This window comes from Micromonospora sp. NPDC050980, assembly GCF_040653835.1.
Classification (GTDB): domain Bacteria; phylum Actinomycetota; class Actinomycetes; order Mycobacteriales; family Micromonosporaceae; genus Micromonospora.
In genome coordinates, this window is sequence record NZ_JBFAGS010000005.1 from 1 (window position 1) to 55,811 (window position 55,811).

General features: G+C 72.5%; 55 protein-coding genes and 1 pseudogene (1 of these 56 running past the window's edge). 22 read left to right on the plus strand and 34 right to left on the minus strand.

What is annotated here, in order from left to right:
• Positions 1–322: 322 nt before the first annotated feature.
• Both AB0H28_RS10145 and AB0H28_RS10150 read right to left on the minus strand, forming a co-directional pair.
• The gene (locus AB0H28_RS10145) at positions 323–574 is read right to left on the minus strand and encodes a hypothetical protein (RefSeq protein WP_130325099.1); all 252 of its coding nucleotides are present in this window, start codon (positions 572–574) and stop codon (positions 323–325) included.
• The gene (locus AB0H28_RS10150; RefSeq protein ID WP_358036652.1) at positions 571–858 is read right to left on the minus strand and encodes a DivIVA domain-containing protein; all 288 of its coding nucleotides are present in this window, start codon (positions 856–858) and stop codon (positions 571–573) included. Before AB0H28_RS10150 ends, AB0H28_RS10145 begins: the two co-directional genes overlap by 4 nt.
• A gap of 481 nt (positions 859–1,339) precedes the next feature.
• Here AB0H28_RS10150 and AB0H28_RS10155 point away from each other — a divergent pair, with 481 nt between their 5' ends.
• Positions 1,340–2,221 carry a helix-turn-helix transcriptional regulator gene (locus tag AB0H28_RS10155; RefSeq protein ID WP_358036654.1) on the plus strand — a complete coding sequence of 294 codons (882 nt, stop codon included), beginning with the start codon at positions 1,340–1,342 and terminating at the stop codon, positions 2,219–2,221.
• Positions 2,214–2,408: a DUF397 domain-containing protein gene (locus AB0H28_RS10160; RefSeq protein WP_358036656.1), complete on the plus strand. Its 195-nt coding sequence runs from the start codon at positions 2,214–2,216 to the stop codon at positions 2,406–2,408. The genes AB0H28_RS10155 and AB0H28_RS10160 overlap by 8 nt, the downstream gene beginning before the upstream one ends.
• 58 nt (positions 2,409–2,466) lie before the next feature.
• On the opposite strand, the gene AB0H28_RS10165 is transcribed toward AB0H28_RS10160, so the two are convergent.
• The 5 genes from AB0H28_RS10165 to AB0H28_RS10185 form a co-directional block, all read right to left on the minus strand.
• Positions 2,467–2,910, minus strand: a complete 444-nt coding sequence (locus AB0H28_RS10165) for a hypothetical protein (RefSeq protein WP_358036658.1) — start codon at positions 2,908–2,910, stop codon at positions 2,467–2,469.
• Positions 2,911–2,939: 29 nt separating this feature from the next.
• Positions 2,940–7,856 (minus strand): class I SAM-dependent DNA methyltransferase, encoded by a 4,917-nt coding sequence (locus tag AB0H28_RS10170; protein WP_358036660.1) that lies wholly within the window; start codon positions 7,854–7,856, stop codon positions 2,940–2,942.
• On the minus strand, positions 7,853–10,654 hold the full coding sequence (locus AB0H28_RS10175) for a helicase-related protein (RefSeq protein ID WP_358036662.1): 2,802 nt from the start codon (positions 10,652–10,654) through the stop codon (positions 7,853–7,855). Before AB0H28_RS10175 ends, AB0H28_RS10170 begins: the two co-directional genes overlap by 4 nt.
• 13 nt (positions 10,655–10,667) lie before the next feature.
• On the minus strand, positions 10,668–11,732 hold the full coding sequence (locus AB0H28_RS10180) for a serine/threonine-protein kinase (RefSeq protein WP_358036664.1): 1,065 nt from the start codon (positions 11,730–11,732) through the stop codon (positions 10,668–10,670).
• Between the two features lie 98 nt (positions 11,733–11,830).
• Complete coding sequence (locus AB0H28_RS10185; RefSeq protein WP_358036666.1) at positions 11,831–13,747, minus strand: N-6 DNA methylase; 1,917 nt, start codon at positions 13,745–13,747, stop codon at positions 11,831–11,833.
• Positions 13,748–13,846: 99 nt separating this feature from the next.
• Between AB0H28_RS10185 and AB0H28_RS10190 the strand changes: the two genes are divergently transcribed.
• The 3 genes and pseudogenes from AB0H28_RS10190 to AB0H28_RS10200 all read left to right on the plus strand — a co-directional run bounded on the left by AB0H28_RS10190 (position 13,847) and on the right by AB0H28_RS10200 (position 16,636).
• A complete protein-coding gene (locus AB0H28_RS10190) occupies positions 13,847–14,278 on the plus strand; it encodes a DUF4352 domain-containing protein (protein WP_358036668.1) in 432 nt (143 codons plus the stop codon).
• A gap of 201 nt (positions 14,279–14,479) precedes the next feature.
• Positions 14,480–16,205 (plus strand): annotated as a pseudogene (locus AB0H28_RS10195) (DUF6119 family protein).
• A 56-nt stretch (positions 16,206–16,261) separates the two neighbouring features.
• On the plus strand, positions 16,262–16,636 hold the full coding sequence (locus AB0H28_RS10200; protein ID WP_358036670.1) for a hypothetical protein: 375 nt from the start codon (positions 16,262–16,264) through the stop codon (positions 16,634–16,636).
• Between the two features lie 5 nt (positions 16,637–16,641).
• Here AB0H28_RS10200 and AB0H28_RS10205 read toward each other — a convergent pair whose 3' ends face one another.
• Positions 16,642–17,175 (minus strand): DUF6817 domain-containing protein, encoded by a 534-nt coding sequence (locus tag AB0H28_RS10205; RefSeq protein WP_358036672.1) that lies wholly within the window; start codon positions 17,173–17,175, stop codon positions 16,642–16,644.
• Between the two features lie 93 nt (positions 17,176–17,268).
• Between AB0H28_RS10205 and AB0H28_RS10210 the strand changes: the two genes are divergently transcribed.
• Complete coding sequence (locus tag AB0H28_RS10210) at positions 17,269–18,000, plus strand: methyltransferase domain-containing protein (RefSeq protein WP_358036674.1); 732 nt, start codon at positions 17,269–17,271, stop codon at positions 17,998–18,000.
• A gap of 148 nt (positions 18,001–18,148) precedes the next feature.
• Positions 18,149–18,826, plus strand: a complete 678-nt coding sequence (locus tag AB0H28_RS10215) for an arginase family protein (RefSeq protein WP_358036676.1) — start codon at positions 18,149–18,151, stop codon at positions 18,824–18,826.
• Here AB0H28_RS10215 and AB0H28_RS10220 read toward each other — a convergent pair.
• On the minus strand, positions 18,757–19,233 hold the full coding sequence (locus AB0H28_RS10220; protein ID WP_358036678.1) for an NUDIX domain-containing protein: 477 nt from the start codon (positions 19,231–19,233) through the stop codon (positions 18,757–18,759). The genes AB0H28_RS10215 and AB0H28_RS10220 overlap by 70 nt on opposite strands.
• Positions 19,234–19,331: 98 nt before the next feature.
• Between AB0H28_RS10220 and AB0H28_RS10225 the strand changes: the two genes are divergently transcribed.
• A complete protein-coding gene (locus AB0H28_RS10225) occupies positions 19,332–19,952 on the plus strand; it encodes a class I SAM-dependent methyltransferase (protein WP_358036680.1) in 621 nt (206 codons plus the stop codon).
• 31 nt (positions 19,953–19,983) lie between these two features.
• On the opposite strand, the gene AB0H28_RS10230 is transcribed toward AB0H28_RS10225, so the two are convergent.
• Together AB0H28_RS10230 and AB0H28_RS10235 are read right to left on the minus strand one after the other, a co-directional pair.
• Positions 19,984–20,493, minus strand: coding sequence for a pyridoxamine 5'-phosphate oxidase family protein (locus AB0H28_RS10230; protein WP_358036682.1), 510 nt, complete (start codon positions 20,491–20,493; stop codon positions 19,984–19,986).
• A gap of 76 nt (positions 20,494–20,569) precedes the next feature.
• A complete protein-coding gene (locus tag AB0H28_RS10235; RefSeq protein WP_358036684.1) occupies positions 20,570–21,592 on the minus strand; it encodes a LacI family DNA-binding transcriptional regulator in 1,023 nt (340 codons plus the stop codon).
• Between the two features lie 101 nt (positions 21,593–21,693).
• Between AB0H28_RS10235 and AB0H28_RS10240 the strand changes: the two genes are divergently transcribed.
• The 4 genes from AB0H28_RS10240 to AB0H28_RS10255 all read left to right on the plus strand — a co-directional run bounded on the left by AB0H28_RS10240 (position 21,694) and on the right by AB0H28_RS10255 (position 26,156).
• Positions 21,694–22,845, plus strand: a complete 1,152-nt coding sequence (locus tag AB0H28_RS10240) for a Gfo/Idh/MocA family oxidoreductase (protein WP_358036686.1) — start codon at positions 21,694–21,696, stop codon at positions 22,843–22,845.
• Positions 22,842–24,005 (plus strand): dihydrodipicolinate synthase family protein, encoded by a 1,164-nt coding sequence (locus AB0H28_RS10245; protein ID WP_358036688.1) that lies wholly within the window; start codon positions 22,842–22,844, stop codon positions 24,003–24,005. The genes AB0H28_RS10240 and AB0H28_RS10245 overlap by 4 nt, the downstream gene beginning before the upstream one ends.
• Entirely contained in the window at positions 24,002–24,841 is an 840-nt protein-coding gene (locus tag AB0H28_RS10250) for a sugar phosphate isomerase/epimerase family protein (RefSeq protein ID WP_358036690.1), read from the plus strand. Before AB0H28_RS10245 ends, AB0H28_RS10250 begins: the two co-directional genes overlap by 4 nt.
• Before the next feature lie 148 nt (positions 24,842–24,989).
• A complete protein-coding gene (locus AB0H28_RS10255; RefSeq protein WP_358036692.1) occupies positions 24,990–26,156 on the plus strand; it encodes an SGNH/GDSL hydrolase family protein in 1,167 nt (388 codons plus the stop codon).
• A gap of 69 nt (positions 26,157–26,225) precedes the next feature.
• Here the strand turns inward: AB0H28_RS10255 and AB0H28_RS10260 are convergent, their stop codons facing one another.
• Positions 26,226–26,495: a GlsB/YeaQ/YmgE family stress response membrane protein gene (locus AB0H28_RS10260; RefSeq protein WP_358036694.1), complete on the minus strand. Its 270-nt coding sequence runs from the start codon at positions 26,493–26,495 to the stop codon at positions 26,226–26,228.
• 20 nt (positions 26,496–26,515) lie between these two features.
• Between AB0H28_RS10260 and AB0H28_RS10265 the strand changes: the two genes are divergently transcribed.
• A complete protein-coding gene (locus AB0H28_RS10265; RefSeq protein ID WP_358036696.1) occupies positions 26,516–27,022 on the plus strand; it encodes a hypothetical protein in 507 nt (168 codons plus the stop codon).
• A gap of 106 nt (positions 27,023–27,128) precedes the next feature.
• Here AB0H28_RS10265 and AB0H28_RS10270 read toward each other — a convergent pair whose 3' ends face one another.
• The 5 genes from AB0H28_RS10270 to AB0H28_RS10290 form a co-directional block, all read right to left on the minus strand.
• Complete coding sequence (locus tag AB0H28_RS10270) at positions 27,129–27,461, minus strand: YciI family protein (RefSeq protein ID WP_358036698.1); 333 nt, start codon at positions 27,459–27,461, stop codon at positions 27,129–27,131.
• Between the two features lie 92 nt (positions 27,462–27,553).
• Positions 27,554–29,506: a beta-propeller domain-containing protein gene (locus AB0H28_RS10275; protein WP_358036700.1), complete on the minus strand. Its 1,953-nt coding sequence runs from the start codon at positions 29,504–29,506 to the stop codon at positions 27,554–27,556.
• Positions 29,507–29,553: 47 nt separating this feature from the next.
• The gene (locus AB0H28_RS10280) at positions 29,554–29,850 is read right to left on the minus strand and encodes a MoaD/ThiS family protein (RefSeq protein WP_358036702.1); all 297 of its coding nucleotides are present in this window, start codon (positions 29,848–29,850) and stop codon (positions 29,554–29,556) included.
• Positions 29,847–30,962: a sialidase family protein gene (locus AB0H28_RS10285; RefSeq protein ID WP_358036704.1), complete on the minus strand. Its 1,116-nt coding sequence runs from the start codon at positions 30,960–30,962 to the stop codon at positions 29,847–29,849. Before AB0H28_RS10285 ends, AB0H28_RS10280 begins: the two co-directional genes overlap by 4 nt.
• 485 nt (positions 30,963–31,447) lie before the next feature.
• Complete coding sequence (locus AB0H28_RS10290; RefSeq protein ID WP_358036706.1) at positions 31,448–31,975, minus strand: GNAT family N-acetyltransferase; 528 nt, start codon at positions 31,973–31,975, stop codon at positions 31,448–31,450.
• Positions 31,976–32,080: 105 nt separating this feature from the next.
• On the opposite strand from AB0H28_RS10290, the gene AB0H28_RS10295 reads away from it, so the two are divergent.
• Positions 32,081–32,959 (plus strand): alpha/beta hydrolase, encoded by an 879-nt coding sequence (locus AB0H28_RS10295; protein ID WP_358036708.1) that lies wholly within the window; start codon positions 32,081–32,083, stop codon positions 32,957–32,959.
• A gap of 41 nt (positions 32,960–33,000) precedes the next feature.
• Entirely contained in the window at positions 33,001–33,420 is a 420-nt protein-coding gene (locus AB0H28_RS10300; protein ID WP_358036710.1) for an ASCH domain-containing protein, read from the plus strand.
• A gap of 31 nt (positions 33,421–33,451) precedes the next feature.
• On the opposite strand, the gene AB0H28_RS10305 is transcribed toward AB0H28_RS10300, so the two are convergent.
• The 5 genes from AB0H28_RS10305 to AB0H28_RS10325 form a co-directional block, all read right to left on the minus strand.
• Complete coding sequence (locus AB0H28_RS10305) at positions 33,452–33,763, minus strand: hypothetical protein (protein ID WP_358036712.1); 312 nt, start codon at positions 33,761–33,763, stop codon at positions 33,452–33,454.
• Positions 33,727–34,239 (minus strand): hypothetical protein, encoded by a 513-nt coding sequence (locus AB0H28_RS10310; protein WP_358036714.1) that lies wholly within the window; start codon positions 34,237–34,239, stop codon positions 33,727–33,729. The genes AB0H28_RS10305 and AB0H28_RS10310 overlap by 37 nt, the downstream gene beginning before the upstream one ends.
• A gap of 112 nt (positions 34,240–34,351) precedes the next feature.
• A complete protein-coding gene (locus tag AB0H28_RS10315) occupies positions 34,352–35,479 on the minus strand; it encodes a CoA transferase (protein WP_358036716.1) in 1,128 nt (375 codons plus the stop codon).
• 95 nt (positions 35,480–35,574) lie between these two features.
• The gene (locus tag AB0H28_RS10320) at positions 35,575–35,940 is read right to left on the minus strand and encodes a VOC family protein (RefSeq protein WP_358036718.1); all 366 of its coding nucleotides are present in this window, start codon (positions 35,938–35,940) and stop codon (positions 35,575–35,577) included.
• 18 nt (positions 35,941–35,958) lie between these two features.
• Positions 35,959–36,270: a DUF5988 family protein gene (locus tag AB0H28_RS10325; RefSeq protein ID WP_358036719.1), complete on the minus strand. Its 312-nt coding sequence runs from the start codon at positions 36,268–36,270 to the stop codon at positions 35,959–35,961.
• Positions 36,271–36,608: 338 nt separating this feature from the next.
• On the opposite strand from AB0H28_RS10325, the gene AB0H28_RS10330 reads away from it, so the two are divergent.
• Positions 36,609–38,006, plus strand: a complete 1,398-nt coding sequence (locus AB0H28_RS10330) for an acyl-CoA synthetase (RefSeq protein ID WP_358036721.1) — start codon at positions 36,609–36,611, stop codon at positions 38,004–38,006.
• A 4-nt stretch (positions 38,007–38,010) separates the two neighbouring features.
• Here the strand turns inward: AB0H28_RS10330 and AB0H28_RS10335 are convergent, their stop codons facing one another.
• Positions 38,011–38,520, minus strand: coding sequence for a dihydrofolate reductase family protein (locus tag AB0H28_RS10335; protein WP_358036723.1), 510 nt, complete (start codon positions 38,518–38,520; stop codon positions 38,011–38,013).
• 35 nt (positions 38,521–38,555) lie between these two features.
• Between AB0H28_RS10335 and AB0H28_RS10340 the strand changes: the two genes are divergently transcribed.
• Entirely contained in the window at positions 38,556–38,831 is a 276-nt protein-coding gene (locus tag AB0H28_RS10340) for a hypothetical protein (RefSeq protein WP_358036725.1), read from the plus strand.
• 134 nt (positions 38,832–38,965) lie between these two features.
• On the opposite strand, the gene AB0H28_RS10345 is transcribed toward AB0H28_RS10340, so the two are convergent.
• Together AB0H28_RS10345 and AB0H28_RS10350 are read right to left on the minus strand one after the other, a co-directional pair.
• A complete protein-coding gene (locus tag AB0H28_RS10345; protein WP_358036727.1) occupies positions 38,966–40,066 on the minus strand; it encodes an FUSC family protein in 1,101 nt (366 codons plus the stop codon).
• Positions 40,067–40,099: 33 nt separating this feature from the next.
• Complete coding sequence (locus AB0H28_RS10350; RefSeq protein ID WP_358036729.1) at positions 40,100–40,582, minus strand: sensory rhodopsin transducer; 483 nt, start codon at positions 40,580–40,582, stop codon at positions 40,100–40,102.
• A gap of 128 nt (positions 40,583–40,710) precedes the next feature.
• Here AB0H28_RS10350 and AB0H28_RS10355 point away from each other — a divergent pair, with 128 nt between their 5' ends.
• Positions 40,711–41,448, plus strand: a complete 738-nt coding sequence (locus AB0H28_RS10355; protein ID WP_358036731.1) for a zf-HC2 domain-containing protein — start codon at positions 40,711–40,713, stop codon at positions 41,446–41,448.
• 43 nt (positions 41,449–41,491) lie between these two features.
• Here the strand turns inward: AB0H28_RS10355 and AB0H28_RS10360 are convergent, their stop codons facing one another.
• Both AB0H28_RS10360 and AB0H28_RS10365 read right to left on the minus strand, forming a co-directional pair.
• A complete protein-coding gene (locus AB0H28_RS10360; protein ID WP_358036733.1) occupies positions 41,492–42,058 on the minus strand; it encodes a sigma-70 family RNA polymerase sigma factor in 567 nt (188 codons plus the stop codon).
• A gap of 160 nt (positions 42,059–42,218) precedes the next feature.
• Positions 42,219–42,692: a molybdenum cofactor biosysynthesis protein gene (locus AB0H28_RS10365; protein WP_358036734.1), complete on the minus strand. Its 474-nt coding sequence runs from the start codon at positions 42,690–42,692 to the stop codon at positions 42,219–42,221.
• Positions 42,693–42,785: 93 nt separating this feature from the next.
• Between AB0H28_RS10365 and AB0H28_RS10370 the strand changes: the two genes are divergently transcribed.
• Positions 42,786–44,009, plus strand: a complete 1,224-nt coding sequence (locus AB0H28_RS10370) for a hypothetical protein (RefSeq protein WP_358036736.1) — start codon at positions 42,786–42,788, stop codon at positions 44,007–44,009.
• 36 nt (positions 44,010–44,045) lie between these two features.
• Here the strand turns inward: AB0H28_RS10370 and AB0H28_RS10375 are convergent, their stop codons facing one another.
• From AB0H28_RS10375 to AB0H28_RS10395, 5 genes are all read right to left on the minus strand, one after another.
• Positions 44,046–45,128 (minus strand): PIN domain-containing protein, encoded by a 1,083-nt coding sequence (locus AB0H28_RS10375; protein ID WP_358036738.1) that lies wholly within the window; start codon positions 45,126–45,128, stop codon positions 44,046–44,048.
• Positions 45,129–45,164: 36 nt separating this feature from the next.
• Complete coding sequence (locus tag AB0H28_RS10380) at positions 45,165–45,392, minus strand: hypothetical protein (RefSeq protein ID WP_358036740.1); 228 nt, start codon at positions 45,390–45,392, stop codon at positions 45,165–45,167.
• 133 nt (positions 45,393–45,525) lie between these two features.
• Positions 45,526–47,115 (minus strand): DHA2 family efflux MFS transporter permease subunit, encoded by a 1,590-nt coding sequence (locus AB0H28_RS10385; protein ID WP_358036742.1) that lies wholly within the window; start codon positions 47,113–47,115, stop codon positions 45,526–45,528.
• A 429-nt stretch (positions 47,116–47,544) separates the two neighbouring features.
• A complete protein-coding gene (locus AB0H28_RS10390; RefSeq protein WP_358036744.1) occupies positions 47,545–48,150 on the minus strand; it encodes a DUF305 domain-containing protein in 606 nt (201 codons plus the stop codon).
• Between the two features lie 72 nt (positions 48,151–48,222).
• Positions 48,223–48,969, minus strand: a complete 747-nt coding sequence (locus AB0H28_RS10395; RefSeq protein ID WP_358036746.1) for a lytic polysaccharide monooxygenase — start codon at positions 48,967–48,969, stop codon at positions 48,223–48,225.
• Between the two features lie 223 nt (positions 48,970–49,192).
• Here AB0H28_RS10395 and AB0H28_RS10400 point away from each other — a divergent pair, with 223 nt between their 5' ends.
• Positions 49,193–51,271, plus strand: a complete 2,079-nt coding sequence (locus AB0H28_RS10400; RefSeq protein ID WP_358036748.1) for a cellulose binding domain-containing protein — start codon at positions 49,193–49,195, stop codon at positions 51,269–51,271.
• 8 nt (positions 51,272–51,279) lie between these two features.
• On the opposite strand, the gene AB0H28_RS10405 is transcribed toward AB0H28_RS10400, so the two are convergent.
• Both AB0H28_RS10405 and AB0H28_RS10410 read right to left on the minus strand, forming a co-directional pair.
• Entirely contained in the window at positions 51,280–52,131 is an 852-nt protein-coding gene (locus tag AB0H28_RS10405) for a phosphatase PAP2 family protein (protein ID WP_358036750.1), read from the minus strand.
• A 75-nt stretch (positions 52,132–52,206) separates the two neighbouring features.
• Positions 52,207–53,847 carry an MDR family MFS transporter gene (locus AB0H28_RS10410; protein ID WP_358036752.1) on the minus strand — a complete coding sequence of 547 codons (1,641 nt, stop codon included), beginning with the start codon at positions 53,845–53,847 and terminating at the stop codon, positions 52,207–52,209.
• Positions 53,848–53,968: 121 nt separating this feature from the next.
• Between AB0H28_RS10410 and AB0H28_RS10415 the strand changes: the two genes are divergently transcribed.
• Positions 53,969–54,562, plus strand: coding sequence for a TetR family transcriptional regulator (locus AB0H28_RS10415; RefSeq protein ID WP_358036754.1), 594 nt, complete (start codon positions 53,969–53,971; stop codon positions 54,560–54,562).
• An 88-nt stretch (positions 54,563–54,650) separates the two neighbouring features.
• On the plus strand, positions 54,651–55,811 hold the 5' portion of the coding sequence (locus AB0H28_RS10420) for a low temperature requirement protein A (protein ID WP_358036756.1). Its footprint extends 156 nt past the window's final position; the window shows 1,161 of its 1,317 coding nt (coding positions 1–1,161); its start codon is at positions 54,651–54,653; its stop codon lies off the right edge, out of view.

Genomic DNA, 55,811 nt, shown 5'->3' on the forward strand with positions numbered 1-55,811 from the left:
AGCATGGCGAGGCTCCCGGTCGGGGCTTCGAGTCTTGGTCGACAGCTGTCCTACCTGGAGCCTCGCATCCATCGATCACCGGGCCTGCCGCACCCGTCCTGAGCTGCAAGATCAGCTTGGAAAAGGCTCAATCATGTAGCGGCACCCTGCTCGTGGGCCACGTCCGCAGCGTCGGTGGCGCCGTCGCCGTCGATGAGCCAGGCGAGCATGCCGCGGTGGCCGACGCGGTCCTCGTTCGCCCGCTGGCCGCCGGAGTGGTGACGGCTTCTCGCACCTTCATGGCTGCTCACTTCTCACGCCACAGTCGCGTTACCTTCGCAGCTCAGCGGCGCAGGCGGCGGGAGCACTCGCCGTCGTGGCCGTCGCGGAGCACGCAGCGCCGCCCGCCCGGCATCCGCAGATCGCAGAAGACCCGGTGCCGCAGGAACTGCTTGTCCTCCTCGGAGACCGTCATCTCCCCCGGGTCCATCATCGGCAGCACGGTGATCCACCGGCCGACGACCCGGGCCAGGCGCTGCGCGGCCGGCAGGTCGGCGGCGACAACGGGCAGGTGGATCACGTACCGCCCGCTCACCGCCGACCACCCTCGGCCTGCTCGGACTGCCACCGACGCAGCGCGACCTCGATCCGCAGCGTCTCCCGCCGGCTCTGCGCCAGCGCGTCGTGGACGGCAGCCATGTCGACGGCGACCCGGTCGAGGAAGGCGTACACCTCATCGGGGTTGAGGCCGCGGTGCCCGAGCCGGGCGGGCGCGAAGCGGCGCTCACGCACCTGCCACGGCAGCAGACTGGGGTACGCGCGGGAGCGGTACGTCGTCCCGGCGACCTCGGGGAACGGCCTCTGCTTGCGGACGCTCATCAGTGCCTGCCTTCCTGGTCGTGGATGGGTGGGTCCACCCGCCCTCCCCGCACGGGCGGACCCACCCCGCCCGAACACCGCAGCTTCGCTCAGCGGTACGGCATCCGGGCTGGCCGGTGTTGGGTGGTCTGGGGAGCGCGGCGGCCGATTAGGGGGTACCTCGGCCACCGCACTGGCCATCCTGGGACAGTTCCCGGTGAATGAGCAACACTTGCGGCCACGATTTCCCCGGTCTGCGCCGATTTTCTTTTCCGCAGCCGCGAGACGTTCCACGGGAAGGCCCGGCAGCGTTGCGCAACGGAAGAGTCAGCCGCCCTTGGGAATTGCGCGGTGATGGCTGTTGTCGGGGGCGTCTTGTATGGTCAGACGCGTGAGTCGCTTCGTCAGCACGAAGCGCAAGACAAGCACTTCTCAGCTAACCGTTCCACGTTTCACCGATGGCGTCCGGATGTAACAAACGCAACACGGAGAGGGGTAGCCGATGGCCGACGACATGGGCTCGACAGTTCCCAGGCGACAGCTCGGGCGAGCGCTACGCGACCTGCGCACTGAAGCCCGCATGACCCTCGACGGCGCGGCCGAGGCCATGCAGTGCAGCCGGCAGAAGATGTGGCGCATCGAGACCGGCCTCGGCCCCACCCGCGCCGTCGACGTCAAGGCCATGTGCGAGCTGTACGCCGCCACCCCCGAGCTGACCAGCGTCCTCGTCGCCCTGGCCAACGAGACCAAAGCCAAGGGCTGGTGGCACTCCTACGGCGACGCCATCCCCGACTGGTTCGAGCTGTACATCGGCTTGGAATCCGCCGCAGCGTTCATTCGTCGCTTCGACGAAGCGCTGATCCCTGGAATTCTTCAGTCACGTGCCTACGCCTTGGCGGTCTATCAGCACAGGCACGAAGTGACGGAAGAGGAGCGGGAGCGCCTGGTGGAGGTACGGCTACAGCGGCAGGCTCTGCTTCACCGGAGGCTCCCCCTCGCGCCGAAGCTGGAAGTGATCCTGGCTGAGGCGGCGCTGCTCCGCACGGTCGCCAGCGCAGCGACCATGGCTGATCAACTTCGTCACCTGCTGGAGGTCGGGGAACTGCCCAACGTCTCCGTGCGGGTGCTTCCACTGACCGCCGGGATCCATCGAGGCGCAGAGGCAGGCACCTTCGTGATCCTCGACTTTCCACCCGGCAAGCGGACGACGCCCGAGCCATCGGTGGTCTACTGCGAGTCATGGACCGGAGCGCTCTACCTGGACCGACCGGAGGAATACGCAGCCTACGAGCAGGTGTGGGCGAGCCTCGATGATCTGACGCATGATGAGGCACAATCGAGGCAACTCATCAACAAGATCATCGCGGAGGTCCACCATGGCTGAGCTGACCGGCGCTCAGTGGCGCAAGAGCACCCGCAGCGGCAGCAACGGCGGCGACTGCGTGGAGGTGGCCGACAACCTGCCCGGTCTCGTCGCCGTACGCGACAGTAAGGACCCGGCCGGGCCAGCCTTGACCTTCCCCCCGACCGCCTGGGCCAGCTTCGTTCGGACCACCAAGGCCGAGCACTGAGCTTCGCCAAACGGGAGCGCAACAGGCTGAGCCGGGGGTGCGCCCGTCATGCTGCCGCTCAGGCGCCTGGGTCTCCGCCCGCTGGCTGCGACGCCTGGTCGAACAGTGACCACCGGTTCCGCCACGCCTCCACCTGCGATGGGTAGATCGCCGTGTGGCGACTGTCAGGGTTACGCGGGCGTACGCCACCGACTTTCGACATGAACTCCTGATGCCGCTCATCGATACCGCTGTGCAGGTCGCCTCCGGGCACGACGTAGAAGTTCCGCCGCCCATCGGTCACATCCACCAGCACGTAGAAGTCAATCGAGGCGGCCGTAGCCTTGTACACGTCTGCAATCATCCATGCGCCCTGAGCAGCAACCTGGACAGCCGCCCGCCTGCCGTTGATCTTCACAAACGTCTGTGGACCCTCAGGGCTGGCCGAATAGCCGTGCAACAGGGCTTCGGCCACGGCGAGGTGCCGCCCCGCCTGGTGCTTTTGATGGTTACTCGGAGCCATCTGTTCTCCTCAAGGGGTGAGAAGGCGGGCTACGACGGCCGCCAGCCCGCGTCGATCGCATCCTGAAGCCGATTGCTGAACACAGCATGCGCCTGCCGATACTCGTTCTCCCTATCCGCCTTATAGAACGGCGCCGTGTACCCCTCCGGTACCGGATTCCGGTCTGGCCCATCAAGGTACGCCATCAACTGCTCAAAGTTCTCTCTAGTTTGTCCAGCTCCATACGAGTACGAGTCCTCGGCAATCCTTCGACCCGCTGCATCGAACCACATTCTGTCTTCGCGATCCGTCAAAATCGGATATCTCGACCTTAGCAGTGCGATCAACTGCTCGACATCAATGCCTAGCCAAACTGCAACCAAAGCGTCGAGCTCAACAAGGAGCGCTCGGCGGGCGAACTCACTGCGCAGGGGCGTATGTTCGTCCCACGTCGAAGAGACCGCGCCGAGCAAACCGACGCCTGACCAATCACGCGCCCACGACTCACTAAGCCAGGATGGCTGAAAAATATCAGACCAAAGCCGCGTGTATGCAGCGGTAAGGCAACTAAGACGAAGGGTTCGGAGCAAGAGCCCGGACGCAAGCGGGTGGCCTGGGCGGGGAGCAGGCATTGAATGACAATCAGCTGGGGTTAGATCAGCACGGCCCGTTATTCGAAGATAATAGTCGAGCGGGAGAGATGCCCAGAAACCAGCAGTAAGCACTGTAAGCAGGTTGTCATCAAGAACCATCGACCGAATGGTGTTAACATGGGTCGGGCCGGGTGGCATTACTGCAGCGAAAAGTGATCGTTCAGTGTTGAAGGGAATCATCCTGCGCCACATCAGCCGGAAAAATTCGGTACTGCTCTGACCATCCCACTTATCTTGACCGGACCTAGTTCTCGCTTCATCACTCGATAGAACGTAATTAGTCTTCGGGATAAAGTCTTCAGGCAAGTTCGACAGGGGGATCGAATCCCAGTCACGGTTATTTCGGCAGGGAGTCTTCGGCTCTTTCGCCCAGGGCAACGCAATCCCGAAATGCGGCCCTTGTAACACCAACTGCTCGAGGGAGGTCGCTTTCCGCTGCTCCCATCGAATCAGCCCATCCCTTCGCGCATTCGACTCGTCGTATCCTCGACTAATTCGAGGAGAGTAGCCGCCAAGACGGCATTCGAATGTTGCAAGCGCAGAGATGGCATCGGCCTCATACACAGAAATTGGGAAGAGCATCTGCGCCTCGTCAACCCGCACGTCCGCGTCGCCCCTAAGACGCTGCCACTCCGACATTAGACCTAGGTCGACATTGATAACGCGTGCCAGATGTGGACGCGTATCCCATTTCCCTCTGCGCTTTAGGCCTGGCGGATCACCCTGACCATCATGCGAAAGGGATTCCGCAAGGGCATTCGCACTGTATAGACGGCTAAGGTGCTTAAACCGAGGAGTCTGCGGGCGTCCATAGATATGTACGCCGAATTCGAGGCTTCGTACCGCGTCCTCGAAGGCCCAATTAGCACCGTTCACCAAGCTACCATGTATTCGCATTCGCCGGTAAGCCGCCTTACGGAGACGTCCCTCCTTCACGCCGCCGAAATGTGTATCTGGATGGACCATGCCGGCGGTTCCCTGGGGCCGAGAATGGTCCCAGACGCGACACATCATGGCCCGATACAAATCTGGCTGGGTCCCAACGAGCAAGGGATAAGTAGTAATATCACCAAGAAATGCAACAATGCCGCTATTGCTTGCAGCTTCACTCAGAAAGCTGGAGCGAACAACCAACCCCTCAAGCACATCGTTCATTCGGTCCCGCCAAAGCTCAGCAGGCGCCCGCTCAACGAGCTTGAACCACGGCTCATGCTCGGCAAGCAATATGTCTGCTTGCCAACGAGGGCGTACCCAGGGCGGGTTGCCTACCTGGAGGTCGAAACCGCCGTTGGCGAACGCCTGGGCGAACGTCAACTCCCAGTGGAAGAAGCCCTGCTGTTCCGCAATGCGCTCGGCGGCGAGCAGCCAGGGGAACCGGTCGGCCAACAGCCACGGCGAGTCCACGCCGATCACGCCGTCGAGCTTCTGCTCAAAGTCGCTCATCTCGGCCAGGCTGTCGAGCTTGCGGCCGTAAAAGCGTTCGGTGTTCTCGTCCACGTCGCTGCGGCCGACCAGCGCCTCCGCGAACGTGAGCCAGTCGTCCAGGTTGGTCAGCGGCACCTGCTTGCGGAGCTGTTCGGCGACGGTCATCCGCCGGGTGCCGGTCGCCTTGGTCGGCAGGGTCATTTGCCGTGGCTCCACGTTGCCGAAGATGTCCGGCGTCTCGTAGACCACCTGCTCCTCGTACGCCGGAACGTCCTTGACGTGCGACACCTGGACGGGCGCGGCCGGGTACGCCGCCGGGTCCGAGCCGTCGAGCAGGCCGACCTTGTCCAGCGGCCAGAACCACAGCGCGCACCACACGTCCATCAGCGTCTTGAGCCGCCAGTACGGCGTGCCCGGCGCGGTCAGGTCGGCGAGGATCTTGTCCCGGGCCACCGCCCCGGTCACCGGTGGCAGGTCGTCGGCGCCCCAGACGGCGATGTCGCGGCGGATCTCCCGCTCCGAGATGGCGAGGCGCTGCTGCACCAGCCCCCACAGGAACTCGACCCGCCCGGCCAGCGCCTGCAAGCGCTTGACCTGCGAGTTCTTTCCCTTGGCGGACGGCACACGCTTCATCGCCGTACGCCAAGCCTTGAGCTTTGCGGTCTCGGCGGGCGCCAGCTCGCGGGCCTCCTTCTCCCCCGCGACCGCGCCCCACCCGTCGGCGGGGAGCAGGAAGTGGTGGATGGTGCCCTCGTCGATCGGCCCGTCCCGGAACGGTTTCTCCGCCGGGGCGGTGGTGAGCCAGGACTTGTCGGCGAGCTGTTTCGGCTCGTAGGTCTTGCGTCCGCAGCCGATGAGGGAGTTGCCGCGCTGGAGGTGCAGGCCGAACCACGGTGCTTGGAGGCCGGCGTGCATGACGTTGAGCCAGAGCGACACCTCGGCCAGCTCGACGGCGGTGCGGTTGAGGTCGACGCCATAGCAGTTGTGCAGCGCGATGTACGCCTTCACCCGCTGGAGTTCGACCTGGTACTGCTCCGGGTCCAGGTCGACCTTCAACTCTCGGGCGCGGCGGCGCAGGTATTCGGCGGCGACCTGGTTGATCGCCTCGTTGAGGAACGCGCCGGAGCCGAGCGCCGGTTCGCAGATCGTCCAGTCCAGCAGCTCCCGCGCGGGGGTGGTGGTGCCGTCCTGGTCGAGGCGGTACTTCAGGGCGAGCTGGACGGTGACCTCGGTCAGCGACTGCGGGGTGTAGTAGGAGGCGCTGGTCTGCCGGTCCCGGCCGGCGAGCCGGTAGACGAACGCACCGGGGGCGTAGCTGACCCGACTGCGCACCCCGGTGTACGGGTCCTCCTTGTAGACGAAGACGCTGTCCTCGTACTCGTCGGCCTTGGAGGCCGGAATCATCCACGAGCCGTCCTTCGGGTCGCCGTTCTTGGCCACCTCGTAGAGCTGCTCGGTGGCGACGAAACCGGTGTAGGACATCAGTCCCTCGTAGACCGCGCCGAGCTGGTTGATGCCGAGCTGGGCGTACGAGATGAAGCCGCCCCGGCGGCGCTTCCCGCCCTTGGTCAGCATGAGCCGGCGCAGCACCTGGTAGAGGACCTTGTTGCGCAGCCGGGTGTCGATGGTCGGCGCGTCCGCGTCGTCCTCGTCGTTGTCGTCCGGGGCGAAGACGCGGCCGATGAGCTTGGTCTTCTCCGGCAGGAACAGGTCCGACTTCATCGGCTCGAAGCGCAGCCCCTCCCCCTCGCTGGCCTTGTCGTCGACGTCCGCGCCGCCACGTGGGCGGTGGCCGTCGTTCACCATGCGGAACAGCAGGTCCAGCGACTGGTAGAGGTGGAAGCCGCCCTCGGCGGAGGGGGCGAGCCGGCGGGAGACGAGATCGCCGACGCGGGCGAGGCTGTAGCCCTCGACGTAGTCGCGGTCGTTGACCGGCAGGACGCCCAGCTCGGGGCGGGCCTCGGCATAGAGCAGGAACAGGATCCGGTAGAGGTAGCGCAGCGCCTCCCGGCCCAGCTCCTTGGCCAGCTCGTCCAGGACCATCACGTCCTGCGGCTGGTAGCCGGCCTGCCGGATGCGGTCGAGGACCTCGTTGGCGATGAGTTCGACGGAGACCTTCAGGCCCTCGCGCAGTTCGCTGGAGACGCCGACGGCGTGCTGCCGGGAGCCGGCGACCAGGTCGGCGAGGGGTTCGGTGCCGCCCTCGGCGGGTGGGCGCAGCGAGTCGGCGCCGAAGAGGGCGGCGACGACGTCGTACTCCCTGTCGTCGTTGCGGGCGAAGGCGGTGTCCAGGCTGACGGCCAGGTAGCGGCCCTCGCCCCAGGCGGTGCGGTCGGCGAGCGTGACGACGCCGCCGCTGAGGATGAGCACGTACCGGGGCTTGGGGTTGTCGGCGGCGAACAGCCAGGACGCGAGCTTCGCGCCGGTGTCGATGGCTTCCGTGCTGTTGAGCGTGATCGGGGTGAGCAGCCGGCCGGCGTCGTCCGGGTCCTGGGCGGCCTCGGCGTCGACGGCCCAACCGCAGTCGAGCGCGACGATGCCGTGCGCGGAGGTCTGCTCGGCGTGCGCGACGACGATCTGATGCTCCTGGCCGGCGCGCTCGACGGTGATGGTCTGCGGGCTCGGCTCGAAGCCGAGCGCCTTCAGCAGCTCCTGGTGCAGCTTGCGCAGCCGCTCCGGGTCGAAGAACTCGTCGTCGGCCAGCTCGGACTTGGCGTCGAAGTAGGGCCGGCGCAGGCTGCGCAGGCCGGTGCGCGGCGTCTGGTCGCCGGCCTTCTCCCGCTCGGCCCACTGCTTGAGCTGGCCACCCTTGAGTGTGGTAGGGAGGATCTCGGCCAGGTAGTGGGCGGAGAGGTATTCGCCGCGGTTGGTCAACGCTTCGAAGCTCATGCGGCACTCTCCGGGGACGGGACGAGGACGGCGAGGACCCGCAGCAGCGGGTCGCCGGCGGTCTCCAGGCGGTCGAGCAGGTCGTGCTGCTCGGCGACGGTGTGTCGGGCGCGCTCGCGGCGCTTGGCGCGATGCGCCGCGGGCAGTTTGTCGAAGAGGCTGGCCTGCTCGAACGTTCGCAGTTGCCGGCGGTACTGCTCCAGCGGCTCGGCGTTCGCGGCGGCCCACTCGTCGCGCTTGCTCTCCAGGTGGGCGCGGGCGACGCGGACGGCCTGCGGCAGGAGCTGGCGGAACGGCTCCAACGCGACGGCCTCCGCGCGGTTGACCATCGCCGGGCCGACGTTGGCTTCGCGCAGCACCTCGTCCATGGGCCGGATCTCCGGGGCGGTGGGCAGGCCGGAGACGGCCATCCACTGCACCACTGTCGGCTGGCCGAGGCGGTTGGCGTAGACGCCCTGGATCAGGTAGGTCGGCGCGGCCACGTCGGCGGTGAGCACCGGGGCCTGCTGGCGGCCGAGCCGGATGAGCACCTTGTCGACAAGCCAGTCGACCATCGGGTGCACGTCGCTGAGGAACGCGACCTCCGGCCACATCGGGGTTCTGCTCTGCCGGGCCTGGTCGAGCTTGCGCTGCGCGAGCGGATGGTCGAAGGTGACCTTGAGCCGCAGGTCCTCGCCCTCGCGGTGGGCGCGCAGGTAGGAGCGGGGCAGGTCGGTGAGCCGGTGCACCAGGTCGTCGGGGGCGAGGAAGGTCAGCAGCTCGTCTTCGCGGCGCAGGTCGATGTGGTCTTCGGGCCGGTCCTGGTAGATCTCCTGGAGCGCCGCGTCGACGAAGTCCTCGGTGGAGTCGAAGAGCTTCGGCACCCGGGCCACCGGGATGTCCGCCGCGACAGGTGCGGTGCCGACGTCGCCGAACAGGTCGGCCATCACGTCGATCTCAGCGTGCGCGGCCTCGTATGACTCGTCCACCGTCTTGCCATTGAGCAGGTCGCGGACCAGCCGGTCCTCCTCGGCCTTGGCGTCGTAGAGACCGGTGGCGGCCTCGACGCTGCCGAGGCTGCGGTGGGCGACCGCCTCCCGGTCGAGCAGCTTCTCCGAGACCGTACGGTCGTCCTTGGCGTCCTCGCGGTCGGAGGTGAGGATGAGCGCGCGGAACTGCGGCTGGTGTTTCTGCCCGTAGCGGTCGATGCGGCCGTTGCGCTGCTCGATCCGGATCAGGCTCCACGGGATGTCGTAGTGGATCAGGTGGTGGCACTGCTGGTGCAGGTTGACGCCCTCGGAGGCGACGTCGCCGGTGAACAGCAGCCGCACGTCGCTGCCGGCCAGCTCGAATTCCTGGAGGATCCGCTGTTCGTCCTGGTCGGCGACACCGCCGTGCAGCACCCGCACCGCGTTCGGCTTGAGCCCGAGCATGGCCGGGACGGTCTCGGCCAACCACTTGATGGTGGGGACCCGCTCGGAGAAGACCACCGCCCGGGTATCGCTGCCCTTGCCGACGCCGATCTTCTTCAGCTCGTCGACGAGCTTCCGTAGCTTGCTGGAGTCCTGGTCGGTCATCGCCGAGGTCAGCTCCGCGAGCCGGTCCAGCGCGACGCGTTCCGCACCGGTGGCCTTCCTACGCCGGTTGGTCACCGTCTCGTGCAGCGCGCGGTGCGAGGAGAGGAACGACTTCGTCAACGTGTACGGGAAGAGCCGGTGCTGCCCGGTGACCGCCTCGTCGCTCCACTTGCCGGCCAGCCACACGTCGGTCAGCTTGTCGAAGATCTGCTCCTCGATCGGGCCGGCCGTGCAGTGCACCGCCTGGGAGGGACCGCGGTCGGCCCAGCGGTCGCCGATCTGGTCGCGCACCTCCGGGCTGATCTTGGTGCGGCGCAGGTAGAGGTGGGCGATGTCCTTGGCCTCGTACCGCTTCTCGTCGGCGATGGCCGCCGGGTCGAGCAGCGAGATGAGCTGGGCGAACGACTCCTTGTCCCCGTTGTGCGGGGTAGCGCTGGCCAGCAGCAGCGCGTCGGTCTTTGCGGCCAGCCGGCGCGCCAGCTCGTTGCGCTGGGTGCCCTTGTTGATGAGGTTGTGCGACTCGTCGATGACCACGACGTCCCAGGTGGTGGCGTCGAGGTGGTGGCCGAACTGGCCGGCGTCCTTGAGGGTGTCGACGGAGATGATGGCGCGCTTGAAGTAGGTGAACGGGTTTCGCCCGGCGGGGATCTCCTGCTGGATGCGCTGGATTCCCGTCGAGTCGAGACGCACCAGGGGAATCGCGAAGCGGGTCCAGAGTTCGCGCTGGAACTGCTCCAGCACCTGCTGCGGGGACACCACCAGGATCCGGTCACCTCGGCCCCGGCGGATCAGCTCGGCAAGGATCAGCCCGATCTCCAGGGTCTTGCCGAGGCCGACCACGTCGGCGAGCAGGATGCGTGGTCGCAGGCCGGACAGCGCCAGTTCGACCGGGCGCTGCTGGTAGGTGAGCGGGTCGAGCAGGAACCGGTCGGCGAGGGCGAGGCCGCGTTCGGTGCGCGGCAGTGGCGTACGTCGCAGCACGGCCTCCAGGAACAGCCGGCTCTGCCGGAACCGCGACGAGGTGTCCACGACGAGTTCCGTCTGCTCGGGAACCAGCGGTGTGATGTCCTCGAGGCCGGTGAAGAATGTGGCCTCGACGTCCTGGACGAATTCCGACACCCCGACAGCCTTGATCATGGTGCCGTCGGCGGTGCCGGTCTTGACGCCTCGGACAAGCCACTCCTCGTCCCGGACGACGATGCGGGAGCCCGGGGCGAAGGTGGCGTCCTGGGAGGTGGTCATCGGTGGAGCCTTCCTACAGCGTCGAGCGTCGGGCGTACTGGCGGCGGATCCTGTCGACCAGCCAGGTCACGTCTGGGCCGCGGCCGGCGGTGCGCTCCGGATCGTGCAGGGTGGGGGCCGGATCGGGCACTTCGCGCGTGTCGTGCTGGTCGACCGCGGTGTCCTCCAGCTCCCGTCGCGGGTCCTGAAGATCCGGCGGGACGAGCAGCTCGGTGTCGCCGTCGTAGGTGGCCCCGGCGACCTCCTGCCGGAGGCTCGGCACGCTCTTGCCACTGCTCGTCGCGGCGACGGTCAGCAGCCGGGCCCCGACGTCGTCGAGACCGGGCCGGGCGCCGGGATCGTGGGCGAGCATCGCGCCGAGCAGCGGCGCCAGCTCGGTCGGCACGCCCGACAGGTCGGGGAGGTCGCTCGGCTCGGTGATGCGCAGCAGCAGGTTCCATGAGTTGGTCGGCGGATAGAGGCCGTGGCCGGTCAGAGCGAAGACAAGCGTCGCGGCCAGCCCGTAGACGTCCACCGCGGCGGTCAGTTCCCGCTCCCCCCGCACCTGCTCCGGCGACATGTAGGCGGGCGTCCCGACCAGGGCTCCCGGCTCGGTCAGGAAGTCGCTGCGGTCGATCAGGATCGCCAGGCCGAAGTCGATGAGCTTCGGACCGTCCGGTCCGAGGATGATGTTCTGCGGCTTGAGGTCACGGTGCAGCAGACCGGCCTGGTGCACCCTGCCCAGGCCGTCGGCGAGCATCGCGCCGACCATGGCGGCCAGCGGCAACGGCAGTGGGCCGCGGGCGTCGACGTGCTGCCGCAACGTCGCGCCGGGCACGTACTCCACGGCCAGCCAGGCCGGGTCACCGTAGGGGTCGGCGTCCTCCAGTCGGGCGATCCGCGAGCCGAACACCACCTTGAGGCTGTCGACCTCGGCGGCGAACCGGTCCCGGACCGTCGGCTCCTCGATCAGGTGTTTCCGGATCACCTTGAGCGCGACGCGGTCGGCGGTCGGCGACACGGCGAAGAACACCTCACCCATCCCGCCCGACCCCAACGGCTTGACCAACTCGAAGCCGCCGATGCTGCCCAGCGTCATCCCGCCCCCTCACGATGACACCCACCGGCCTGCCGATCCGAACCGTCGGCGCCACACCCGGCGGACGCACGACCGTACATCGTTGAACGATCAAGGAGCTACTGGCCCTTCGGCGGTTTGCGCTGGTCCGGACGTCGGGCCGTCGGCGCCAGAGCCCCTCGGGCCAGTCCGTCCGCGGTCAACTGCGCCAGTTCCGTGCCCAGTGAGACGGCCTGTCGGATTGCTGACTCGAATGCGTCCAGCCGCCGGAACGCCTCCCCGTACGCCCCCTGCTCCTCCCGCGACACCCGCCGCACCTGCGCCCGCCGCACGTCGAACCGCAGCGCCCCGGAAAGGCTCGACGCCTGCCGCTCATTCGTCGACGTCCGCAGTTGCCCCGCCAAGAACCACGGGTCCAGCGCAGCAGGATCAGGCCGCAGCAGATAGAGATTCCGCCCCAGCAGCACCCCGTCGACAGTCACCACCCGCGCGGTGAGCTGCCGCGCGATCATCGGCACCACCACGTCCCCGACGGCCAGCGGAATCTCCTGCCCGAGCCGCCCGTCGTCCCGCCCGGTCGGCGCCACGCCACCGAGCACGTCCGGCACGGTGAGCACCGGCCGCCCGTCACCGTCGGAACCGTCGTCGCCGGTGCCACGAATCGGCCCGAGAAGCTGCAACGCCCCGGCCCGCACCAGCTCCCCCACGGTGAGGAACTCCCCGTCGACCCCGTCGGGCGCGGGCGTGACCTGCGGCATCAGCGCCGGCAGGTCCGCCACGACGGCGGCGAGACGTTCGCGCGTGCGTACCAACTGTTCTCCGCTCGCCTCGCTCACGACGGCGGGTTGGCGGCGGGCGGGGGTGAGGTCGACCTCCTCGTCGAGCAGCTCGATGACCGGCACGGCGCGGGCGTAGCCGGGCTCGTCGACGTCGGCGTCCGCGACGAACGCCCGCCAGGTGTCCAGCACGCGCGCGAGGTCGGCCGCGTCGACGAGCAGCGTCCGCGCCGGTGGCGGCGCGTCGGCCGGCGGGCGGCGCAGCACCCACAGGTGCAGGGGCACGCCGTGCGGCGCCGCTGCCCCCGGTGGGAGCGCGACGACGGCGCGCAGCGCGCCGCGGCGGAGCAACTCGGCGCGGATCCGCCGGCCGGCGCGGCGGCCGGCGACGGTGGGCGGCATCAGCAGTACGGCGTGGCCGCCGGGGCGCAGATGCGCCAGGGCGTGTTGGACCCAGGCCAGCTCCGGTTCGGTACGCGGAGTGGTGCCGACGATCCAGCGCGGGTCGTGGCCGAGTTCGTCGTCGCCCCAGTTGCTGGCGCCGAACGGCGGGTGGCAGACGACGGCGTCGAACGTGCGGCCGGGGTGGGCGTCGGCGCGCAGCGAGTCGCCGGTGCTCACCTCTCCCGGCACGTCGCGCAGGGCCAGCCAGAGTCCGGCGAGCCGGGCGAGGCCGGGATCGAGTTCCTGCCCGTACGCGGAGGTGCAGCCGGCGCGGACAGCGGCGCGGAGTGTGGCGCCGGAGCCGGCGGCGGGGTCGAAAACGGCGCCGCCGCCGACGCCGGCCAGGCCGGCCATCAGGTCGGCGAGGTCGTCGGGGGTGGCGAAGGGTCGGCCGGGTCCGGGCGCGGAGAAGCGTTGCCACAGCGCGTCGAACGCGCCCTGCGGGCCGAGTTCGTCGGCGAGCGCGTCGACGTCGGGCAACAGCGGCTTGAGCTGCGGGTCGGTGGAGCGGGTAGGGCGTTGGCCGCGTTGCCGGGCGAGCAGCCGGGCGCCGACGGCGGCGAGGCCGGCGGCCGGGGAGGCGCTGATGGCGGCAAGGTGCCGCCAGAGCCGGTCGGCGGTGGCGAGGTCGGGAAGCTTGCCCTGGGCGTGCAGCCATCGCTCGACCTGGCCGAGGTCGAACTCGGGGCTGGTGGCGCTGCCGCCGACCGGGTCGGGGAAGTCGTCGTGGCGTTTGCGCCAGTTGCTGACGGCGGCCCGACCGACACCGGCGAGCCGGGCGATCTCCGCTGCGGTGATGGTCGGCGTCTCTTGCACATTCGGAGTGTGTCACACCTGTCAAGCAAAGTGTCTGTTGACAGCGTTTACGGATAATGCTCTCATTGACCCCGCCACCTTGACAGCAGGAGGAAAACGATGCGCAAGACCACCACGCTCGCCCTGATCGCCGGCGCTCTCGTCGCGCTGGGCTGCGGCGCTGGCAGCACCGACGACGCCACCGGCGGCAAGGCGGAGACCGGCGCCGGAGGCGGACAGGGCGGGGACACGCCGAAGACCGCGAAGATCGGCCAGCCGGCCCGCGACGGCAAGTTCGAGTTCACGGTCAAGTCCGCCACGTGCGGCGTCACCAGGGTCGGGTCGTCGGCGCTGGGCGCCAAGGCGCAGGGCCAGTTCTGCCTGGTGACCATCACCGTCAAGAACATCGGCAAGAAGGCTCAGTTGCTCGACGGCAGCAGCCAGACCGCCTACGCGGCCAACGGCACCGAATACTCCACCGACACCGAGGCCGGCATCTACGCGAACCAGGAGCAGAGCACGTTCTTCGAGGAGATCAACCCCGGCAACTAGGTGACCGGCGTGTTCGTCTTCGACATCCCCAAGACCGTCAAGCTCACCCGGCTCGAACTGCACGACTCCGCGTTCTCCGGTGGCGTCACCGTCGCCCTGGGCTGACCTCCGCACCGGTCGGGGGCGGGTCCCGCGAAGCCCGTCCCCGGCGTGACTCCCTCCGCACCACCGCCGTCCCCATCTCTACGCGAGGAGATCGACATGCGCAGTGCGAACGACCCGGACGACGGCGCCGACCGCCGTCCCCCCGAGCAGCTTCCGCTCTTCGACCCCACGCTCCCGCCGGCTCCGGTGGGCACCTACCCGACCACCGTCTACCGGCTCACCGTGCCCTCCACCGCCGACGGCCTCGCCTCCGCGCTGAACACCGACTACCTGCGGCGGCACGGCTTCGAGCCGGCGCCGCACCGGGTCGCCGACGCACCGGCGCTGCTGGTGCTCGGCAGCGCGCCGCGCGCCCGAGCCGAGTGGCGCGACATCCTGTCCGGGCTCGTCGGCGTGGACGTGGCCCTCGGTTACCGCAGCGGCGGCGGCGCGCTGCTGCTGGCGGTCGACGACCGGGCGTACGCCCTGACCTTCGGCACGCTGGGCCGGTTCATGGTCGAGCAGGAGAAGGTGGATCCCACGTTCGGCGTCTGCTTCGCCGTCAGGGCGCTCCTACCCGGCGACATCCGTCAGGTCCGCCGGCGGATGCTCGGCGCCAGCGGCCGGGTCGACCGCAGCCTCGTGCCGGGCGGGCAGCCCATCTGGCGGTACGGCATCGACAAGTGGGGCGAGATCGTCGGCCAGGTGTGCGGCCGCACCGACAACCCGGAACTGACCGCATGCCGGGACTCCAGCGGTGCGGTGAGGGTCGAGGGCGGTGAGGCGCTGCGTATCCCGCTGGGCGTCACCCCGGAACGACTCCTGGCCGACCTGCGGGAGATCGACCGGGTGTGCCGGCAGGAGTCGCCCCGGCGGATCTGGAGTTCATCGAGCAGATCCGACCGCTGCGCTCCACCGACCCGCGTCAGGCGGCGCTGGCCGACGAGCTGGACCGGCGGCTGGCGCTGGCCGACCCGCCGGATCTCGGCGTCGCCGTTCCGGGCGGCCTCGTGGCCGACGTCGAACACGTCCGGTCGTACCGGATCCGGGTGCCCCGCACCGGGCGGCGCCCGACCCTGACCACGGAGCTGGACCTGGACGGCATCCTCGCGCACACCGCCCGGGCGCTCGACGGCGACCGGTGGAACGGGCTGCGGAACGGGCGGCTGACGCTCTACGCCGACACCGCCGGCACCGAGGAGATGACGTCGACGCCGGTGTCCCGCTGGCTCACCGCGGAGGTGGCGGTCCACGCGAGCCACCTGCTGCTGCACGAGGGCCGGTGGTACAAGATCGGCGACCGGCACCGGGAGTTCCTACGCGAGGAGATCAGCCGCATCCTGGACCGTCCATCGAGCATCACGCTGCCGCCCTGGACCGCACACCTGCCGAACGAGGACGCCTACAACAAGGAGGCCGCGAAGGGGGACCCCGGGTTGGTGCTGCTGGACAAGAAGCTCGTCCGGACCCGCCAGCACCGCGCGGCATCGAGGCGTGCGACCTGCTCGGCCCGGACGGCGAGCTGATCCACGTGAAGCGGGCATCGGGCAGTTCCCCGCTCAGCCACCTCTTCGCGCAGGGCGTCACCTCATCCGACGCGCTGCGCTACGACGCCCAGGCGCGCACCCGGTTCCGCGACCTCGTCCGCGCCCAGCCCGGCGGGCCCGACCTGCCCGAGGACTTCCGCCCGCGCACGGTCGTCTACGCCATCGCGCTGAGCACCGGCCGCGCGCTCACCGTGGACTCGCTCCTCACCTTCGCGCAGGTCGCGCTCTACCAGGCGGTGAAGACGCTGCGCGCCGAAGGCGTCGACGTCGAGGTCGTCGCCATCCCGCCCGCCTGACGTGTACCGCTCCCGAACCGGCCGCTCCTGTTCGCAGAAATCCTGAGGAGGCACCCGTGCGACCCGACGAGTTCCGCCAGGCCCTGGACCTGTTCCCCGCTACCCTGCACGCCCGCGTCCTCCCGCTGCGTCGCCACGTCTTCCGCACCGGCTGCGCCCGGTGCCGGAGCATCGGCGACACCGTCACCCTCGCGCTCACCGCGGCCCACTACGACCAGCTCACCTCGGCCGGCCAACTTCTCGACAACGCCATCCGGCTGGCCGCCGACCACGGCGCCGCCTGCCGGCCCCGACCCGACCAGGAACGGGGACGCGGCGAGATCGGGCCGGGAACCAGCGCCGACCCACCGGTCGTCGCGGGCTGGAAAGGCCGCGCCGGGCACCCGGGCGGCGCGTCCCGGCGCGACGGACACGTCAGCCTCACCGGCTGATTCGGCTACCCGCCGAGCACCCGCGCCACCTCGCCGCGCACGGCCGCCGACGCCGCCGGCGACCACGCGGCGAACAACTCCCGCAGGTACGCCACGTGCGCGTCGGACACCGACGCCAGGTGCTCGACCACGTCCAATTCGTTGGCGATGCTCAGGTCGACGAGCGGGGTCAACCGGTCGGCGCGGACACTCACCGCCCGTCCGGTGAAGCGGTCGTGCACCGTGCCGGTGGCGGCGAGCTGCGGCCAGGAACGCTTCCGGTCGCACGCGCCGTAGAGGTGAACGAGGTCCTCGGCGTCGACCCCGATCAGGTCGCGCAGCGGGCCCCGGTCGGTGTGGTCGAGCAGCGCGACGTCGAAGCCGTCGGTGCCGTAGGCCGCGTGCGCCAGCGCGGCCATCTGTACGTCCGGGCTCTGGCCCAGCTCGGCGAGGCGTTGCCGCACCCGGCACAGGTGGGCGTAGAGGGTCCCGCCGGGGTGAGGGATCGCCTCGGCTCCCCAGTGCCGGAGCCACGTGCACACGTCGATCTCGGTGCTCATGGTCCCGTCCCTAGGCGCGGAGCGGCCCACGGTACGTGCGCGGTTCGTCACATTCCTTGCCCACACCCCCGGCCGGGGAGTTGGCTCGACGGCATGGCTCGCATCGCGTACGACGACACCGACGCGGAGGCCTTCGCGGCAACGCGTCACCCGACCGACGACGGATTCGCCGCCTGGCGCGACGCCGTCGCGCGACACCTCGCCCCGGAACCGGGCATGCGCCTGCTCGACCTGGGCGCCGGCACCGGAAGCTGGGCCCAGGCGTTCACCGTCTGGTTTCCGGGCCTCGGGGTCGTCGCGGTGGAGCCGTCGGCGGCCATGCGCGCCCGCTGCCGGTTCCGGCCCGTCCTCGCCGGTGACGCCGCGCGCGTCCCGCTCGACAATGCCAGTGTGGACGGCGCGTGGCTCTCCACCGTCATCCATCACGTGCCCGACCTGGCCACCGCGGCGCGGGAGCTGCGCCGGGTCGTGCGGCCGGGCGCACCAGTGCTGATCCGGTCGGCCTTCGCCGGCCGGCACGAGGCGATCACGCTGTTCCGTTACTTCCCGGAGGCGACCCGGGTCCTCGACTCCTATCCCTCGATCGCCGACGTCGAGTCGGCGTTCGCCGACGCCGGTTTCGCCACCGTCGCGGTCGAGCCGGTCCCGCAGGTCACCGCAGCGTCACTGCGGGCGGCGGCGGCCAGCCTGCGACGGGAGGCCCATACGCCGCTTCAGCTGATCACCGATGAGGAGTACGCGGCGGGCGTTGCGCGCCTCCGCGAGGCCGCGCGGGTGGACACCGGTCCGGTGGTCGACGCGCTGGACCTGCTCGTCCTGCGCTGATCGACCGCGTGACAGCATTCACCTCGCCGACCGACCAGGGCGGCTGAGTCGTTGCTGACATCAGCTCGAAAGGCGACGCGAAACCATGCGGCCCGAACCCGGCCGGCGCGCGATCGCGGGCCCGCCATCGAGCCGGTTAGGGTGAGCGATGAACGCTCGCATGTGGACCGTGATCGGCGCGCCGTCGAGCGCCGGCGCCCACACCCCCGGTGTCGAGCGCGCCCCGGCCGCCCTGCGCGCTGCCGGCCTGCTCGACCTGCTCGGGCGGCACGCACCTGTCGAGGACTCCGGTGACACCAGGGAGTTCCGGTGGCGGCCGGATCCAGCGTACCCCCGCGGTCAGCACGCGGGCGCGGTGGCCGCGGTGGCGTCGGAGGTGGCCGCGCTCGTCGCGACGGCGGTGGCCGGCGGGCCTACACCGCTGGTGCTCGGCGGCGACTGCACCGTCACGAGCGGTCTGGTCGCCGGCCAGGCACGGGCCGGGCGGTCCCCCGCGTTGGTATACGTGGACGGTGGTCCGGATCTCTACACACCGCTGACCCGGCCGCACGGCAACCTGGACGCCACCGGCTTGGCGCACCTGCTCGGGCTGCCCGGGACGCTTCCGGAGGTGGCGGGCGTCGGACCGACCGCGCCGCTGCTGACGCCGGATCGGGTGGTGGTGTACGGCGATTCGCTGCCTCGGGGCGACCACGAGCGGGAGCTGGTGGCGAGCCCGCGGTTCGCCGGGCTGTCGGTCACCGAGATCAACCCGGATCATCTGCCGGACGGCGAGGTGCTGCCGGCATTCGTGCGGTCGCTGGCCGGGGCGTTGGCGGCGGGCTGAGGCCCGGCCAGGTGCAGCGGCAGCACCTTGGCGGTGCTGATCGCCAGTTCCCGGTTCAGCACCTCGGCGCGGGGCACGAAGACCATGGCCTGCCCCTCGCCGAGCACCACGTCCTCCTGCCGGGCGTCGGTGTCGCCACGGAAGACGTGCACGGTCACGGTGTGCGGGAAGCCTTCCTCGTGGGGGCGCGGCCCGCTCCACAGCAGACGCAGCTCGCCGGCGGTGAGGCCGGTCTCTTCCCGCAGTTCCCGACGGGCGGCCTGTTCGGGCGTCTCACCGGGCTCGACGCTGCCGCCGGGCAGGCTCCACTGGTGCGGTGAGACCGAGGTGTTCCCGTCGCGGTGCTGCATGAGGATCGCGCCGGTCCGGTCCACCAGCAGGACGAGGGCGACGTCGTAGAAGGCCACGCCCCGAGCATGCCACACCAGCCCGTCGCCTCCCGGTGACCGGCCGTCGAACGTGGCAGGCTCGGAGTCTGGTCACCCACCGACCGAGGGGGCACACGATGACCGACGAGCCGGACGTCGTCCACTACGACCGCCTCTACCGCGACACCAGCGACACCGGGCGACCGCCGTGGGAGATCGACGCCCCGCAGCCGGCGCTCGCCGCGGTGCTCGACACCGGGGTACGCGGCCCGCGCGTGCTCGACGTCGGCTGCGGCACCGGCGAGCTGGCCCTGGCGCTGGCCCGCCACGGTCACGACGTGACCGGTGTCGACCTGTCGCCGGTGGCGATCGCGCTGGCCCGGGCCAAGGCCGCCGCGGCGGGCCTGCCGGTGCGCTTCGAGGTGCACGACGCCACCCGCCTGCCGGTGCCGGACACGCCGTACGACTCGGTGTTCGACTCCGGTCTGCTGCACTCGCTGGACCGGCGCGGGGCTGCGGTCGGCGACTATCTGGCGTTGCTGCCGCGACTGACCGCGCCGGGTAGCACCGTGGTCGTGCTGGCCGTGTCGCCGGAGGCGGGCGGGGGCTGGGGCCTGGACGCCGGCGCGCTGCGCTCGTCGTTCCCGGAGCCGACCTGGACGCACACCACGGTCGAGCCGATCACCGTGCTGGCCCGGGTCGACGCCGAGCACCTTCACCTGCCCGGCCATCTCCTGCGTACCACCCGCCGACGCTGACCGTCCAGGTCGCGGGTCGTGCCGTGGCGGGTCAGCGGTGCCAGTGCTGGCGTGGGGCGAAGCCCTCGCGACGCAGCCAATGTTCGGTGTAGACGATGCGGTCCGCCTCGACCGCCACGAGCGTGTCGGCGGGAGGCTCGGACAGCGGCCGTCCGCGCTCGGCGTGCTCGTTCTGCCAGCGGAACGCCGACCAGTGGTGGGCGTGGTCCGGGTGGTCCGGGGCAAGCACCCGGGCGGTGCCGAACACCTGGGCGCCGCGACTGCTGGCCAGCCCGACCAGCGGCGCGAACACTCCGACGGACACCCGCGGGTCGGCGGCGATGTTGCGCATCTTCGGCGAGCGTGGCGCGGCGGTGAACATCAGCGTGAAGCCGAGCGGGTAGTAGCGCACCGGCGTGGCCAGCGGCCCGTCCGGACCGGCAGTCGCGAGGACGCACATGTTCTGCGACGACAGCAGGTTGAGGATGCGTTCCTCAAGACGTTCCCGGTCGAGTTTCCGCGTCGGGGTGGGCCCGGCCAGCCACGGATTCGTCAACGGCACGCGGCGTCCTCGATCATGACGGCACCCTACCGGCCGAGCAGGTCGTGCAGCACGATGCCGACGTCGGCCGGCGTGCTCACCCGTTCACCTTGGCGGTGCTGGCGCGCACCACGACCTCGCCGTTCATCCGGAGGATCCGCCGCCGGCGGCCGGCGTTCTCGGTGAGCGCCAGCTCCATCACCTTCTCGCCGAGTTCCCGCAGCGGCAGCGCCACGGTGGTCAGCGGTGGGGCGAGGTCGCGGACGATCGGGATGTCGTCGAACCCGGCGACGGAGACGTCGTCGGGCACGCGGAGCCGGCGGTCGCGCAGCGCCGCGTACGCGCCGACGGCCATCACGTCGGTCAGCGCGAACACGCAGGTGGCGTCGAGGCCGCGGTCGAGCAGTTCGGTCATCGCCTGGTAGCCGCCGTCGCGGGTGAACGGCCCCTCGACGACGTCAGCCGGGTCGAGCGGGACCCCGGCGGCGACGAGTTCGTCCCGGAAGCCGCCGAGCCGGTCGGCGACGGTGGTGAGCGCGCGGGGGCCGGAGAGCACCGCGAAGCGGCGGTGGCCGAGCTCCAGCAGGGCACGGGCCATGGCGGCGGCGCCGGCCCGGTTCTCCGGCAGCACGCTGTCGACCTTGAGGCTGCGGTGCCGGCTGACCACGGCGACCCGGCCGCCGCCGTCGAGGTAGGGCTTCAACTCGGCCTCCATGGCCCGCTCCCAGCGGGCGTCCTCGAAGCCGGAGCCGATGAGCAGGATGGCGGGGGCGCGTTCGGCGCGCAGCATCGACACGTACGCGATCTCGCGTTCCGGGTCGCGGAACGTGCTGGCGAGCATGACCAGCAGGTCGTTGTCGCCGGCGACGCGCATGACGCCGCCGGCGATGGCGGCGAAGTAGGGGTCGGTGACATCGTGGCAGATGACGCCGACGGTGCGGTGGGAGGCGCCGGCAAGCGCGCGGGCGTGCGCGTTCGGGGTGTAGGCGAGTTGGGCGGCGGCGGCGAGGACGCGGTCGCGCAGGTGCGGGGTGACGCGCATGCCGTTGAGCGCGCGGGACGCCGTGGCCAGTGAGACACCGGCGGCTCTGGCCACGTCTTCCAGCGTCACGTGCGGCATCGATGAGGCTCCCTGCGAAACGTCTTGACCCGGTGTTCGGGCCTGGCTACCGTAGCATCCTGAAAGCGCTTACTGAAAGCGCATTCAGGCTGGGAGGCACAGTGGAGCGCACGTCCATCGGGATCATCCTCAACGGCGTGACCGGGCGGATGGGCTACCGGCAGCATCTCGTCCGGTCCCTGCTCGCGATCCGCGAACAGGGCGGACTGCCCGCCCGCGACGGCCGCCGCATCTGGCCGGAGCTGACCCTGGTGGGCCGCGACGAGGCCCGGCTCGCCGAGATCGCCACCCGGCACGGGCTGACCTCCTACACCACCGACCTCGCCGCGGCGCTCGCCGACGGCACCCACCAGATCTACTTCGACGCGCAGGTGACCGCCCAGCGGGAGAAGGCGATCCGGGCGGCGATCGAGGCCGGCAGGCACGTCTACACCGAGAAGCCGCTCGCCGAAGGGCTGGCCGGGTCGCGGGAGCTGGCCCGGCTGGCCACCGCCCGAGGCGTGAAGAACGGCGTGGTGCAGGACAAGCTGTTCCTGCCCGGCCTGCGCAAGCTCAGGCGGCTGGTCGACGGCGGCTTCTTCGGCCGGATCCTGTCCGTGCGCGGCGAGTTCGGCTACTGGGTGTTCGAGGGCGACTGGCAGGACGCGCAACGGCCGAGCTGGAACTACCGGGCCGAGGACGGCGGCGGCATCACCGTCGACATGTTCCCGCACTGGCACTACGTGCTGGAGCAGATCTTCGGCGAGGTCACCGCCGTCACCGCGGTCACCGCCACGCACATCCCCGAGCGGGTCGACGAGAAGGGCGTGACCTACCCGGCCACCGCCGACGACGCGGCCTACGGCATCTTCGAGCTGGCCGGCGGCGTCATCGCGCAGATCAACTCCTCCTGGGCGGTCCGGGTGTACCGCGACGAGCTGGTCCAGTTCCAGGTCGACGGCACCCACGGCAGCGCGGTGGCCGGGTTGCGCGACTGCCGCATCCAGCACCGCGGCGCCACCCCGATGCCGGTGTGGAACCCGGATCTGCCGGTCACCGAGCCGTTTCGTGCGCAGTGGCAGACCGTGCCGGACAACGCCGACTACGACAACGGGTTCAAGGTGCAGTGGGAGGCGTTCCTGCGGCACGTCGTCGACGACGAGCCGTTCCCGTGGGACTTCCGGGCCGGCGTGCGCGGCGTGCAGCTCGCCGAGGCCGGCCTGCGCTCCGCCCGTGAGGGCCGGCGGATCGAGATCGGGGAGATCGACGGGTGACCGCGCGGATCGCCCTGCCCACGCCGGGCGGCGGCACCGAGACGCTGACCCTGTCCGAGCCGGCCGGCTGGCAGCGACCGGCCGCGCCGGCGACCAGCCGGATCGCGTACGCGGCGGCGCACGTCGTCGCCGACCCGTACGCCGACAACGCCCCGGACGCCCCCGCCCGGCTGGACTGGGACGCCACCCTCGCGGTGCGGCGTGACCTGTGGTCGTGGGGACTCGGCGTGGCCGAGGCGATGGACACCGCGCAGCGCGGCATGGGGCTGGACTGGGCAGCCACCCGCGAGCTGATCCGGCGCAGCGCCGCCGAGGCCGCCTCCTGCGGCGGGCGCATCGTCGCCGGGGCGGCCACCGACCAGCTCACCGGCGTGCCCGACACGCTCGACGACGTCGCCACCGCGTACGCCGAGCAGGTCGCGTTCGTGCAGGAGTGCGGCGCCGTCGCGGTGGTGATGGCCAGCCGGCACCTGGCCGCGCTCGCCACCGGGCCCGACGACTACCTGCGCGTCTACCGGCGGGTGCTGGACGCCAGCGACGCGCCGGTGGTGCTGCACTGGCTCGGTGACATGTTCGACCCGGCGCTGGCCGGTTACTGGGGTTCGACCGACCTGGACGACGCCACCAGGACGTTCGTCGCGCTGGTGCACGCGCACGCCGACGTGATCGACGGGGTGAAGGTGTCACTGCTGGACGCGGTCCGGGAGGTGCGGCTGCGGGAGCTGCTGCCGCCGACGGTGCGGGTCTACACCGGCGACGACTACCACTACCCGGAGCTGATCGCCGGCGACGGCGTCCGGTCCAGCGACGCCCTGCTCGGCGCGTTCGCGGCCGTCGCTCCGGCCGCGTCGGCCGCGCTGCAACGGCTCGACGCGGGCGACCCGGCCGGCTTCCGGGCCGTCCTCGACCCGACCGTGCCGCTGTCGCGACACGTGTTCGCTCCGCCCACCCGCTACTACAAGACCGGCATCGCGTTCCTGTCCTGGCTGAACGGCCGGCAACCCGGCTTCACCATGGTCGGTGGCCTGCACGGCGGGCGCGGCGTCCCGCACCTGGTCGAGACGTTCCGGTTGGCCGACGCCGCCGGGCTGCTGCTCGACCCGGAGCTGGCCGCCGAACGGATGCGCGGGTACCTGGCCGTGGCGGGGGTGACCCGATGAGTCCCGATCCGCGGCTGGCGAAGCTGTCGCTCAACCAGCGCACCACGCCACGCTGGTCGGTCCGGGAGGCGGTCGAGGGCTGCGTGCGCGGCGGGATCCCGGCCATCGGGTTGTGGCGCGAACCGGTCGCCGAGATCGGCGTACCCGCCGCCGCGTCGCTCGTCGCCGAGGCCGGGCTGCGGGTGTCGTCGCTGTGCCGGGGCGGGTTCCTCACCGCCGAGGGCGAGCGCGCGCGGGTCGAGGCGCTGGCCGACAACCGGCGCGCGATCGACGAGGCCGCCGGGCTCGGCGCCGACTGCCTGGTGCTGGTCGTCGGCGGTCTGCCGCCCGGCTCCCGCGACCTGCCCGGCGCGCGGCGCCGGGTCGCGGACGCGCTCGCCGAGCTGGCCCCGTACGCGGGCGAGCGCGGCGTGCGCCTCGCGCTGGAGCCGCTGCACCCGATGTACTGCGCCGACCGGGCGGTGCTGTCCACGCTCGGGCAGGCGCTCGACCTGGCCGAGGCGTTCCCGGCCGAGCAGGTCGGCGTCGTGGTGGACACGTTCCACGTCTGGTGGGATCCGGACGTGTGGCGGCAGATCGCCCGCGCCGGGGCGCGGATCGCCAGCTTCCAGGTCTGCGACTTCCTCACCCCGCTCCCGGCCGACGTGCTGCTCGGGCGCGGCATGATGGGCGACGGGCACATCGACTTCCCGCCGCTGCGCCGCGCCGTGGCGGCGGCCGGCTACACCGGGGACACCGAGGTGGAGATCTTCAACGCCGAGGTGTGGGCGACCGACCCGGACCGGGTCCTCGCCACCATGGCCGAGCGCTACGTCGAGCTGGTGCTGGCCGACTGAAGCGGGTCGTCGCCGCGCCGGACTCGTTCAAGGGCTCGCTGACCGCCGCCGAGGTGGCCCGCGCCGACGCGGTGCGGCTCGCCGCACGGGTCCGGCCTGTCGGACGAAACACGTGGCCGTCGACACCGCCGGCGGGCAGGATCGGATCATGACCTCAGCACCCCCCTCGATCACCACGCCGATCACCGCCGACCTGCTGCGCGGCGCGCTCGACCTGGAACGCACCGCCCAGGGAATGCTGCCGCACCGGCTGCCCGCCGGGGCCCGGGCGCGCAACACCGACCCGCAGGTGGCGATGGCGGAGGCGATGCCCTCGGGCGTGCGGCTGGTGTTCCGCACCCGCGCCACAGTCATCGAGCTGGACGTGCTCGCCACCAAGATGGTCTACCAGGGCGCGCCGCCGCGCCCGGACGGCCGCTACGACCTGCTGGTCGACGGGCGGCTCGCCGGGCAGGCGACGGCCGGCGGCGGAAAGGTGCTCGCCATCGACCTGACCACCGGCACCACCACCGTCGAACCGGGCCCGGTCGCCGCGGTCCGCTTCGCCGACCTGCCCGCCGCCGACAAGGAGGTGGAGATCTGGCTGCCGCAGCGGGAGATCACCGAGCTGGTGGCGCTGCGCACCGACGCGCCGGTGGAGACCGTCGGTGACCGCGGGCGGCGGGTGTGGTTGCACCACGGCAGCTCGATCAGCCACGGCTCCGACGCGGAGAGCCCGACCGGCACCTGGCCGGCCGTCGCCGCCGGGCTCGCCGGCGTGGAGCTAATCAACCTCGGGTTCAGCGGCAGCGCGCTGCTCGACCCGTTCACCGCACGGGCGATGCGGGACACCCCGGCCGACCTGATCAGCGTGAAGATCGGCATCAACCTGGTGAACAGCGACGCGATGCGGCTGCGCGCGTTCACCCCGGCGGTGCACGGCTTCCTCGACACGGTGCGCGACGGGCACCCGGACACCCCGCTGCTGGTCGTGTCGTCGATCCTGTGCCCGATCCAGGAGGACACCCCCGGGCCGGGCGCGGCCGACTTCAGCACCGGCACGCTCCAGTTCATCGCCACCGGCGACCCGGCCGAGCAGGCCGCCGGCAAGCTCACCCTGCGGGTCATCCGTGCCGAGCTGGCCCGGATCGTGGCCGCCCGGTCCGCCGAAGACCCGAACCTGCACTACCTGGACGGGCTGCAACTCTACGGCGAGGCAGACTTCGCCGAGCTGCCGTTGCCCGACCAGTTGCACCCCGATCCGGTCGCGGACCGCCGGATCGGCGAGCGGTTCGCCGCGCTGGCGTTCGGCCCGGACGGACCGTTCGCCGCCTGATCCCGGCGCGGGGCAGCGGGTGGGGCGCCGCCGGACCCGCGAGGCGCGGGTCCGGCGGGGTGCTCGGGGTCAGATCCGTCGGCGGCCGTAGGCGCCGGCGGTGATCGCCACGCCGACGGCGGCGAAGACGACCTGGATCAGCAGCTCGATCCAGTCGATGCCGTCGGTGTCGGCCACGTCCAGCGCGCCGGCCACCGCCGTGCCCAGCAGAGCCGCGACCACGCCGATGACCAGGGTGAGCCAGATCGGGATGTTCTGCTTGCCCGGTACGACCAGGCGACCCAGGGCGCCGATGATCAGACCGATGATGATGCCGGAGATGATGCCGCCGACGTGCATGATGGTCGCCCTTCCGCTGGGTGGTTGTCGTCGCCCAGCTGATTGCCCGAGGCAACGAAGAACGAAACCGGGTCGGCCGGACGGTCGCCGGCGGCGCGTGCCGCATCGTCCGCCAGGGCGCCGAGGACGCGCTGCCGCAGAAGCTCGTACTGCCGCCGGCACCGCCGGGGAGCGTCCGGGGGACGTCGCTGCACCTCGGCGCCGACGACAACCTCCCCCCGGTGGAACTGGTCCGCGGTGAGGTCGACCTCGTCGCCGCCGGGCAGCCGGTTCCAGTAGTGCCAACCGACCTTGGCGTCTCCGACGAACACCTCGCCGAGCACCAGTTCACCGCCGAGGAGGTCCTGGACGACGAGCGCGGTGACACCGCACTGGCCACGGGCCGGGTTGCCGGGGTGCCAGGCCGGCAGGTCGTGCGGGTCACAGGTGTCCGCTCCCCAACTCGCCCGCACCATCGGCCGCAGCCGCGCCAGTCCGATCATCGGACGATCTTCTCGGATGCCACTCTCGCCGGACGTCATCCGTGAAGGGTGAGCCCTGCACCGGGTCGAGGGTCAAGGCGACGGCACCGCTCACCGTGATCGGTGACGACACCCGGGACCGGATACGCCCCGGACGGGTCGACGAGCCGACTCAGGGCGCCTCTCGCAACGGCCACACCTCGACCACGCCGTGCGCGACCGCGCACGGCGTGGCCGCCACCAGGGCGATCGCCTCCTCCAGCGACGCGGCCTCGATGACGGCGAACCCGCCAATCGGAAGCGCCGAGGTCAGGAACGCCCCCTCGCGCACCTCGGGGCCCGCGCCGTCGGGGTTGCGCACCTGCGCCGGCGGGCCGGCCACGCCCATCCGCACGCCGGCCGCCCGCAGGCGTTCGTCGTGCGCGTGGGCCGCGTCGCGCACCGCGGGGTCGGTGCGGTCGTAGCCCTCCTGGTCGCCGTACCCGATGGTGATGAACGTCGGCATGGGTCGGTCCTCTCGTCGCGTGCCCGGTCGTCACCTGCCTAGCACGCGCTCGGTCGGCGCGCCGGGCGGGGCGGAGCGGTGGGCCGGGCGGGTCAGGGCGTCGGCACCCAGGCCACCGTGGTCAGGCCGGTCAGGGTGGTGGCCTTCAGACCGGCGTCGGAGACCGTCCACAGCACACCGTCGACCACCAGGGACCGGCGGATCCGCTTGCTCCACTCCGACCCGTCGGTCAGCGACGGCGGATGCGCGATCGTGCCGGCCACGGTGAACCCGTCGGCACCCAACCGCAACGCCAGCACCTCGGCGCCCGGTGCGCCCCGGTCGCCCTCGCCGCCGACGCCGCCGGTGACCACCCCCGGTCGCATCACCGGAAGCACCACCAGCCGCTGCGGCGCCCACCACAGGAACGCGTGCGGGTCGAACTCCGCGTCGGACCAGCCCTGCGCGACGTGGTGCCGGGCGATCCGGGTCGGCCGGGCCGGGTCGGCCACGTCGAACAACGACACCTGCAGGCCCTGGACCCGCCCCTGGTCGGTGGCCTCCTGCCCGACCCCGAGCAGCCGCCCGTCGCCGGCCGGGTGCAGGAACGACGAATAACCGTTGACCTTCAACTCGCCGGTCACCCGGGGCGTGGCCGGATCCCGCAGGTCCACCACGTACAGCGGGTCGGTCTGCCGGAAGGTCACCACGTATCCGGTGGGGCCGAGAAACCGCACCGCGTAGATCCGCTCACCCTTGCCCAGGCCGGTGACCCGGCCGACCTCGGTGAGCGTCGTCCCCTCGGTCCGCAGCACGTGGACGCCGGAGGCGGAGTCGCCGCCGCGACCCCACCGGTCACCCCCCGTGGTGGTGGCCACCCGCAGGTGACCGTCCCACTCGGACAGCGCGTACTGGTTGATCAGCCGGCCCGGCACGGTGCCGGCGGCGACGTAGCGCGGGGTGCCCGCGCCCAGGTCGAACTGGTAGATCTCGGTGGAGTCGTCCGGTCGGCTCGACGGCCGCACGGGCAACCGCCAGCGCTGGTCGTTGGTGAGATAGAGCCGGGAACCGTTGCTGTAGACGGTGTCCCCGTCGGCGGCCACGGTGACCGGGTCGCCCGTGCCGAGGGCGGTCGCGCCGAGGTCGAAGCTGAGCACGGTGACCATCGACGCGCCGGAGAACCCGGCCGGCCGGCTGAGCCGGTCGCAGTCGACCCGCCCGCTGACGGTGCGGCCGTCCTCGCGGACCTCGTAGTGGGGCAACCAGTCGTCGAGCGTGGCCTTGTCGACGACGGCGCGGTTGGCGGCGATGCGCTGCGCGTCCGTGCCCTTCGCCGGTTGCGGGAACGCCATCCGGGGCGCGGACCGGATCACCACCCGGGCGCTCGCGCCGACCTGCCGGGCGTCGACGAGGCGACCGTCGATGCGGTAGTCGCCGATGATCCGGGGCGCCCCGGCCAGGTCGACCAGGACCAGCCGGGCCTGCGCGGCACCCGGCACCGGCCGCTGCTTCGCGTCGGCGGGCCCGGTGCGCGACCGGTCGGGGAGCAGCACCAGCGCCCGGTCGCCGTGCAGCAGCAGGTTTGCCTCATTCCCGTCGTACCACAGCTGTCCGCCCGGCGGGTCGAGCGCCAGCCGGCCGGTCAGCCGGCGGCTCGCCGGGTCCACCACGGACAGCGTGCCCCGGGAGACCGTGACGATCCGCCGGCCGTCGGTCTTCACCAGGTCCGGTTCGTCCACCCCGGCCTCGTGGACCGTGGTGCCGGAGAAGCCGCCAGCGGGCACGCCCGCCGCGTCCTTCACCGCCCCACCGACCGCGCCGGCCCGCTCGGCCGCCGCGTACGGCACGGGCTCGCCGAGGCCCCACGGGCCCACCGCCGCCTTCGCGGCGGCCCTGAGCTGCCGCAGCGCCTCGTCGCACGAGTCGAACGCGACCAGGCGCAACCCGCCGGACGGCGGGTTCCCGCCCCGCTGCGGCGGCGGGGCGGGCGGATGCGCGGTGCAGCCGGCCAGGGTCAACGCGGCGACCGTCGCCCATCCGACGGTCCGGAGTCTGCCACCAGTCATGGCCGGTCAGACGCGGCGGCGCCGGGCGCGGTTCCCCCGCCCGGCGCTCAGCCGCCGGCCATCGCGCCGAGCACGATCAGCGGCTCCTTGCCGGCGACCACCTCGGCGGGCAGCGGCGCGTCCGGAGACTCGTTGGACAGGTCCGTCTCGCAGGCGTAGAAGCGGACGAACGGGCGGCGCTCGCCGCTGCGCCGGTCGCGGATCGTGCCCAGCAGCATCGGGTACGCGGTCTCCAGCGCGTCGAGCACCTCACGCTGGGTGGGTGGCCCGGCCACCTCGACGCGCACCTCGCCGGTGACGTGCGCCAGGTTCTTCAGGTGGGCGGGCAGCACGACCCGGATCACGGCAGCACCTGGACCTCGACGGAGAGCACCGCGGGCAGGTCGCGCACGATCGGCGCCCAGCTGTCGCCACCGTCGGCCGAGTGGTAGACCTGCCCGCCGGTGGTGCCGAAGTAGACCCCGCACTCCTCGTGCGTGTCGACCGCCATCGCGTCGCGCAGCACGTTGACGTAGCAGTGCGACTGCGGCAGCCCGTTGGTCAGCGGCTCCCAGCGCTCGCCGCCGGTGCGGCTGCGGTAGACGCGCAGCTTGCCCTCCGGCGGGTAGTGCAGCGAGTCGCTGGTGATCGGCACCACGTAGATCGTCTCCGGTTCGTGCGCGTGCACCGCGATCGGGAAACCGAAGTCGGTCGGGAGGTCACCGCTGACTTCCCGCCAGTTGGCGCCGGCGTCGTCGGTGCGCATCACGTCCCAGTGCTTCTGCATGAACAGCGTGTCCGGCCGGGAGGGGTGCTGGGCCAAGCGGTGCACGCAGTGGCCGACCTCGGAATCCTGGTCGGGGATCTCCCCCGAGCGCAGGCCCTTGTTGATCGGCAGCCAGCTCGCGCCGCCGTCGTCGCTGCGGAACGCCCCGGCCGCCGAGATCGCCACGTAGATCCGGTCGCGGTGCGCCGGATCGAGGATGATCGTGTGCAGGCACATCCCGCCGGCGCCAGGCTGCCAGCTCGGGCCGGTCGGGTGCTGGCGCAGCGCGGTCAATTCCGACCACTTCTCGCCGCCGTCGGTGGAGCGGTAGAGAGCGGCGTCCTCCCCGCCGGCGTAGACCGTGTCGGGGTCGTGCCGGGACGGCTCGAGGTGCCAGATCCGCTTGAACTCCCACGGCCGGGGCGTGCCGTCGTACCAGAGGTGCTGCCCGACCTCGCCGGTGTAGGCGAAGTCGTTGCCCACCGTCGTCCAGTTCCGGCCGCCGTCGTCGGAGCGCTGGATGAGCTGCCCGAACCAGCCGCCGGACTGGGAGGCGTAGAGCCGGTCCGGCTCGACCGGGGAACCGGTCAGGTGGTAGACCTCCCAGCCGCCGAAGTGCGGCCCGTCGACCGTCCAGTCGGCGCGCCGGGCGTCCGACGTCAGGATGAACGCGCCCTTGCGCGTGCCGACAAGTACTCGTGTTGATGTCACGTCTCATTCTCCGTTCGATCGTTCACCAGGTCCGACCGTGCGCCGCGCGGAAACTCACCGCTGTCGTACTCCCCCGGTACGACAATCGGCGCGCGCGCCGCCGTCGGCAAGGTCGCCGCGCCGGGGAGTCCGGGTTGTCGGTGGGGGCGGTTGGCCTGGGTCGGCGTGCGCTGGCGGATCCGCAAGCGCACGTTCGCGCACGTGTGCACCGTCGACCCCGACCACCAGGCGGCCTATGCGCGGGCCGCGCGGACCGACGAGCCGATCTGCGTGCTGACGTTCCGCTCCCCCGGCGACGAGATCGCCGGCCTGGTCGCCCGCCGGCCCGCCGTTCTCTACGCCGGACTGGGGCGCCGACGTGGTCGGCCTGGCGCTCGACGACGCGACGGACTGGGCCGAGGTCGCCGAGCTGCTGACCGAGAGCTACTGCGTGCTCGCGCCGAAGAAGCTGGCCGCCCGCGTCGACCGGCCGGGGTGAGCCGGGGTCAGCCGAGCTTCTTGCGCAGCGTCTCGAACGCCAGGTCGGGGCGACGGGGCAGGCCGAAACGCTCGTCGCCGTAGGGGAACGGGCTGCGCTTCCCGGTGCGGGCGTAACCGCGCCGCTCGTACCAGGCGATCAGGTCCGCGCGCTGGACGATCACGGTCATCCGCAGCTCGCCGGCGTGCCAGCTCTCCCGGGCGTACCGCTCGGCCTCGGCCAGCAGTTCCCGGCCCAGCCCGCCACCCTGACGCTCCGGGTCGACCGCGAACATGCCGAAGTAGGCGTGGTCGTCGCGGCGCTCCAGTTGGCAGCAGGCGACCAGCCGGCCGTCGCGCTCGGCCACCAGCACCACGCCGGCCGGTCCGGTCACCGCGTCGGCCACCATCTGCGGGTCGGTGCGCTGCCCGTCGAGCAGGTCCGCCTCGTGCGTCCAACCGGCCCGCGCGCGGTCCCCCCGGTAGGCCGACTCGATCAGGTCGACCAGGGCGGGCACGTCGGCGGGTCGGGCGGTACGGAAGGCGGGGCTGGTCATGGTGCGCTCCACGGTCGAGGCGGCATACCGGGCCAGCGTACGCAGGCCGGTCGCGCCGCCGGCACGGGGCGGCCGGGCGTGGCGGGGCGTGGTTGACTGCCCGGCATGGAGGCGACCGTCGGAACGCTCGACCTACCGGCCACGCTCGACCTGCCGGCCGGAGCGGTGCGGGGCGGTCTGGTGGTGCTGCACGGCTCGCACGCCGACCAGCGGTCCTACTTCCTCTACGCACACCTGGCCCGGCTGCTGACCCCGGCCGGCGTCGCGGTGCTGCGCTACGACCGCCGCCCGCGCGTCGACGGTCACGACGTGCCGCTGGCCGATCAGGCGCGCGACGCCGCCGCCGCGGTGACCGAGCTGCGCCGGCACGTCGGCGCGGTACCGGTCGGGCTGTGGGGCTTCAGTCAGGGCGCGTGGGCGGCGGCGGTCACCGCAGCCCGGCACCCGGTCGACTTCCTGATCCTTGTCGGGTGCAGCGGCGTCAGCCCGGCGGCCCAGATGCGCTACGGCACGGCCGAGCAGTTGCGCCGGCACGGCTACGGCCCGGCCGACGTGGCCGCGCTGGCCCGGCTGCGCGAGGTCGCCGAGGGCTTCCTGCGCGGCGACGTGCCCCGCCCGGTCGCGCAGGCGGAGTTGGAGGCCGCGAAGCGGCAGCCGTGGTTCCCGCTGGCGTTCCTGCCCGACGAGTTGCCCGCGGCACCGGGCACCTGGGCGGACATGGACTTCGACCCGGCGCCGATGTTCGCCCGGCTGACCGGCCCGGTGCTGCTCTGCTACGGCGAGACCGACGGGTGGATCCCGATCGAGGAGAGCCTGGCGGTGTGGCGGCGCGCGGCCCGCGACGCCGAGCTGACCGTGAACCGGCTGGCCGGCTGCGACCACGCGCCCACGCTCGACGGACGCGAGGACCTCACCGGCGTCAGCCCGCAGTACGACGCGGTCCTGCTCGACTGGCTCGACCGGCGGCTGCCGCCCGGCCGGTAAACGCGTCGCCGGCGGCCGACCCCGCCGATACGCTGCCGGCCATGACCGCCGCCGAGCTGCCGACCTTCGAGTTCGCCTTTCCCGGGCCGCTGCGCGACCAACTGGTCGCCGCCGTGCTCGACGGGACGAAGACCAGCACCACCGGCCTGCTGCAGGACTACGAGATCGACGGCGAGCCGCTGCCGGAGGTCGGCGCCCGCTTCGCGGTGATCGACTCCGCCGGCCGGCCGGTGGCCGTGATCGAGGTGGTCGAGGTCCGCGTCGCCCGGATCGGTGACGTGGACCTCGACCACGCCCGCGACGAGGGCGAGGGCTACGAGTCGGTCGCCGACTGGCGCGCCGGCCACGAGAACTACTGGCACGGCACTGACTACCGCGGCTGGCTCGGCGACCCGGCGTTCACCATCGACGACGACACGCCGGCCGTGCTGGAGCGGTTCCGGCTCGTCGAGACGCTCTGACCGGCACCGTCAGGAGGCGTCCCGCCGGCGCTCAGACCGCCGTGCCCGGAGGGGACTTCAGCAGCGACGTCGCCTCCGGGAGGTGCCCACCGCGTCCCGCGCGCAGGGCCGCCGCAGCCATTCGGACGAGGTCGATGTTCACCCCGGCCGCGCCGCTCGGGTCGTGCACCGTCAACCGCAGGTCCAGGCTGACCGCCGTCCCGCTCCAGCCCTGTGCCTCGATGTTGACGTGGGCGACCTTCTGCGAGCCCAGGTGCGGCAGATAACCCAGCGGCGCCACCTGCACCTTGTCGGATCCCAGCGCGTTCAGCTTGGACCGGTGCTTCGTGTTCGGCTGCTCCACCAGGTTGCGGAAGTCCTCCGTGCCGGGTCCCGGGCGATCGGGTCGGACGTGGTGTTGACGAAGCCCACCCCGGCCAGGAGCGCCGCCTCGGCGTAGGCGCGTGCGGTGGCCGGCCGGCCGCTCGGCGCGGAGAAGAGCAGGACCTCGGCGCCCGCCAGCGCGTCGGCCACCCGTTGGACCTCCGCCGAGTCGACGAGGCCGCGCTGGACGAGCACACCGGACGGCGCCAGGTCCGCGCCCAGGCGGGGAAAGTTGTTGGGCGGCAGGAAGATCGCCTCGTGCAGATCCCTGCCCACGCGCACCGGCGAGGTCGCGAACGCCGCGACGACCTCGACGTCACCCACGCCCAGCCCCGCGACCTCGGGATGCCGGACCCCGATCAAGCTCCCCGTCCGCCGGTGGAGGTCGATGCCCTGCACCAGCGCCGAGGTGTTGTTCCCGACGCCCACCACACCGACCTTCACACTCCCGATCACGCCCGGAAGGCTACCCGCAGCCCTCCCTCGCCCGCTGTTTCACGGAAAGTGTGGCCATTCCGCGTTCCATGGCCCCTCTTTCCGTGAAACTGTCGAGCTGGCCGTGCGCGGTTCATTCCCCGGCGAGCCAGGCGCGCAGGTCCGTGCCGTGCTCGTCGAGTGCCGGCGGGGGCAGGTCGTAGCGGGGTGGGCTGGCCGACAGGCCGATCGGGTGTCGGACGCCCGGCACCCCGCCGACCGTCACCACCGGGTCGAGCCCGAGCCGCTGCGCCAGCGCCACCCCCTCGGCGACCGAGTTGATCGGGCTGCACGGCACGCCCGCCGCGCGCAGCTCGCGGAACCACTCCGCGCTGCCGCGCCGGGCCAGCGCCGCGACCAGCAGCGGCCGCAGGGCGTCGCGGTGCGCGGTGCGGTCGGCGTTGCCGCGGAACCGGGCGTCGTCCGCCAGCTCCGGGGTCCCGAGGACCTTGCAGAGGGTACGGAACTGGGCGTCGTTGCCGGCGATCACCACGAGTTCCCCGTCGGCGGTGGGCAGCGGCTCGTACGGCACGACGCTCGGGTGGGCGTTGCCCGTACGGTGCGGCGCCACTCCGCCGGCGACGTAGGCGGTGGCGTGGTTGACCAGCCCGGACAGGGCCGAGGAGAGCAGGTCGACGGTGACGTGCTGGCCCCGGCCGGTCCGCCCCCGGTCGTGCAGCGCGGCCAGGATCCCGACCGCCGCGTGCAGCCCGGCGATGACGTCGAAGACGGCCACGCCGGCCTTGTAGGGCGGACCGTCGGCGTCCCCGGTGAGGCTCATCAGCCCGGCGGCGGCCTGCACCATGAGGTCGTAGCCGGGCAGGTCCGCGCCGGCGGCGGCGCCGAAGCCGCTGATCGACGCGTACACCAGGGCCGGGTTGCGGGCGGTGACCGTGTCGTGGTCGAGCGCGAAGCGGCGCAGCGTGCCGGGGCGGAAGTTCTGGATCAGCACGTCGGCCCGGTCGGCCAGCCGGTGGGCCAGGACCAGGTCGTCGGCGTCGGCGAGGTCGAGGACCACCGACCACTTGTTGCGGTTGACCGCGAGATAGTACGTGGAGACGCCGTCGCGCGTCGGCGGTCGCCAGTCGCGGGTGTCGTCGCCGCCCGGCGCCTCCACCTTGACCACGTCCGCGCCGAGGTCGGCCAGGAGCATTGTCGCGTACGGCCCGGCGAGGATCCGGGAGAAGTCGGCGATGAGCATCCCGCGCAACGGTCCCGACATGTTCTCTTGTTCCTTCCGCCGGTTGCGGCGCCCGCACCGGCCGTGACGGCCCCGCCGCCGTCACGGCCGGTGCGGTGTTCGTCGGTGTCGGCGGACTAGGTCGTGTTCGCCCCGGGCACGGCCCAGCGCAGGCCGGCCGGGTCGCGCAGCACCACGCCGCGCGGTGGGCCGCCGGGTTCCAGCGTCGCGCCGGCGGCCAACGCCCGCTGCACGAGCAGCTGCGGATCGGGCGGCGTGAGCGACATCGGGGCGTCGCCGCCCTCCCCGGCCGGGCGGTCGGACCACTCGCTCACCGTCAGCCGGTGGTCGCCGACCACCAGCTCGGCGTGCACGACCCGCCCGTCCAGCAGACATTCCCGCTGCACCGGCACGGCCTCGAAGACCTCCGCGTAGAACGCGGTCACCGTGGCCACGTCGGTCACCGCCAGGTGCGCGTCGTTGCGCAGTTCACCGACGCCCATCGCGTTACCGCCTCTCCCTCACTCCGCGATCCGGGTGCGGCCGGTCCAGCGGAACACCGCGGGCACGCCGTCGAGGACGACCGCGGGATCCCGCTCGAAGTGCTCGTAACCGCCGTAGTACCGCACCTTGATCTTCGACTCCACCATGGACACCCGCTGGTGGCGCAGCTCGGCCGGCAGCATCGCCGGCCCGCCCTCCAGCACCGCCTCGACGACGCCGGCGGCGTCGGCGCTCACCGGGGCCGACGCGGGCCATCCGGTCCGGTCGTCGCCGTTGACGAAGGCATCCGCCGTCCGGACGGCCGGGGCGGGATTGATAGAAGCTGTCATGACACGACCTCCGTCGCTCGTCGTTCAGCCTCGCCATGCGCACGCGACTGCCACACGCATTTGTCGAGCGATCGCCCTCGCATTCCGCGAGGCGGAAGAAATCGCCCTGCACCGGTGGCCGGGGGCGATCTCCTGTGCCATTCGAACGTAATCGGGGTCACAATTGCGAAAAACCCTTAGGCACCCCCTAACGCGAACTGTTCGCCGAGGCCGGGCCGGGCGCGCGACGCTCGGGCGGCAAGGGGCGGGACACGCCGTAGGGGTGGCCGCCCGCGCGACGCCGCCGTTACGGTCTGGTCGCGCGGGGTCGGCGCCGGCCCGACCCGAGAGGGGAAGCCGTGCCGCTGCTGACCTGGCTCGCCGAGTCCACCGACGAGCGTCCGGGCGCGATCCGCGTCGACGACCGGGCACTGTCCTGGACGGAACTGCGCGCGGCGGCCACCGCGGTCGCCGACGACCTGCGGGGCGTACGCCGGGTGGCGGTGTCCGCCACGGCGAGCCTGGAGACCGTCGTCGGTGTGGTCGGCGGGCTGCTCGCCGGGGCGGCGGTGGTGCCGGTGCCGCCGGATGCCGGGCCGGTGGAACGCGACCACATCCTGCGCGACTCCGGCGCCGAGGTGCTGCTCGGCCCGCACGACCCCGACAGCGCCGCCACCCCACCCGCGGTGCCTGTCGACCTGGCCCGGCGTTCGGACACCCGCCACCGGGAGCCGGACCCGGCGACCCCGGCGCTGATCCTCTACACCAGTGGCACCACGGGCGCGCCGAAGGGCGCGGTGCTGTCCCGCCGCGCGGTCGCCGCCTGCCTGGACGGGCTCGCCGACGCCTGGGCCTGGACCCCGGACGACCTGCTGGCGCACGGGCTGCCGCTGTTCCACGTGCACGGGCTCGTGCTCGGTGTGCTCGGCCCGTTGCGCCTCGGCAGCCGGCTGCACCACGTCGGGCGTCCCCGCCCGGAGCGGTACGCGGCGGCGGGCGGCACGCTCTACTTCGGCGTACCCACGATCTGGTCACGGATCGCGGCGGAACCGGCGGCGGCGCGGGAGTTGCGCGGCGCCCGGCTGCTGGTGTCGGGTAGCGCCGCCCTGCCCGAGCCGGTCTTCGCCGCGCTCGCCGAACTGACCGGCCACCGGCCGGTCGAGCGGTACGGGATGACCGAAACCCTGATCACGGTGAGCGCCCGGGCGGACGGGCCGCGACGACCGGGCACGGTCGGCGTGCCGTTGCCCGGCGTGCACACCCGGTTGGTCGACGAGGCCGGCGACCCGTTGCCCGCCGACGGCGCGACAATGGGTGAGCTCCAGGTGCGCGGCGACACGCTGTTCGACGGCTACCTCGACCGGCCGGACGCCGACGCGGCCACCCGCACGGCCGACGGCTGGTTCCGCACCGGCGACGTGGCGACCGTCGGCCCGGACGGCTGGCACCGGATCGTCGGCCGGGCCGCCACCGACCTGATCAAGAGCGGCGGCTACCGGATCGGCGCGGGCGAGGTGGAGGACGCGCTGCTGGCCCACCCGGGGGTGCGGGAGGCCGCCGTCGTCGGCATCCCGCACCCCGACCTGGGCCAGCAGGTCACCGCGTACGTGGTCGGCGACGGGCTGGGCGAGGCCGAGCTGATCGACTTCGTCGCCCGGCAGTTGTCCGTGCACAAGCGGCCCCGGCAGGTGCGGCTGGTCGACGCGCTGCCCCGCAACGCCATGGGCAAGGTGCAGAAGAGCCGGCTGACCGAGTGAGGCGTCAGACGCCGCGGTCCGGCGCGCCCATGTCTCCCGTGGCGGGCGTGCCGTCGGCGAGCCCGTAGCGCAGGTGAACGGTGCCCTTCGGGTTGGCCACCGGCGGTTCGAGGAGGGTGATGTTGGTGGGCACCGCGCCGCCGTCGAACACCTTCTTCCCGACGCCGAGCACGATCGGGTACACCCAGAGGTCGATGCGGTCGAAGAGCTTCTCCCGCAGCAGCGTCTGCACCAGGTCGAGGCTGCCGACGACCTTGATGTCGTCGTGCCGGTCCCGCACCTCGCGCACCGCCGAGGCCAGGTCCGGCCCGAGCTGCGTGGACCCCGGCCAGGACAGGTCGGGCCGACCGCGGGAGGCCACGTACTTCGGGACGCGGTTGAAGAGCGTGGCGATCTCGTTGTCCTCGCCGCTCTCCTGGTGCGGCCAGTAGCCGGCGAAGATGTCGTAGATCCGCCGGCCGAGCAGGAGGGCGTCGGTGCCCTGGTACGCCGCCATGACCTGCGCGCCGGTCACCTCGTCCAGCAGCGCGCCGTGGCGCTGAGGTTGCGGTGAGCGGCGGCGGGAACCCGCACCGTCCGGTACGCCCGAGTTGGCGCTGCCACCGCGACGGGCAGCCCTGGCCGTGCCCGGCGGCGCGGACCGCGCTGCTGCGGGAGTATGACGGGAACATGGTCGGGCTGGCCGTCTATCTGGCCGGGGCGCTGCACGACGCGGTCGGCGACCTCTGCGCGCTCGACCCGCACGACGTGCCGGAGCCGGCTGTGCTGTGGGACCGGTTCCTGGCGTGGCTCGACCGCTCCCGCTACCCGTCCCCGGGTCCCTGACCGGCTGCCGACTGCTGCCGCAGGCGGTCGAGACCGCCCCGGATCAACGCGCCGTAGCCGTCGTCGCCGAGCGCGTCGATTCCGGTTTCCGCGCGCCGCCCGTGCTCGCGGGCCCGGTCGAGATCGGACAGCGTTCACCGGGCCGCGGCGGCCTGGCGGACCAGGCGGCGCGCCTCGTCCGGCGGAACGCCGGTCGCGCGCAGCACGTCGTTCGCGGCGGTCCGAAGCTGCGACACCACGATGGTGCCAGAGAAGCCGATGTCCTGGCGGCACGCCTCACCCGCCTCCCGGACCGCCCGCAACACCCGCTCCCGCGTCGCGAACGGTTCCCGGGCGGCAAGGAACTCCCGGTGCAGCAACCGGATCGCCGCGCTGAAGTGTTCCAGCGCGACCGGCAGGTCGGCCGGCACCGGCTCGTCGTCGCGCAGCGCGGTGCCGACCCGGCGGACCAGCGCGCGGCTGTTGCGGAACGCCCGGTCCAGGTGCTCCGCGCCGCGTCGGTACGCGGCCAACGCGCGCCGCCGCCGCCAGCGCACCGGGGAGAAGCGGACCACCTCGTCGGCCGCGTTGACCACCTCGTCGATGCGGGTCAACTCAGGCTCGGCGGCACGCATCCGGGTCAGCACCTCGTCCGCGGCGCGCGCGTCGCCCCGGGCCAGCGCCTCCGCCGAGGCGGTCATCTCCCGGGCGAACGTGTCCAGCGCCGGGTCGGCGATCCGGCGGACCGTGCGCAGCGGGTTGAGCGGGGCGAGCACCAGCACCACAAGCAGACCGACCACGCCCCCGACGAGCGCGTTGACCGTCCGCGGCAGTTCCAGGTCCGGCGAGGCCGGGGTGAGCGTGGCGACCAGCACTGCCGTACCGCCGGCCTGGGTGACCAGCGCGCCGGTGCCGCGGACCAGCACCGCGGCGCTGACCGCCAGGAACACGATCACGCCGGTCTGCCACGGGCCGGTGCCGAACAGGCGGATGAGCGCGTCGCCGACGACGATGCCGAGGACCACGCCGATGATCAGTTCGACGGTGCGCCGGGTTCGGTTGCCGAGCGCCGCGGCGATCACACCGACGGCGGCGGCGGGCGCGAACGTCGGGTCCGGGTTGCCGAACACCTCGCGCGCGATCAGCCAGGACAACGCCGCGGCCAGGCCCGCCTGGACCGCCACGATGAGGTACGTGCGCAGCCGCTCCCGACTGGCCCGTACCGCCTCGCGCACCCGGTCGCCGGCTTCCCGCATGCGCCGGGATACCCGCCGCCGTGCGGTCGAACCTCAACCGGGGTAGGCCATCGTGCCGGTCAGCGCCACCACACCGGGCAGCCGGAGAAACTGCACCACCACCGGCACCGGTGAGCGCAGCACGCAGCCGTACGGACGGTCCAGCCGCACCGCCTCCGGGTCGATGAGGTCGTTGACCCGCACGTGCCGGACCCGGCGGGCGCCGACGAGGATCCGGTACGGCCCGACCGGCTCGGCGTCCTCGTAGTAGAAGTCGAGCGTCAACGCGGCGTCGGCGGCGGCGGTGGCGAGCCGGCCGTCGTCGGAGAGCACCCCGGCGAGCCGGTCCAGCCCGAGCAGGATCCCGTCGGTGCGCACCAGCGGGCTGGACGAGTGCCCCGAGCCGACCGGACGGATCGGGACGCCGAGGTCCCGGGCCCGTCGCACCAGCGCGCACACCTCGCTCTCGTCGGCGGGTTCGGCCCACTGCGCCGGCGTGAAGGAGAGGCCGGACCAGTTCACGAAGGCACGTGTCACCCGGCCCCTCCCCCGGTGCGTCGGTCCGGCCCGCTTACCCGCGACCACCGGCGGTAGTCACCGGCGTGCGCCGACGTGACCGGCACCCCGCCGGGAACCATGCGGGAAGTCGGGACGACTATCCCTACATGGCGTGTGAGCAGTGGCGGGAGATCCTGTCGGCCCAGCTGGACGGTGAGGCGTCGCGGGCGGAGACCGAGGCGGCCGAGGCGCACCTGAGCGGCTGCGCCGGGTGCCGGGGCTGGTTCGACTCGGCCGCGGCGGTGACCCGGCGGGCCCGTACCCAACTCGCCCCGAGGGTGCCCGACCTGGTGGCGTCCGTGCTGGCCGCCGCCCCGCCGCCACGCCCGAGCCGGCGCCAGCGGCTGGCATGGGGGCTGCGCACGGCGCTCGGCCTGCTCGGCGCGGTGCAACTGGTGCTCGGCCTGGCGCAGATCGGCCGGGAGGCGGTGGTCCCGCACGCGCACGTCTCCGGTCAGCACCTGTGGCACGAGTCGGCGGCGTGGAACGTCGCGGTCGGTGCCGGCTTCCTCTACGTCGCGCTGCGCCGGTCCACCCCGTCCGGCCTGCTGCCGATGCTCAGCGCGTTCGTCGCCACGCTGGTGCTGCTGTCGGTGAACGACCTCATCACCGGGCAGGTGGCGGTCACCCGCCTGGTCAGCCACGGCTTCCTGCTGGTCGGCTGGGCGGTGATGCTGCTGCTGTCGCGCCCCGGCTGGCGTTTCGGCGACACCCCGCCCGGCCAGCGCCGGTCGTCCGGCTCGCGCTGGGCGCTGCGCGTCGAGGAGCCGGCCCCGCCGGCGCCGCTGCGGCTGGTGCCGCCCGGCCCGTACCCCGCACAGGCCCGCGACAGCCACGCGGCCTGACGCCCGCCCGCGCGGCCGGCGACCCGGGCGGACGGAGGCGGGTTCAGCGGGCCCGGCGGTCCCGGGTGTCGCCGACCCAGGCGGCGACCAGGTCCTCGCGGGCACGGGCCACCCGCGACCGGATGGTGCCGACCGGGCAGCCGCACACCTCGGCGGCCTCGGCGTAGGACAGTCCGAGCACCTGGGTGGTGACGAACGCCTCCCGCCGGTCCGGGGCGAGCCCGGCGATGAGCCCGCGCAGCGCGACACCCTCGTCGCCGCCCGCGGTGACCGCACCGGCCGCCTCGGCGGCGGTCTGCCAGTCCGGCAGCGCGGCCACCCGGGGGCGGACGGTCGCGGCCCGCACGTGGTCCACCGCCACCCGGCGGGCGATGGTGAAGATCCACGTCCGGGCGGAGGACCGGCCGGCGAACCCGGGCAGGCTGCGCAGCGCGCGCAGGAACGTCTCCTGGGCGAGGTCGTCGGCCTCGGCGGGCCCGGCCAGGTGGGCGAGGAACCGCCAGACCGGGCCCTGGAGCGCCCGGACGAACGCGGCGGCGGCCAGCCGGTCGCCCCGCCCGGCGGCGTGTGCCCACCGGGTCACCTGCTCGTCGTCGGCGTCCACACTCATCCGCGGCCCGCCCGCCGATCCGACACGCTCATGCCGGACGGTACGGATGCGGGCGTCGCTCGGTTCATCCCTGGCGTCCTCTCCGTCACCGCTGCCGCCGGGCCGGCGACCGGTGATCCCGAGGTTGGTCGGACGGTGGGCGGAAAAAGTTCCCGGCCGGTCAGTCGCCCACGGCGACCGTGACCGGACCGACCCGCAGGACGCCGTCGGTGAGCGGCTCGCACCGCACGCCGGACCGGCGGCGCATCGCCTTCCAGGTGCCGGGCGCGACCACCACGTCGAGCCACGCGCAGGGCGGCGCCGCCCGGTGCACCCGCAGGCTGACCGGACCGTCGCCGGAGTCGAGGGTGAGCACCCGACCGACCAGCTCGTCGACCGCGATTCCACTGGTCAGCACGTTGCGGCGGAGCTGGGTGAGGTCGGCGCCGACGGGCAGCGACTCCTGCGCGATCAGGGTGACGCTGGCCGTGCGGTGTGCCGGCCGGCCGAAGTAACGGTCGCCGACGACGCCCAGCCCGGCCCGCAGGCGCACCTGCTCGACCAGTTCGCCGGGCGGTGCCGGTGCGGGGCCGTCCGCCGGGCGGCCGACGTAGCGGTGCACCGGTGAGGCCAGCAACTGGACGATGCGCGGCATGGTCACGAGTCTAGGCGTGGGGCATAACGGCACCAAAGCGGATGATAGCCATGCTCACGTGTCCGCGTCCTGGTGGCCGGCGTTGTACCGGGTGTGACGGCGAGACGACCCGGCCCGGTCGGTTCCCACCCGGCGCGGCGGCTGGCCTGGGCACGGCGCGAGAACGAACGGCGGCGTCGGGCGTACGAGACGGCGGCGCGCGACTGGCGCCGCCACGCGGACCACCTCGACCGGCTGCGGATCGAGGCGTACGGCTTCCACGGCTGCCCGCTGCCCGGCACGCCGCTGCCGGTGCCGCTCGACGACGGCGAGGTCGTCTACCGGATCCTGCCCGTCGTCGAGCTGGTGACGGCCACCGCCCGGCACGTGGCCGGGCTGCCGCCACCCGACCGGACATTGCTCGGCCGGCTCGACCCGGGCGACGGTCCACTGCCGGCCGGGCTGCGCGTGGTCGACGCCGGCGCCGCGCTGGTCACCGACCGCCGGGTGGCCTTCGCCGGTGCCGACGGCCGCCACGACTGGGCCCTGCATGATCTGCTGGGGCCCGGGCACCATCCCGACCGTCCGGTGACGCTGCTGCACCGCGCCGACGGCGCACCGCCGTCCGGGCTGCGGATGCCGGCGCCCGGCCTGGCCAACGCCCGCTTCTATCTGACGCTCGCCCACGCCGACGCGACCGGGGCGCGGGCCGCGGTCGCGGCGGACGTCGAGGCGATGTGTGCACTCCACCGGGCCGCCCGACCACGACCACCCCGCCCGCTCGGCCCGAGCGACGCCCCGCCCGAAAGGATGCCGGCGCGGCGACTGGTGGCGGCCGGTGTCGCGATGGCAGCCGTGCTGCTCGGCGTGACCTCCGCCGGCACCTGGCCGGCCACCGCCGGGCCGAACCAGCCGGCAGCACGTTCCGCCGCACCCGCGCCGGCCGACGACGGCCCGGTGGGCACGGGCTCGGCCCCGGTCACGCCGACGACGCCGGCCGTGACCCCGATCGGCACGCGGGCGTCCGGCGATTCCCGGTCGGTCCGGGGCACGCCCCGACCACACCGCCCGCCCGACCGCACCTCGCCGGGCCCGAGGCTCGCGCCGGCGGCCCACCCAAGGCCGCCGATCGCGCCGGCGGTCCGGGAACGGCCGCGGGCCCCGACCGCGCCGCCGGTCACACCGACCGGGCCGGCCCCTGGCACCGGTCAGCTTCCGCCGCCGCCCGCCGCACCCAGCCCGACCGCCGCACCCAGCCCGCCGGTCGACCCCGACCCGACCGGCGGCGCGGGGCCGACCGGCAGCGCGGACCCGGGCGGAGCCGGCACGCGGTCGTGACGCGATCCGCGCCCGGGTGCGCACCGGCCGCCACGGTCAGGAGGGCTGTGGGCTGAGCAGGTAGTCACCGTCGTCGGCGCTCCAGCGCAACTCCACCGCGCCGTCGGTGGCAGCCGCCTTGCAGAACTGCAGGAAGCTGCGGTAGCCGAGCTTCTTCTCGCTGAAGTCCGGCCGGGCGCGCCGCAGCTGGTCCTTCAGGCCGGACAGCGCCACCGCGCCGCCATCTCCGGCAAGGTCCACCACCACGGAGCGGAGCAGCCCGAACGCCACCTCCCGGTCACCCCGCTCGGGCAGCGACACCTCCGGGTCGCCCTTCGCCGGGCCGGCGGCCAACTCCACCACGTTCGACGCGGCCAGGTGTCGCAGCAACTCGCCGAAGGTGCGGAAACCGTAGTCGGACTCGCTGAACGTCGGGTCCTTGCGGAGCAGGGCACGCTTCAGGCCGGACGCGGTCACCTCACCGCTGGAGCTGCCCTGCATGCCGGCCACGGTCTGCACGAGCAGGACGGCGAGGGTGTCGACGTCGCGCGGCGGTTCCTCCTCGGCCGGTGCGGCCTCCACCGGCGGCTCGGGCGCCGGCCCCACCGGTGCCGGACCGGTCGCGCGGGCCGGTCGGGTGCGCCGGGCCGCGGGCGGCGGCACGTCCACCCCCTCGAGGCGGTCGTAGTAGAGGAACTCGTCGCAGGCCGGCGGCAGCAGCGCCGAGGTCGACTTCTCCACCCCGACGCCGATCACCCGCTTGTTGAGCTCGCGCAGCTTGTGCACGAGCGGGGTGAAGTCGCTGTCGCCGGTGCAGATCACGAACGTCGAGATGTAGCCCCGCTCGAACGCCAACTCGACCGCGTCCACCGCCATCTTGATGTCGGCCGCGTTCTTGCGCGAGAACCCCATCCGCTGCGGGATCTCGATCAGCTCCACGTGCGACCGGGTGAGCATCCGCCGGTCCTCGTCGAAGTACGACCAGTCCGCGTACGCCCGGCGCACGACCACCCGGCCGCGCTCGGCGAGGGCGTCGGCGATCGGACGGAAGTCGAACGGCCGACCGCCGTGATGGTCGCGTACCCCCAGCGCCAGGTTCTCGTAGTCGAGGAACAGCGCGATCCGGTCTTCCTGATCCACGCGGGTCAGCCTAGCCGGACCGGACCGTCGCCCCGCTCACCGCCGCCCGTCGTCGCGGAAGACGGTCTCCCGGCGGGCCACCCGCTGCACGGCGTAGCTGGCCACCAGGAGCAGTAGGGCCAGCACCACCTCGACTCCGGCGACCGCGCCGTCGGCGACGGTGAGGCCGAGCAGCAGCAGGATCAGCCCGACCACGGCCAGCAGGCCCGCCGCCAACAGGCGCCTGCGCCGCCGCGCCGATCGGTCCTCGCCGCCTGCGCTCACACCGCCCGCCTCTCGCCGCTCCCTGCGTCGAGCCTAGGCGCTGCCCGGCCCGCCGGTGGCCGATACCGGCCCGGCGGCCCGGGAACGCCGTGGGATCGACGGTCGGCGGTCGACCCCACGGGTCGGGCCGGAGTCAGTGCACCGGCACCGGCACCGGACGCTGCTCCTCACCCGGCTCGCCGTCGAGCAGGTGCGACGGTTCGCGCCGGCGGGGCAGGAACGCCGCCGGGATGAAGGTGAGCAGCACCAGGCCGAACGCCACCCAGAATGTGGTGGCGAAGGAGTTGGCCGCGAAGTCGAGGCCGCGCTCGATCAGCGACGGCGGCACCGGGACCTGCTGGGCCAGCTCCGGCTGCTGCCGCACGGCGATGGCGAGTTGGGCCTCGGTGAGCGGAGTGCCGCTGCCCGGGTCGGTCACGCCGGGAATCGGCCGCGAGCCGTTCAGCTCGCTGGTCAGGATCACCGACATCACCGCCGCGCCGACCGACCCGCCGATCTGTTGGAGGATGTTGACCAGGGTCGAGCCCCGGGCCACCTCCGCGGCCTGCAACGTCTTCAGCGCCGACGTCATGATCGGCATCATGGTGCCGCCCATGCCCAGGCCCATCACGAACAGCGAGCCGCACAGCAGCAGGTAGGACGTGTCGGTGCCGAGCTGGGTGAAGGTGAAGAACCCGGCCGCGATGAGCACCAGCGCGAACGGCACCGTGCGGCCGACCGGCACCCGGTCGGCGAGCATCCCGGCGATCGGCATGGTGAGCATCGCGCCGATGCCCTGCGGCGCCATCAGCAGGCCGGCGGTCAGGGTCGTCTCGCCCCGGACCTGGAGGAAGTAGCTCGGGAACAGCAGACCCGCGCCCATGAAGGCGATGATGAAGACGAACAAGGTCACCGACGCGAGGGTGAGGTTGCGGTTGCGGAACAGGCGCAGGTCGAGCAGCGGGTGCCGGGGCCGGAACGAGTAGCGGACGAACGCCACCACGAGCGCCGCGCCGACCGCCATCGGCAGCCAGACCGCGGTGTCGGTGACCGTGCCGGCCTCCGGCAGCGAGGAGACGCCGTAGAGGAACAGCGCCAGGCCCGGCGAAAGCATCAGCATGCCGAGGAAGTCGAACGACTCGGACGGCTCGGGCGCGTCCTTCGGCAGCGCCAGCTGGGCGTAGATCAGCGCGACCACGCCGATCGGCAGGTTGATCAGAAAGATCCAGTGCCAGCTCGCGGTGTCGATCAGCCAGCCGCCGAGGATCGGGCCGCCGATCGGGCCGAGCAGCATCGGGATGCCGAGCACGGCCATCAGCCGGCCGATGCGGTGCGGACCGGCGGCCCGGGTCAGGATGGTCATGCCGAGCGGCATCAGCATGCCGCCGCCGAGGCCCTGGACCACCCGCCAGGCGATCAGCTCGCCGATCGAGTCGGCGGTGGCGCACAGCCCGGAGCCGATGGTGAACAGCGCCAACGCCACCATGTAGAGGCGTTTGGTGCCGAACCGGTCCGCCGCCCAACCGCTGAGCGGGATCACCGTGGCCAGGGCGAGGGTGTAACCGGTCATGGTCCAGGCGACCCGCGCGTACGAGGCGTCGAACTCGCTCTGGAACGTCGGGATGGCCACGCTCACCACGGTCACGTCGAGGATCGACATGATCGCGCCGAGCACGACGACGCCGGCCACCTTGAGCACCGCGGCGTCGAGTTTGTTCGATGTCGCGACGGGTTGCTGGGTCACAGACAGTCTCCTGCTTCCGGTCCGGTCCGAGAGGTGGCGGCGCCACGCGCATGCTGGGCGCGCGGGGGGACGTGCGGTGGGCCGACGTCCGGCGAAAGCCTAGTCACGGCCTGCGACATCGCGCGGCCGGTTTTGCCGAGAGGCGAACGCCCCGGGCACGCGGTGACGAGCCGGCTCGGCCCGAACGGAACCCCGTGCCGGCACCGGTCCGGCGACCCCCCGGTGGAAAACACCGATGCGACCCGATTCGCCGGCCACCGGGGGACCGCCGCAACCGGTCCGGGCCGCAACCGCGCGAGCGTCGGCGTGACGAACGTCATGCCGGCCGGTCTCGACCACCCGTCCCGGTTGGGCACGGGTTCGCCGCCCCGGGCACGAGTCGTGCGATCCCCGGTGGACACCCACCGTCCAGGGTCGGCGCAGCCCTCGTCAGGGCGGCGGCCCGCCCAGCTTCGCCATCAGCGCCACCTCTGCCGTGCGCGAGCGGTCGATCCGGATGGCGAGGTCGCGTATCCGCTCGCTGGTTCCGGCGGTGACCTGGGCATGGGCCAGGGCGGCGGCGGTGCGCTGGTGGTCGGTGAGCACGTCGAGCAGCACCGCGTCGACGTCGGCGGCCGGGGCGGCCCGCAGCCGGGCCAGCCCGGCGGCGGCCCAGCTGTGTCCCGTGTGGTCGTGCCGCGCGGCGGCGGCGACCGCGGACGGACCCGCCTCGCTCAGCCAGCGGCGCATGGTGGCCAGCTCGTCGGTCTCGGTGGCCCGGATGGCGGCGATCAGCGTCCGGATCTGAGGGTCGGTGACCCGGTCGAGGCCGACGCCGACGATCTCCAACGTCTGCGCGGTGTGCGCGACCATCATCGCCAGGAAGAGCGCGTCGATCCCACTGGTGGCCGCCGCACCGGCCGACGCCGACCGCCCCTCCCCCGCCCCCGCACTTCCACCCCCACCCCCGCACCCCCCAAGGCCAAGCACGAGAACCACCAGAACCGCCACCCCCACCTCGGTCGCTGATTCACGGAAAGAGTGCTTGTTCCGCATGACATGGCCACTCTTTCCGTGAATCAGCGCCAACGGGGGTGGGGTGGGGTGGGGTGGGTGGGTGGGTGGGGGTCAGAGCTGTTGCCAGAGGGCGGGGACGTTGGGGGGTTCCCACCCGGCGATGGCGGTGTGCGCCTGACGGCAGCGGTAGCTGCGGCCGGCGTAGGTCACCGTGTCGCCGACCTGGTACGCCCGGCCGGCGGCCCAGGTGCCCCCCGGCGCGGGCGTGCCGGGCGGGGTGGGCGTGGGCGACGGCGTGGCGGTGCGCGTGGGCGACGGCGTGGGGGTCGGGGTGGGAGTCGGGTTGCCGCCGCCGATCTGCAGGTCGACGCAGGAGTAGAACGCGTTCGCGGTGTCGGCGATGTTCCAGACCGCGAGCAGCTTCTGCCGGCCGGTGTAGCCGCCCAGGTTGACGGTGTGCGACACGGTGGCGTCGGGCTGGCGACCGCCGCCGTCGACGACCGCGACGCGGGTGTTGCCGATCCAGTACTCCCAGTTGGCGGTGGCGTGCCGGGCGGTGTTGATCCAGGTGAACGTCACCGTGCTGCCGACCGTGGTGGCCGGCCAGTTGCGGCTGTCGTCGTTGAGCACCGCGAACTGGGCGATGCCGGCGTGGCAGCTCTTCAGGCCCTTGGGGCCCTCGACGCTCTGCGGCTCGTACCTGATCTGGCCGCAGTCGGGCACCCGGTTCTGGGCGCAGAGCGCCTGGCGGCTGGGCGGCGAGGAGACGTAGCCGTGGGCCTGCGCGGGCGCGGCGAGCGCCAGCGTGGCGGTGACCGCGCCGGTCGTGAGCAGGGGCAGGGTGATTCTTCGACGCATGGTGGCAACTCCCTCGGGAGAACGGAAGGTGTCACGAACATAAATTAAACCTTGTTAACAGTAAAGACTCCTATCTATAAATTAAGCCTTGAGCGCCTCGCTCCGCGCGTGTGATCCTGATCAGCGCGTGGAGCCGATCGTCGTTCCTGGGCACCGGGTGCCGGCAGGCATCCGGGAGGACGGCGGCACCGACCCGGGAACCCGCCTCTCGAAGGACACCCCCATGTGGAGATCCCTGCCCCACGCGCGCAGCTGGACCGCGTACGCGGCAAGCCTGCTGCTCGTCACCACCGCGCTCGCCACCGTCGAACCGCCCGCCGCCGGCGCCGCCACCGACCCGGTCACGGTGACCGTGAACGCCCGCGCCGGGCTGGCCACCGTGCCGGACACCGCGCTCGGCGTCAACCACGCCATCTGGGACGCCCAACTCGGCAGCACCGAGACGTCCGACCTGCTCAAGGCCGCCGGCGTGCAGATGCTGCGCTACCCCGGTGGCTCGTACGCCGACATCTACCACTGGAAGACGCACACCGCGCCCGGCGGCTACGTCGCGCCGGACACCGACTTCGACACGTTCATGGCCGCGGCCCGCCGGGTCGGCGCGCAACCGATGATCATCGCCAACTACGGCACCGGAACGCCCGCCGAGGCCGCCGACTGGGTGCGCTACGCCAACGTCACCAAGGGCTACGACGCGAAGTGGTGGACCGTCGGCAACGAGAACTACGGCAACGGCCACTACGGGTCGGCCTGGGAGGCCGACGACCACGCCGACAAGAGCGCCACCCAGTACGCGAAGCTGGTGATCGAGTACGCCGACGCGATGAAGGCGGTCGACCCGAGCGTCAAGGTCGGCGCGGTGCTGACCATGCCCGGCAACTGGCCCGACGGGATCACCGCCGGCGCCGACCCGGGCCCGTGGAACCAGACCGTGCTCTCCCTGGCCGGGCCGAAGATCGACTTTGTGGACGTGCACTGGTACCCGGGTGGCACCGCCGCCGAGTTCCTGACCCGCACCAACCAGCTTCCGGACGCCGCCTGGCTGCTGCGCCAACAGATCGCCCGCTACGCCGGCCCGGACTCCGACCGGATCGGCATCAGCCTCACCGAACTGAACGTCGACGCCGGCCGCAACACCCAGCCCGGCGCGCTGTTCCTGGCCGACGCCTACAGCGGGCTGCTGGAACAGGGCGTCTTCACGGTGCAGTGGTGGAACGTGCACAACGGCCTCGGCACCGTCTCCGAGGTGGCCGGGCAGACCGACTACGGCGACTTCGGGCTGCTCTCCAGCGGCAACTGCACCAGCGACGGCGACATCTGCCAGCCACCGTTCAACACGCCGTTCGCGCCCTACCACGCGCTGTCCATGATGAGCCTCTTCGCCCGACCCGGTGACCAGTTCGTCCGTGCCGGCACCGACCAGCCGCTGGTCACCGCGCACGCCGTGCGCCGCCCGGACGGCAGCCTCGCGGTCCAACTGCTCAACAAGGACCCGGACACCGCCTACCCGGTGGCGCTCGACTACGCGGGCTTCAGCCCGGCGGACGAGGCGCCGACCGTGCACACGCTGACCAACGGCGCGAGCAGCGTGCGCACCGAGCACGCCGGCAGCGCCACCACCCGGACGCTGCCGCCTTACTCGCTGACCACGCTGGTGCTGCGACCGGCCGGCGGCTCCGCCGGGCGGCCCGGCACTCCGGGGCGGCCGGCGGCGGGCGCGGTGACCGACCGCACGGCGGCCCTCTCCTGGCCGGCGGCGACCCCGGGCGCGGCGCCGATCGCCAAGTACGAGGTGTACCGACAGTTCGGTGCGGTCAGCGAGCAGCTCGGCGAGACCGCCGGCACCTCGTTCACCGTGCGCAACCTCGAACCGGGCACCCGCTACACGGTCAACGTGCTGGCCCGGGACACCGCCGGCCGGGTGTCCTGGTCGTCCGCGCCGCTGACGTTCGCCACCGGCAGCCCGGCCGCCGCCGACTGCGCGGTCCGCTTCCACAACGACACCGACTGGGGTAACGGGTACGTGGCGACCGTGGACGTGGTCAACACCGGCCCGGACGCGGTCGACGGCTGGACGCTCACCTGGACCTGGCCGACCGGCTGGCAGCAGGTGAGCAGCGGCTGGAACGCCACCTGGACGCAGACCGGCACGCAGGTCCGGGTGACCCCGACCGCGGACAACCGCCGGCTGGCGGCCGACGGCGGGAGCACCAGCGTCGGCTTCGTCGGCGCGTACAGCGGGCCGAACGTGCCGCCGGGCGTGTTCCGGCTCAACGGCACGGTCTGCACCGTCCGTTCCTGAGCCGGGGGTCAGCCCCGGCCGGGTGGCCGGAGCCGGGCATCGGCCGCCGCCGGGACCTTCGTGGTCCGGCGGCGGCCGGCGCGGCGCGGCGGCGGCACCACGTGCGGGCGCGGCGGCCCGGCCGCCGGCGGGGGCGACGACTCCTGCGGCGGCAGTGGTCGGGGCAGCGCGGCCAGGATCACCGCGAGCAGGGCCACCGCGACCACCCCGTCGAGCCAGTAGTGGTTCCCGGTGGCGACCACCACCACGGCCGTGATCAGCGGGTGGGCCAGCCAGAGCCACCGCCACCGCCCGGTGGTGACCGCCACCAGGGCCAGCGCTACCGCCAGCGCCCAGCCCACGTGCAACGACGGCATCGCCGCGTACTGGTTGCTGAGCTGGTCGGCCTCCGGTGGTCCGTAGACGCTGGGGCCGTAGCGGCGGCCGGTGTCCACCATGCCGGTGAGCGCGGTCAGTCGCGGCGGCGCGAGCGGGATGCAGACGTGCAGCACCAGCGCCGCGGCGGTCAGCACCGCGAGGGCCCGCCGCAGCCGCAGGTAGTGGGCCGGTCGACGCAGGTGGAGCCAGACCAGGCAGAGCACGGTGGCCGGGAAGTGCACGTACGCGTAGTAGCTGTTGGCCAGTCGCACCGGCAGCTCGTGCGCCAGCAGTGGCCCCTGCAGCAGCGCCTCGCCGGGCAGGTGCAGCAGCCGTTCCAGCCGCCAGGTCCGCTCGCCGTTGTCGAGCGCGGCGCCGGCTCGCCCGGCGATCAGTTGCCGGCCCGCCTTGTAGGCGAGGAAGAGCAGGGCGATCAGCGTCAGTTCGCGGGCCGCCCGACGCAGCGCGCCGGGCGGCGGGGACGCGGTCTTCGTGAGCGGCACGGCTCCTCCTTCGGTGCCTTCCGGCACGGACCAGGGCCGCCGCCGAGGTCGGCGACGGCCCTGGTCGTACGGCCTTCAGCGGCGGGCGTGTTCCTGCCGGCCGGCCGGGTCGGCGCTCACCCCGTCGAACGCGGGCGCCCCGTCGACCGCGTCGGCGCCCACCGCCACCGAGCGGCCGGGGTCCGGCAGATCGAGGCTGGAGCGGAGGGTGACCGGGCGCAGCAACAGCGCCGCCACCACGCCGACGACCGCGATGGCGGCCGAGATGAGGAAGATGTGCCCGGTCGCGTCCCCGTACGCGGCCCGGACGATCTGCCGCACCGGCTCGGGCAGCGCATCGAGGTTCAACGTGCTGCTGCCGCCACCGCCGGTGGTGGGGATGCCGGCCGCGGCGAGGTCGTGGGTGATCCGGTCGGTGACCCGCCGGGCGAGCACCGCGCCGAGCACCGACACGCCGATGGTGCCGCCGAGCGAGCGGAAGAAGGCGACGCTGGCGCTGGCCGCGCCGATGTCCTTGAGCGCCACGGTGTTCTGCACCGCGAGCACCAGGTTCTGCATGGTCATGCCGACGCCGACGCCGACGACGAACATGGCCACCCCGACGATGACCAGGGACGTCTCGTGGTCGATGGTGCCGAGCAGGGCGAAGCCGGCGACCAGCACGATCGAGCCGAACACGATGTACGGCTTGATCCTGCCGCTGGCGGTGATCATCCGGCCGGCGACGATCGAGGAGATCAGCACGCCGCCCATCAGCGGAATGGTGAGCAGACCGGCCTCGGTCGGGCTGTAACCACGGCCGATCTGGAAGTACTGGCCGAGGAAGACCGCGCCGCCGAACATCGCCATGCCGACCGCGAGGCTGCCCAGGATGGCCAGCGCGGTGGTGCGCTCGCGGACGATGTGCAGCGGCACCACCGGCTCGGCGGCTCGCGACTCGACCCAGACGGCCAGCGCGAGCAGCAGCAGCGCGCCGCCGACCATGGCCCCGGTCTGCCAGGAGAGCCAGGCGAACGAGCCGTCGACGAAGGAGATCCAGATCAGCAGCACGCTGACCCCGGCGGCGATCAGCGCGGCGCCCAGATAGTCGATCTTGACGTTCTGCCGGCGCGCGGTGGGCAGGTTCAGGGTGATCTGGAGCAGGAACAGCGCGATGACCGCGACCGGCACCCCGACGAAGAAGCACCAGCGCCAGCCGAGCCAGGAGGTGTCGACGATGAGGCCGCCGAGCAACGGGCCGCCGACCGTGGCGAGCGCCATGACCCCGCCCAGGTAGCCGTTGTAACGGCCGCGTTCCCGCGGCGGGATCATCGCCGCGATGGCGACCTGGACCAGCGCCTGCAGACCGCCGACGCCGATGCCCTGGAAGGCGCGGGCGGCGATGAGCTGGCCGGCGCTCTGCGAGAAGCCGGCCGCGACGGAGCCGGCCAGGAAGACCACGATGGCGACCTGGATCAGCAGTTTCTTGTTGAACAGGTCGGCGAGCTTGCCCCAGATCGGCGTGGTCGCCGTGGCGGTGAGCAGGGTGGCGGTGACCACCCAGGTGTACTGCGTCTGCGAGCCGTTGAGCGCGCCGATGATCTTCGGCAGGGCGGTGGAGACGACCGTGCTGCTCAGCATGGCCACGAAGAGCACGAGCAGCAGCCCGCTGAGTGCCTCCAGCGTCTGCCGGCGGCTCATGGGCGCGGCCTCGGCCGTCGCGGTGGGTGCGCTCATCGCGCGTCCTCCAGGTGGGTCGGATACGGTGGGCCGCTTGGTTGCCTCAAGCAATCATCAACAAATCTTGCCCAATAGGCAACTTTGCCCATTGAGAAACGGATCACGTACGCTCGCCGGCATGGCGGAGTGCACCGGCCTGCGCGAGCGGAAGAAGGCGGCCACCCGCCTTGCGCTGCACGAGGCCGCCCTGCGCCTGGCCGTCGAGCACGGCCCCGACCGGGTCACCGTCGAGGCGATCGCCGACGCGGCGAACGTCTCCCGCCGCACGTTCTCCAACTACTTCGCCGGCAAGGAGGAAGCGCTCTTCCACGGCGACACGCTGCGGCTACGCCGGCTGCTGGAGCTGTTCGCGGCGCAGCCCGCCGGGCTGCCGCCCTGGGCCGCGCTGACCCGCGCCGCCGCGTTGCAGGCCGACGAGAGCTACCACGACCCGGCCGAGCCCTGGCTGAACCGCCGCCGCCGACTGCACGGTCACCCGAGCCTGGTCGCCCACCAGGTCGGCGCGTACGCGACGATCGAGCGGGAGCTGGCCGCGGAGATCGCCCGCCGGCTCGCCGGCGGCGACACGCCGCTGCGGGCCCGAGTGCTGGCGGCCACGTTCCTGGCCACCCTCCGCGTCGCCGCCCAGCAGTGGATCGAGCACCCGAGCACGCCGCTGCTTGACGTGCTGCACGAGGTCCTGGCCCACGCCACCCCGGCCGACGCCGCCTGAGCCGGGCACGCCGGCGCTCCCGACTACGGACGGGTGGTCGGCGCACCGATTCGCCACCCGGCCCCTGAGCTGGGCTGACACTTTTGCAATGGGCGGCGACCGGTGGCGCAAGGGGCTCGGACCCGCCGCGCGAGTCGCCCCGGCCACCCGGGTCGACAAGTTCGAGATCTTCTTCGACCTCGTCTTCGTGGTGTCCTTCTTCATCATCACCCGGGCCACCGCCGCCAACGTGACCGTGCGGGAACTGCTGCACGCGCTGCTGGTGCTCGCGGTGCTGTGGTGGTGCTGGGTGGTGCACAGCGCGGTGGCGGCCCGGCTGCGGCTGGGCGAGGGTTTCGTGCCGATCCTCATGGTGGTCGGCATGATCGCGCTGTTCACGTTCGCGCTGGCCCTGCCGCAGACCTTCGGCGACCTGCGTCAGGGCAGCGCCGGCCCGATGCTGGTCACGATCAGCTACGTGGTGATCCGGGCCGTGCACACGTCGCTGTACTGGTACGCCACCCGGGAGGACCGACCGGCCCGCCGCAAGCTGTGGCTGTTCCTGCCCGAGGTGGTGCTGTCGACCTGCCTGTTGCTGGTGGCCGCCCTGGTGCCGCCGCGCGTCGACCCGGACGTCGGGCCGTGGCTGCGCGACGGACTGTGGATCGCCGTGGTGGCGATCCAGTACAGCAGCGGCGTGCTGGCCGGCACCGGCGGCTGGAAGATCACCTCCGCCGAGCACTGGACCGAACGCTACGACCTGATCCTGATCATCGCGCTGGGCGAGTCGGTGATCTCGGTCGGCGTCGGCGGCAACCTGCTCGGCAAGCCGGTGACGTGGCCGGCCATCCCGGCGGCGGTCTGCGGGATCCTGTTCACCGCCGCGCTCTGGTGGGCGCACTTCGACCTGATCGGACCGGCCGCCCGGATCGCGCTGCACGCCGCCACCGGCCACCCGCGGGTGGCCATGGCCCGGGACGCGTACGCCTATCTCTACCTGCCGATGATCGCCGGGGTGATCCTGTTCGCGATCGGGGCCGAGGAACTGGTCCGGACCGTCACCGACCCGGTCGGCGGGGCGGCGGAACGGGGCCACGGACCGGCGGTGCCGCTGCTCTTCGGCGGCGTGATGGTCTACCTGGCCGCCAACATGGCGTTCCAGTGGCGCACGCTGCGGACGTTGTCGTGGACCCGGGTGGGCACCCTGGTCGTGCTGGCCGCGGCCCTGCCGCTGGGCCGGCACCTGCCGGCGCTCGGCGCGCTCGCTCTG

Bases quoted from the DNA above. Each gene is read 5' to 3' on its own strand.
- AB0H28_RS10360 (WP_358036733.1), bottom strand. From the start codon at position 42,058: ATGAGTGTGGACGCCGACGACGAGCAGGTGACCCGGTGGGCACACGCC.
- AB0H28_RS10150 (WP_358036652.1), bottom strand. From the start codon at position 858: ATGAGCGTCCGCAAGCAGAGGCCGTTCCCCGAGGTCGCCGGGACGACG.
- AB0H28_RS10175 (WP_358036662.1), bottom strand. From the start codon at position 10,654: ATGACCACCTCCCAGGACGCCACCTTCGCCCCGGGCTCCCGCATCGTC.
- AB0H28_RS10225 (WP_358036680.1), top strand. From the start codon at position 19,332: ATGACCGACGAGCCGGACGTCGTCCACTACGACCGCCTCTACCGCGAC.
- AB0H28_RS10205 (WP_358036672.1), bottom strand. From the start codon at position 17,175: ATGAGCACCGAGATCGACGTGTGCACGTGGCTCCGGCACTGGGGAGCC.
- AB0H28_RS10300 (WP_358036710.1), top strand. From the start codon at position 33,001: ATGACCGCCGCCGAGCTGCCGACCTTCGAGTTCGCCTTTCCCGGGCCG.
- AB0H28_RS10290 (WP_358036706.1), bottom strand. From the start codon at position 31,975: ATGACCAGCCCCGCCTTCCGTACCGCCCGACCCGCCGACGTGCCCGCC.
- AB0H28_RS10395 (WP_358036746.1), bottom strand. From the start codon at position 48,969: ATGCGTCGAAGAATCACCCTGCCCCTGCTCACGACCGGCGCGGTCACC.
- AB0H28_RS10255 (WP_358036692.1), top strand. From the start codon at position 24,990: ATGACCTCAGCACCCCCCTCGATCACCACGCCGATCACCGCCGACCTG.
- AB0H28_RS10250 (WP_358036690.1), top strand. From the start codon at position 24,002: ATGAGTCCCGATCCGCGGCTGGCGAAGCTGTCGCTCAACCAGCGCACC.
- AB0H28_RS10320 (WP_358036718.1), bottom strand. From the start codon at position 35,940: ATGGGCGTCGGTGAACTGCGCAACGACGCGCACCTGGCGGTGACCGAC.
- AB0H28_RS10315 (WP_358036716.1), bottom strand. From the start codon at position 35,479: ATGTCGGGACCGTTGCGCGGGATGCTCATCGCCGACTTCTCCCGGATC.
- AB0H28_RS10165 (WP_358036658.1), bottom strand. From the start codon at position 2,910: ATGGCTCCGAGTAACCATCAAAAGCACCAGGCGGGGCGGCACCTCGCC.
- AB0H28_RS10160 (WP_358036656.1), top strand. From the start codon at position 2,214: ATGGCTGAGCTGACCGGCGCTCAGTGGCGCAAGAGCACCCGCAGCGGC.
- AB0H28_RS10235 (WP_358036684.1), bottom strand. From the start codon at position 21,592: ATGCCGCACGTGACGCTGGAAGACGTGGCCAGAGCCGCCGGTGTCTCA.
- AB0H28_RS10415 (WP_358036754.1), top strand. From the start codon at position 53,969: ATGGCGGAGTGCACCGGCCTGCGCGAGCGGAAGAAGGCGGCCACCCGC.
- AB0H28_RS10170 (WP_358036660.1), bottom strand. From the start codon at position 7,856: ATGAGCTTCGAAGCGTTGACCAACCGCGGCGAATACCTCTCCGCCCAC.
- AB0H28_RS10345 (WP_358036727.1), bottom strand. From the start codon at position 40,066: ATGCGGGAAGCCGGCGACCGGGTGCGCGAGGCGGTACGGGCCAGTCGG.
- AB0H28_RS10210 (WP_358036674.1), top strand. From the start codon at position 17,269: ATGGCTCGCATCGCGTACGACGACACCGACGCGGAGGCCTTCGCGGCA.
- AB0H28_RS10260 (WP_358036694.1), bottom strand. From the start codon at position 26,495: ATGCACGTCGGCGGCATCATCTCCGGCATCATCATCGGTCTGATCATC.
- AB0H28_RS10365 (WP_358036734.1), bottom strand. From the start codon at position 42,692: ATGCCGCGCATCGTCCAGTTGCTGGCCTCACCGGTGCACCGCTACGTC.
- AB0H28_RS10390 (WP_358036744.1), bottom strand. From the start codon at position 48,150: ATGCGGAACAAGCACTCTTTCCGTGAATCAGCGACCGAGGTGGGGGTG.
- AB0H28_RS10190 (WP_358036668.1), top strand. From the start codon at position 13,847: ATGCGCAAGACCACCACGCTCGCCCTGATCGCCGGCGCTCTCGTCGCG.
- AB0H28_RS10400 (WP_358036748.1), top strand. From the start codon at position 49,193: ATGTGGAGATCCCTGCCCCACGCGCGCAGCTGGACCGCGTACGCGGCA.
- AB0H28_RS10275 (WP_358036700.1), bottom strand. From the start codon at position 29,506: ATGACTGGTGGCAGACTCCGGACCGTCGGATGGGCGACGGTCGCCGCG.
- AB0H28_RS10270 (WP_358036698.1), bottom strand. From the start codon at position 27,461: ATGCCGACGTTCATCACCATCGGGTACGGCGACCAGGAGGGCTACGAC.
- AB0H28_RS10155 (WP_358036654.1), top strand. From the start codon at position 1,340: ATGGCCGACGACATGGGCTCGACAGTTCCCAGGCGACAGCTCGGGCGA.
- AB0H28_RS10295 (WP_358036708.1), top strand. From the start codon at position 32,081: ATGGAGGCGACCGTCGGAACGCTCGACCTACCGGCCACGCTCGACCTG.
- AB0H28_RS10180 (WP_358036664.1), bottom strand. From the start codon at position 11,732: ATGACGCTGGGCAGCATCGGCGGCTTCGAGTTGGTCAAGCCGTTGGGG.
- AB0H28_RS10410 (WP_358036752.1), bottom strand. From the start codon at position 53,847: ATGAGCGCACCCACCGCGACGGCCGAGGCCGCGCCCATGAGCCGCCGG.
- AB0H28_RS10355 (WP_358036731.1), top strand. From the start codon at position 40,711: ATGGCGTGTGAGCAGTGGCGGGAGATCCTGTCGGCCCAGCTGGACGGT.
- AB0H28_RS10215 (WP_358036676.1), top strand. From the start codon at position 18,149: ATGAACGCTCGCATGTGGACCGTGATCGGCGCGCCGTCGAGCGCCGGC.
- AB0H28_RS10325 (WP_358036719.1), bottom strand. From the start codon at position 36,270: ATGACAGCTTCTATCAATCCCGCCCCGGCCGTCCGGACGGCGGATGCC.